The organism is Paracoccus sp. (in: a-proteobacteria), assembly GCF_047605025.1.
Classification (GTDB): Bacteria; Pseudomonadota; Alphaproteobacteria; order Rhodobacterales; family Rhodobacteraceae; genus Paracoccus.
This window is the reverse complement of sequence record NZ_JASGGO010000002.1, coordinates 1-55,580: the sequence shown is the minus strand read 5'-3', so window position 1 is coordinate 55,580 and position 55,580 is coordinate 1. Positions and strand designations below refer to the sequence as shown.

Below are 55,580 nucleotides of genomic sequence, written 5' to 3'. Positions count from 1 at the left end.
CGCGTCTTCTGAATTTACCCGAGTCGCTTCGATGACCGATCCTGTCACGCTCGCCCGCGAAACCTTTCCGTCCGAATCCGCCCCGCGCGCACCCCTTGCCTCGTGGCTGGGGCAGACCAATGAGGTGACGCGGCTTTTCCTTTCGGCGGGCCAGATTCCGGGGCTGATCAACCTGGCGGGCGGATTGCCCGACCCCTCGGTCTGGCCGGTCGAGGAACTGGCGGATCTTGCGGCCAGCGTCATCCGCGAGACGCCGGCCCAGGCGCTGGCCTATAGCCCGATCGAGGGGCTGGCCGATCTGCGCGACGAGATCGCGCGGCGCTTCAGCACCGGCGGCCTGCGGCTGGATCGCGGCAACGTCCTGATCACCACCGGCGGCATGCAGGCGCTGGAACTGCTGGGCAAGGTGCTGCTGGATCCCGTGCAGCCCGCGCGTCGTGCGACCATCGCCGCGCAATCGCCCGCCTATCTGGGCGCGCTGGATGCCTGGCGTCCGCGCCATCCTGACTATCGCCCGATGCGGCTGGACCGTGCCGATTGCGACATGCGGGCCGCGATGGAGGGGGCGCAATTCGCCTATGTGGTGCCGAATTTCTCGAACCCGACCGGGCGGCTGGTCCCCGAGGCGCAGCGCCACGCGCTGGTCGCGGCGGCCACGGCCTCGGGCTGCTGGCTGGTCGAGGACGACCCCTACGGCGCGCTTTATTACGATGGCGCGCGGCTGCCGCGCCTGCTGGAACTGGCGGCGGGGCCGGGGCCTTACGACGGGCCGGGGATCTATCTGGGCACCGTGTCCAAGGAACTGGCGCCGGGCCTGCGCATCGGCTGGGTCATCGCCGCGCCTGAGATGATCCAGGCGCTGACCCTGGCCAAGCAGGGCTCGGACATGTCCACCAGCGGGCTTTGCCAGATGATCTATCTGCGCGCCTTGCAGCAGGGACTGACAGAGCGCGTGCTGCCGGGGATCCTGTCGCTTTACGCCGACCGCCGGGATGCCCTGCTTGACGCGATGGGGCGCCACCTCTCGGATCTTTTCACCTGGGAACGGCCCAAGGGCGGCATGTTCGTCTGGGCGAGCGCGCGCGATCCCAGACTGGACACCGACCGGCTGCTGGCTTTGGCGCTTGAGCATGGCACCTGCGTCACACCTTCCAGCGTCTTCGACCCCGAGGGCTTGGACCGGCGCGCGATCCGGGTCAACTTCACCCTGAACGCACCGCCCGAGCTTGACGAGGGCGTCCGCCGCCTGGCCCGCGCGGCCCGCGCGGCACTGGCACAGGAGGAAGCCGCTTGACCCTGTCCCCGGACCTGCTGGCGCGCTGGCGCCGCATTCCGGTCGCCGTGATCGCGGATCATGCGCCCGAATGCCAGATCGACATCGCCATCCGTCCGCTGATGCCGCCGGGGCGCCAGCCGCCGCTGTTCGGGACGGCGATGACCGCGCGCTGCGCGCCGCCGGATTTCGGCGCGGTGCTGCGCGCGCTGGATCTGATCCGGCCCGGCCAGGTTCTGGCCATCGACGCGGGCGGGGAAAGCGGCTGGGCGATGATCGGCGACGTTCTAGGCGGGCATCTGCACCGCATCGGCGCGGCGGGCATCGTCTGCGACGGAGCGGTGCGCGACGTAGCAAGCCTTGCCGCGATGCAGGGGCTGTCCGTCTATCGCCGCCATGTCAATCCGCGCGGCCCGGTCGGCGGCGCGCGGGGCCAGGCGGGCGTGCCCGTGGCCATCGGCGGCCGCGCGGTCCGGCCGGGCGATCTGCTGATCGGCGACGATGACGGGCTGGCCGTGCTGACGCCCGATCAGGCCAGCGCCCTGATCGCGCGCTGCGAGGCGAAGCTGGAGCTTGAGCGGGAATGGATCCGGCGCCTCGGCCAGGACGAAAAGCTTGCCGACATCTTCGGACTGGACGCGACGCCCTGAGTTGACAGGGCTTCGCGGCCGGGCGCAGAAAGATCCGGCAATGCGGGAGGATGCGCCATGACGAGCGATGAGACCATCAGGGACCAGGATTTCGCGGGCAAAGTGGCGCTGGTCACCGGAACGACCGGGATCGGCCGGGCCACCGCGATCCGGCTGGCAGAGGCGGGCGCGCAGGTGCTGGCCTGCGGCATCGACGCCGCCGCAAATCAGGATCTGACCGCGCTGGCCGTGGCGCGGGGCCTGGGCCTTGCCGCCCGCCGCATGGATGTCTCGGACGAGGCGGAGGTCGCGCGGGTCATGGCCGATCTGGCCAAGGAATGGGGCGGGCTGGACATCATCGTGAACGCGGCGGCGGTCCATCCCTATGGCACCGTGCTTGAGACCGATTGGCGGGTCTTTCAGCAATGCATGGAGGTCAATGTCGGCGGCATCTGCCTGACCGCCCGCCACGGCATCCCGCTGATGGCCGGGCGCGGCGGGGCGATCGTGAACCTTTCCTCGGCCCAGGGCCATGCCTGCCAGCAGGGGGTCGCGGCCTATGTCGCCAGCAAGGGGGCGATCCATGCGCTGACCCGCGCCATGGCGCTGGACCACGCCGGGGCGGGGGTGCGGGTCAATTCGGTCTCGCCCGGCTCGGTCCGCACCCCGATCCTTGAGCTTTCGGCCCGTATGCTGGGCGCCGACCTGCCCCAGGACGAGGTCTTCGCCCGCTTTGGCGCCGCCCATCCCCTGGGCCGGATCGGCGAGCCCGAGGAGGTGGCCGAACTGATCGCCTTCCTGTGCTCGGACCGGGCCGGGTTCATCACCGGGGCCGATTACGCCATCGACGGCGGGCTGACCGCCGGGCTGGCCGTGAAATAGGCCGCCCCTCAAGGCCGGCCGCGGCGCGGTTCAGCCTGACGTGCCCGATTAACAAAAGATCATTTACCCGCAATCGGGCGGTTTGGCCGTTGCCGGAGGGCGTCGCCAACTCTACCACTGACCTGAAATCGTGGAAACTTGTCAGGATGCGACATCTTGAGATGCGACAGAACTCATTGCGCCATAGCCTGATGAACCGGACGCGCGACCTGCATCGCAGGCTGGATCAGGGCCTGGGCGAATTCGCCGCGCCCCAGGATTACCACGCCTATCTTCGCGGCAGCTTCGCCTTTCGCACCGCTCTGGAGGCCGTGCTGCCTTTGGCCCAGGGCTGGCCGATGCTGGCGCTGAGCCAAAGCCTGCGCGCGGATCTGGGGGATCTGGACCTGGACCCGCCCGAACCGCCCCGCGCGCCGGAACTCGCCGCGACGCATTCGGCGCTGGCGGGGGCGCTTTATGTGATCGAAGGCTCGGCCCTGGGCGCGCGGGTCTTGCAGCGCCGGGCACAGGCGCTTGGCTTCGGCCCGGATCACGGCGCGCGGCATCTGGATCTGCAAACCCGCGACCGCGCGCGCTGGCCGCAATTCCTGGCCTGGCTGGAAAGCCAGCCCGCCGACGAGGATCAGGCCGTGGCCTCGGCCAACGCGGTCTTTGCACTGGCCCTGGCGGCGCATGGCCTGGACCTGCCGACATGACCCGCGATGCCGGCTGGGATGCCGCGCTGGCCGGTCGGCGGATCGACCTGACCAATTGCGACCGCGAGCCGATCCATATTCCCGGCAGCATCCAGCCGCATGGCTGCCTGCTGGCCTGCGACGGCATCGCCGGCGTGATCGGGCGCCATTCGGCCAATGCGGCCCAAATGCTGGGCCTGCCGGGCGCGCCGCTGGGGCGCAGGCTTTCCGATGTCATCGGCGTCGCGCGGGCCCATGCCATCGCCAATGCGCTGGCGATCCTGGGGCCGGTGCCGCGCCCGGCGCTGCTTTTCGATCAGCAGGTGAACGGGCGCGCCTTCGACGTGACGGCGCATCACCAGGCCGGCCGGATCATCATCGAGTTCGAGCCGGCGTCGCGCGATCTGGGCCGCACGCTGGGGCTGGCGCGCACGGTGATGGGGCGCATCCGGGCGCAGGATAATCCCCAGCGTCTGCTTCAGCAGGCTACCGCGCTTATCCAGGCGCAACTGGGCTATGACCGGGTGATGATCTATGAGCTTGGTCCCGACGGCGCCGGCAAGGTCGTGAGCGAGGCCAAGACCGAGGCGCTGGAAAGCTTTCTCGGCCAGTATTTCCCGGCCAGCGACATTCCCCGGCAGGCGCGGGCATTGTATCTGCGAAATCCGATCCGCATGATCGGCGACGTGCATTACCGGCCCGTGCCGATCCTGCCCGCGCAGGACGAAGCCGGGCCGCTGGATCTGTCGCATGCGCATCTGCGCAGCGCCTCGCCCATCCATTGCGAATATCTGCGCAACATGGGGGTCGGGGCCTCGATGTCGGTCTCGATCATCATCGACGGCGCGCTTTGGGGGCTGATCGCCTGCCACCACTATACGCCCCGCATCCTGCGCCTGGCAGACCGCGCGGCGGCCGAGATGGTCGGAGAGTTCTTTTCCCTGCATCTGAACACGCTGCGCCGCCGTCATGCCCGCGAGGCCGAAACCGCGGCGCGGCGCGCGCTGGACGATCTGATGGTCGATGCCAGCCGCGGCGAGGGTATCGGCATCGCGCTGCGCCACCGCCTGCCGCTGCTATCGGGGCTGATCCCCTCGGCCGGGATCGCCCTGTGGTTCGATGGAGAGTGGAGCGCCCTGGGCCATGCCCCGGACGAGGCGCTGGCCGCGCCCCTGATCGCCCTGGCCCGGGCCGCGCCGGAAGGCCAGGTCTTTCAGACCGACCGCCTGGCCGAATTGCTGCCTGGTGCTACGGCGCTGACCGAACTTGCGGCGGGGGTGCTGATCGTGCCTCTGTCGCGGCGACCGCGCGATTTCCTGTTCTATTTCCGGCGCGAGGCGGTGCAGACGCTGGACTGGGCGGGCGATCCCGGCAAGACCTACCCGGCCGGCGCCTTCGGCGACCGGCTGACCCCGCGCAAAAGCTTCGCGCTTTGGAAAGAGACCGTGCGTCAGCGTTCGCATGCCTGGGCCGACAGCGACCGCAGCTTTGCCGAGGCGTTCCGCATCGCCGTGGTCGAGGTGCTGCTGTTCAACAGCGAGTTGCTGGCCGATGAACGCGCCCGCGCGGCTGTTCGCCAGCGCGTGCTGAACCAGGAACTGAACCACCGGGTCAAGAACATCCTCGCCGTGATCCGCGCGCTCGCCAGCGTCCCCACGCGCGAGGGCGAGACCTTGGCGAACTATTCCGAGGCCCTGCGCGCGCGCATTCAGGCCATGGCCTATGCCCATGACCAGGTGGTGCGCGATGAGAACGGCGGGGATCTTCTGGAATTGCTGCGTGCCGAACTAAGCCCCTATCTGGCGCGGCAGAACCCGGTCGAATTGCGCGGTCCCGGCCTGACGCTGGACGGGCGCGCCTTTTCGGTCCTGGCGCTGGTGGTGCATGAACTGGCGACCAATGCGGCGAAATACGGCGCGCTTTCGCGGTCGGACAGCCGCCTGGACGTGACCTGGGATCTGGACGCGGCGGGGGATTGCCATCTTCATTGGCGCGAAAGCGGGGTCGAGGGGGTCGAGGCGCCGGCCGCGCGGGGCTTCGGCTCGACGTTGATCGAACGCTCGGTCCCCTATGATCTGGGCGGGCAGAGCCGGATCGAGTTCGGCGCCGACGGGCTTGCCGCCGAATTCGTGTTGCCCGCGCATTTCGTCAGGCCGCATCAGGGCACGCCTGCCGCCGCCGTCGCCGCCGCCCAGACGACGGCGCCCACCCCTCCGCCCGGCCCCCCGCCAAGCCTGCCCCCCGAGGGTCGTCGCCGCGTGCTTCTGGTCGAGGATCAGGTGTTGATCGCCATGTCGCTTGAGGCCGAACTGAAGGATCACGGCTTCGATGTCACCGGCATCGCGCCCAATGTCGATGCCGCGCTTGAATTGATCCGCAAGGATCCGCCGGATCTGGCCGTGCTGGACGTGAACCTGCGGCGCGAGACCTCGCTGCGGGTGGCCGAGGCCCTGCTGGCGCGGGGCGTGCATTTCGTCTTCGCCACCGGCTATGGCGCGGATTTCGACCTGCCCCCGGAATTCGCGCGGGTGCCGGTGGTCGAAAAGCCCTATAATGTCGGCGACGTGCTGGAAAAGCTGCGCCGGGACTAGGCCAGCAGCGGGTTTCCGCGCGCCGTATGGGGCTGGATCAGGTCATAGGCATGGCCCAGTTCCAGCACCGCCAGATCGCCGCGCGGCGGGCCGATCAGTTGCAGCCCCATCGGCAGGCCCTGCGGCCCGAAGCCCGCGGGCATGGCCAGCACCGGCAGGCCGGCCAGCGTCGGGCCGATCACCACCTCCATCCAGCGGTGATAGCTGTCCATCGACCGCCCGGCCAGTTCGCGGGGCCAGGGCTGCGCCGCGTCGAAGGGGAAGCATTGCGCGGTCGGCAGCGCCAGCATGTCGACATCGCCGAACAGCTTCAGCATGTGCAGATACCATTGCGTGCGCGTGACCGAGGCCGCATGCACCTGCGCCGCCGTCAGGGCGCGCCCGCCCTCGACCTCCCAGATGGCCTCGGGCTTCAGCAGCGCGCGGGTCCTGGGGTTGTCGTAAAGCGCGCCAAGATTGCCCGCGACCAGGAAATGGCGCAGGGTCAGCCAGCATTCCCAAAGCCGCGCCATCGGAAAGCCGGGTTCCAGCGCGACGACCTGACAGCCCAGATCGCGCAGATGCGCCAGCGCGCTTTCGCAGCAGTCCAGCACGCCCGGCTGGGTCGGCAGATAGCCGTCCAGATCGCCCAGCCAGCCGATGCGCAGCCCACGCGGCGGCGCGGCCAGCGGCTGGGCGAAGGCCGCGCCATCGCCGGCAAGCGACAGCGGATCGCGCGCGTCATGGCCCGCCTGGATCGACAGCATCATCGCCACATCCTGGACCGAGCGGCCCATCGGCCCATCCGTCGCCAGGCTGTGCAGAAACCGCTCGGGCGCCGGACCCGAGGGCACCAGCCCCTGCGTCGGGCGGAAGCCATAGACATTGTTCCAACCCGCCGGATTGCGCAGAGAACCCATCATGTCGCTGCCATCGGCGACCGCCAGCATCCCGGTCGCCAGCGCCACCGCCGCGCCCCCGGAGCTGCCCCCGGCCGACAGCGCGGGATCCCAGGCATTGCCCGTCGCGCCGAAGACCGGGTTATAGGTATGCGAACCCAGGCCGAATTCGGGCGTGTTGGTCTTGCCGATGAAGATCGCCCCCGCGCCGCGCATGCGCGCGGCCAGGATCGAATCCGCCTGCGGCACGTTTTCCCTTAGCGCGGCCGAGCCCTTGACCGTGGCGATCCCCGCCGTCTCGGTCAGATCCTTGGGCGCCTGCGGCATCCCGTGCAGCCACCCGCGCGAGCGGCCCTGCGCCAGTTCCTGGTCCGCCCGCGTCGCCTGCTGGATCAACCCCTCGCGCGGCTGCATGGAAATGATGGCGTTGAAGCGCGGGTTCAGGGCCTCGATCCGGTCCAGGAAGGCGGTCATCACCTCGACGCAGGAGACATGCCGGCCGTGGATGGCGCGGCTCAGTTCGGTGGCGCTGAGCGCGGTGATCGGCTGGGTCATGCGGTCCTCATGCGATGGCTGGCCAAAGATCAGCAGGATTCGGACGTGGGAACAAGCCCCCCCGGCGGGCGGCTCAACCCCGGCGCCAGCGGCCGATCCGGCGGAAGAAGGCGGTGAAGCCGAAAGCCGCCAGGACCAGCGCCACGCCGCCCTGGAAATGGGCAGCCATGCCATGACCCGCCGTGCCGGCCTCGGCTGTCAGCAGGAAGCACATATTGGCATCCAGCCCCAGCGGCGCGCTGCGCGGATGGCTGCGCAGCATGGCTCCCAACGCGATGAAGGGCAGGGCCAGGACCAGCGCCGTCGCCGCCGGATCGGGCAGGTGCAGGTCCAGCGCGCGATAGGCCAGCGCCGCCGCGACGCCGATGGTCGCGCCGGGGGGCATATAGGTCAGCATCGGCATGGGATCGCGGGCCGAGCAGATGATCAGGCTGAAAATGCAAAGCGACAGCGCCGCCGCGATGCCCGCCGGCCCGCCGATGGTCAGGACCAGCGTGCCCCCCAGCCCCGCCGCCAGCGCCGCGATGCCGCCCCGGTTCGCGGCCATGCGCCGCGATGGCGCCCGGCGCGGCGGCAGCGGCAGCGCGCGCCGGGGGGTGAAGGCGAAGGTGATCAGGGTGACGGCGACGACGCCGATCAGCGTGCAGGCGATGCGATCCACGGCCAGCGCCGCCGCATCGACCGGATGATCCATCGCCGGGACCAGCACCACCGCAAGCGTGATCCCCGCCAGCAGCACGCCATAGCTGTAGGCCGTGCCGATCCAATAGGCCAGGGCCGCGACGGCGCCCAGCGACAAAGCCAGCACGGCAAGGCGCGGCCCGGCCTCGGGCAGAAACAGCAGCGCCGCATATCCCAGCGCGGCGCCAAGCGCCGTCCCCAGCACCCGCAACAGCCCGCGCAGGACCAGATCCTGGCGGTTGGGCTGCGCCACGACCCAGACCGGCATCGCCGCCCAGAACGGATTATGCAGTCCCAGATGGACCGCCAGCGCCAGCGAGATCCCGGCCGCGGCGAAAAGTTGCAGGGCGCGCAGGCCCCAGGGAAAGGTCGGGTCCATAGCCTTGGCTCTGCCTTGGAAGTCCGGCCCTGATTGCGCCGGGCCGGCGGGAATTGCAATCCCGCGCCTAGCCGAAGGCCGCGCGGATCTGCGCGGGCGCCGCGCCATTGGCCAGCAGCGCCGCCAGCAGGATGCGCGCCTGGCCCGGACGCAGCCAGGCCGAATGCACCGCGCCCGCGCGCATCAGGTCATGCCCGCCGCCGCCGCCGCCATAGGCCGGGGCAAGCCGCCCCTGCGGCACGCGGCTGCTGATCACGACCGTAATGCCCCGCGCCGTCGCCCGCGCAACCGAAGCCGCGATTTCGGCCGTCGCATTCCCCGAGCCGAGCGCCTCCAGCACGATCCCCGCCGCTCCGGCCGCGATGCTGGCGTCCAGGTGCAGCGCGTCCGCCCCCGGATGGATCGCGACCAGGTCCACCCGCTGTCCGCCGACGGGCAGGGGCAGGGGCGGCAGGTCGGGGCGCGGAACCTTTCCCGCCAGGGCAAAGGCATCGGCCCGGTCGGTCGCCGCCTTGTAAAGACCCCAGGCGGGCAGCAGCCTGCCGCCAAAGGCCAGCCGCACGCCCGCCTGGTCCAGCACCCCGGCCTGGTCCCGCATCGCCGCCTCGATCGCATGCGCCAGGTTCCCCGGCCCGTCCGGGGCCTGGGCATCCGAGGCGAATTGCGCGCCGGTAAAGACCACCCGGCCCGGCGGGCGCTGCAAATCGGCCAGAAGCGCGGTTTCCTCCATCGCATCGGTGCCGTGCAGCACGACCACGCCCGCGACGCCGGGATCGGCAAGCTGGGCCGCGATGGCGGTGCCGATCCGCTGCATCTCGGCCAGGGTCAGGGTCGAACTGTCCTGGGCCAGAAGCTCGACCGGGCGCAGGCGGACGGGCAGGGGCGGCAACAGATCCAGCAGATCCTGGCCCCGAAGCGCGGGGCTGGCCGCCCCATCCGCGTCCTTGCGGCTGGCGATGGTGCCGCCCGTGGCGATCACCGCGACCAATGGCGGGGCGGGCGCGGTCACGGGCGCGCCTGCGGATATGGGCGAGGGGACAAGGGCGTTCTCCTGACGGCGGCGCAGGCTGTATGACAGATTTGCCCGCATAGGCGCGCCGTCGCCCCAGGTCAAGACGGAAATCCCTGCAAGTCCTTCGCCAGGCTTTACGAATGCCGGCCCCATGCCTATCGTCTGAGCGGGATGATTTGGGTGCCGCGATGCTGATCCGCGTGGGCAATGAGCGAACCGCGACGATCGACTTGTTTCTGGCGGGAATGCTGTCCTCGGTCGCGGGGGCGCTGAACGCGGTCGGATTCATGATCGCCAGTTCGTTCACGGCCAATATGACCGGGAATATCTCGGCTTTCGCGGATCATCTGGCTGGCGGCGGGATCGCGTCGGGCCTGTCCTTTGCCGGGCTGGTCCTGGCCTTCATCCTGGGCGCGGGCATCGCCGCCCTGGCGATCCAGCAAGGCGAGCGGCGGCGCCTGCGCTTTATCTATGCGCTGGCCGTGGTGGTCGAGGCGCTGATCCTGATCGCCCTGGGCGTGGTGCTGCTGGCCTGGTCCGGGCCTTTGGAGCGGTTTCTGGTGATCGTCCTGAGCTTCGTCATGGGCCTGCAAAACGCGGTGACGACGATGATCTCGCGCGCGCGGGTGCGGACCACGCATGTCTCGGGGATGGCGACCGATATCGGCATCGAGCTTGCCGCCATGCTTGGCGGCGACGCTTCACGGCGCGAGGCGCTGCCGAACCTCAAGCTGCACAGCCTGACCCTGATCTGCTTCGCTGCGGGCGGTGTCCTGGGCGCGCTGCTGTTCGGGCTGGTGGGGAACTGGCTTTTCCTGATCACCGCCGCGATCCTGCTGCTGGTCGCCGTGCCCGAAGCCCTGCGCGGAGCGTCTGGGGCCGAATTCGCTTCACGGGTCTAGCCGGCCAATCGGCACAGGGACGGCGGGGTCAGCCCGACTCCTCGGCGGAACGCTTCCCTTGCGTGAATGTCCGCTTCCTTCGGCAGAACCGTCGCCCTGGGCTTGCGCCAACGGGCCTGCTGGGCGCGGGATCAGGCAGCGCGCCAATGTTTCAATACGCCAGAAGAGGAATTCCGGGCCGCCTGGAGCAGATCTCGCATATTAGCGCAGCGTCATGCCGCGTCCAACGGCTGGAAGCTTGACCAGCTATCATCGCTATTCCCTTGGGCGTGGGTTGTGGAAGGACATGATATTGCTCTTCATTTTTGCAATGGATCTCTAAGGAGCATCACCCGGGATACTTCTGGTAGTCTGGACGAGTTTGCGCAGCTTGTTTTCGAACTTGAGATTTCAAAAAGAAAACCAGAACTACACGTCGGCACGTTCATGTCTGGAAGGGTAAAATTTTCGAATATAAGTGCATGCTTTCCTAACGTAGACGACATCGGGGTAGGCGTGCAATTGAACAGCATCGGCGGCAGGCACACTATCGAAAGAAATTATTTCACCGAGTCATTGACTTGCAGCTGAATGACCGATTTTGGCACTTCGCAGTGAGATGCCTTCCAGCGGATCTCCAGCCGCCGGTCAGCATAGGCAAGCACATGTGCCGCAGTTGCCGTGCGCAGGCTGCCGTCCAGAACCTGCGCCAGCACCTCAATCCGCTTTGCTTCCACGCATATTTTTGTAATAATGCGGATTATGTAAACAAACTCCCCGCCTGCGGAGTAAACCTGAGCCGCTGCGGTGCCATATCGCGCGCGGCGCCATGGTGAACCCCTGGCCGCGCAACGGGCCGCTGCCAGGGGAAACCCAAGGACACGCCCTAGCGGGCGCGACGGTCGTGACGGACGGGAACCTTCTCTTCGACCGTTTCGAACCACATCGCGTTCAGGACCGCGAAGCAGACCGCCAAAGGCAGGCCCAGGATCCATGCGAAATACCACATTTCCGTTTCCTTTCAGTAGCTGTGGCCAGGGCCGGTGATGTCGTGTTCGGTGACCTTGCCCCACATGATGCGATAGGCCCAGGCGGTATAGGCCAGGATGACCGGCAGGAAGATCACGGTCACCACCAGCATGATGAACAGGGTCACATGGCTGGACGAGGCATCCCAGACCGTCAGGCTGGCCTGGGGCTGCACGGTCGAGGGCAGGATGATCGGGAACATCGACAGCCCCACCGACGAGATGATGCCCAGGATCGAAAGCTTCGAGAACAGAAGCGTGCCGACCTCGGAGCCGCGCCGCAGGCCCCAGAGCACCAGAAGCGCGCCCAGAAAGCCCAGCACCGGGGCGGCCATCATCCAGGGATGGGCATCGTAGTTCCGAAACCAGACGCCCGGCTCGATCGCGACAGTCTTGGCCAACGGATTGGACGGCCCGCCCGCCGGGATCTGGCTGGTGATGCGGTAGCCGTCCACGAAAAGCCACAGCGTCAGCCCTCCCAGCGCGTAAAGCGCGATGGTCGCCAGCGCGGCCATCCGGCCATAGGCCCGCGCCCGCGCCTGGACCAGGCCGGTGGTCTTCAGGACCAGCCAGTTCGCGCCATGCATCGCCAGCATCGCCACCGAAAGCAGGCCGCAAAGCAGCGCATAGGGGTTCAGCAGGCCGAAGAACGTGCCCTCATAGCCGATCCGCAGGTCCGGCCCCAGCGTGAAGGGCACGCCTTGCAGCACGTTGCCCACCGCCACGCCGAAGATCAGCGCGGGCACGAAGCCGCCCAGAAACAGCGCCCAGTCCCAACGCTCGCGCCAGATCGCGCTTTCCCGCTTCGAGCGATACTTGAACCCCACCGGCCGCAGGATCAGCGCCGCGAGGATCGCGAACATCGCAAGATAAAAGCCCGAGAAGCTGACCGCGTAAAGCGGCGGCCAGGCGGCGAAGATCGCGCCGCCGCCCAGGATCAGCCAGACCTGGTTGCCCTCCCAGACGGGGCCGACGCTGTTGATGGCGATGCGCCGCTCGATATCGTTCCGGCCGACGAAGGGCAGAAGCATGCCGACGCCCAGGTCGAAGCCGTCGGTGGCGGCAAAGCCGATCAGCAGCACGCCCAGAAGCGCCCACCAGATCACGCGCAGGGTGTCGTAATCGATCAGTTCATGCAGGATCATGGGTCTACTCCGCCGCCACAAGGGCCTGGGGCGCCAGCGGCGCTTCGGGTTCGAAATCGGGCTGCGGTCCCTTCTGGATCGCGGCCAGCATCAGGCGCATCTCGATCACGATCAGCACGCTGTAGATGACGGTGAAGCCCAGGATGGTCAGCAGCACGGTCGGGACGCTTAGTTGCGAGGCCGCGACATGGGTGGGCAGCACCCCCTCGACCACCCAGGGCTGGCGACCGTATTCGGCCACGATCCAGCCCAGCTCGGCCGCGATCCAGGGCAGCGCCAGCGAACCGACCGCCAGCTTCAGAAGCCAGGGCCGCGCATCCAGCCGCCGCCGCGCGGCCAGCACGAAGAAGGTGGCCATCAGTGCCAGGTTGAGCAGCCCGATCGCCACCATCCCCCGGAACGAGAAGAACAGCAGCGGCACGTTCGGCACCGTGTCCCAGGCGGCGGCCTTGATCTGCGCCTCGCTGGCCTGGCGCGGGTCATCGACGTATTTCTTCAACAGCAGGCCATAGCCCATATCGTCGCCATGCTCGGCGAAGGTCTGGACCGCCTCGGGCGGCACCTGATCGGCCGAGGGCGCGGCGCGGTAATCCTGCAAGGCGCCATAGGCCAGGATGCCGCTGCGGATGCGGGTTTCGGCATGTTCGACCAGATCGTCGATGCCGGGGATCTGCGTGGTCAGCGAGCGGGTGCCGATCAGGCCCATGACCATGGGCAGATGCACCGCGTAATGCGTCTTGCGGTCCTGCATGTCGGGCAGGCCGATCAGGGTGAACGAGGCCGGCGCCGGCTCGGTCTCCCACATGGCCTCGATGGCGGCCAGCTTCATCTTCTGATGCTCGGAGGCCAGATAGCCGCCCTCGTCCCCCAGCACCACGACCGAGACCGCGGCGAGCAGCCCGAAGCTGGATGCGATGGTCATCGAACGGCGCGCCAGGTCCAGGTGCCGGCCCCGCAGCATATACCAGGCCGAAACGCCCAGCACGAAGACCGCCGCCGTCACATAGCCCGCCGAGACGGTATGCACGAAGCGCGCCTGCGCGACGGGGTTGAACAGCACCTCGAAGAAGTCGCTGATCTCCATCCGCATCGTGTCGGGATTGAAGCGCGATCCGGTCGGGTGCTGCATCCAGCCATTCGCGATCAGGATCCACAGCGCCGAGAAGTTCGAGCCGATGGCCACCGCATAGGTGGCGCAAAGGTGCCCCACCCTGGACATGCGGTCCCAGCCAAAGAAGAACAGCCCGACGAAGGTGGCCTCCAGGAAAAAGGCCATCAGCCCCTCGATCGCCAGGGGGGCGCCGAAGATGTCGCCGACGTAATGGCTGTAATAGCTCCAGTTCATGCCGAACTGGAACTCCATGACCAGACCCGTGGCGACGCCCAGCACGAAGTTGATGCCGAAAAGCGTGCCCCAGAACTTGGTCATCTGGCGCCAGATCGGACGGCCGGTCAGCACATAGACCGTCTCCATCGCGGCCAGCAGGACCGAAAGCCCAAGCGTCAGGGGAACGAACAGAAAGTGGTAGAGGGCCGTCAGCGCGAATTGAAAGCGCGAGAGGGCGACAACGTCGAATTCCATAGATCAGCCTATCGGTATGAACCGTTGGGGAGGGGCCGCACCCCCCAAGGGCCTGCGGCGAAGTCAGTCGGGACGAAGCCCGTTCAGAGCCTCGCGGAACCCCGCGCTGCCGCGTTCATAGATGGCGGCCACGGCGCCCTCTTTGATCAGGATCAAACGATCCGCCGATTCCGCCTCGCGGCGCAGATGGGTCGCGGTGATCCGGGCGCGGGCTGCGGTCAGGCGTTCCAGTCGGGCCAGAATGTCGCGCGCGGTCGGTCCGTCCAGCCCGTCGCTCGGCTCGTCCAGCAGCCATAGGGGCGCATCGCGCAGGATCAGCCGCGCCAGGGCCAGCCGCCGCCCCTGCCCGCCCGACAGCCCCAGCCCCGCCTCGGCCAGCGGCGTGTCAAGGCCCTGGGGCAAGGCCGCCAGCAGCGGGTCCAGCCCGGCCTCGGCCAGGGCCGCGCGCATCCGCGCATCCGAGGCATCGGGCCGTGCCAGGGCCAGGTTGCCGCGCAGGCTGTCGGCGAAAAGCTGGCTCGATTGGGTCAGAAGCGCGGCGGGAAGGGCCTCGATCCCGCTCCGGCCGGGCGCGATTTCGCCCGCGATCAAGGCGATCAGGCTGGATTTTCCGGCGCCGCTTTCGCCGATCAGCGCGATATGCTCGGTCGCGCCGAGGCTAAGCGAAACCCCGCGCAGGCTGTCCGCCCGCGCGCCGGGATGGCGCAGGGACACATCCGTCAGCCGCACCGCCAGCCCCGCCGGCGGGGCCGCCGCCGCCGCACGCGAGGCCGGCGCGGCCAGACCGTCCCGCAGGCGCCGGGCGGCAAGGCGGCTGCGCGCCAGTTCCATCCCGCCGCGCCCCAGCGCCTGGAACGGCTCGGTCAGCGCCAGCACCAGAAGCAGCGCCAAGGCCGCCCCCGGCGCGGTGATCCGCCCCGTCTGGACCAGCGATGCGGCGGCAAGCAGCACCCCCGCCAGCAAGGCCGCGCCCAGCAGTTTCAGCCCCAGCGCCAGCGTGGTCTCGATCCGGTTCAGCCGCGCGTCGCAGCGCGCCAGCGCCGCTTCGGTCGCGGCGATGCGCGCCTGCTGCGCGCCGATCTGCCCGGTCATCAGGAATTCCGTCTGCCCGCGCGACAGGTCGATCACCCGTGCGCGCAGCCGCTCGATCAGCAGGGCGCGGCGCAGCACCAAAGGCCCTGCCCGCCGCGCCGCCCAAAGCGGCAGGCCATAGCCCACCGCCAGCACAAGGGCGAAAACCGCCAGCGCCAGCGGCACCGACAGAAAGGCCAGGATCACCCCGCCCAGGCAGGCGGTGGCGAAGCTGGCCGCCAGCGGCACCAGCAGGCGCAGATAGATCCCGTCCAGCGCGTCGATATCCGCCGTCAGCCGGAACAGCAGCCGCGAGGGCCGCAGCGCCAACCGCCCCGCCGCGCCCGGCTCGGCCCAGGCGCGAAACAGCCTTTCGCGTAGACGTGCCAGCGCGGCCAGGGTGGCGTCATGGGTGATCACCCGTTCGCCATAGCGCGAGGCGGTGCGCAGGACCGCCATCAGCCGGATGGTGGCGGCGGGCATGAAGACCTCGAAGGCCAGCGCGGTCGCGGTGCTCAGCCCGGCGATGGCGGTCGCGGTGATGAACCAGCCCGAGACGCCAAGAAGCACCATCGAGGCCAGCGCGGTCATGCCCGCCAGCACCGCGCCCAGCCACAGCATCCGCCGCCGCCCCTGGGCCAGAAACCCCAGGACCGGGGCCAGGTCGCGGTATAGCCGCCTCATGCCGCGACCTCGCGCCGGTTCAGGTCGATGCGCAGGTCCATGGCCTGGGCCAGGGCCGGGTCATGGGTCGCGACGATCAGGCTGCGACCCCGCGCGATCTCCAGCAGCGCCGCCGTCACCGCGCGGGCGGTCAGCGGGTCCAGATGCGCGGTCGGCTCATCGGCCAGGATCAGCCCCGCATCGGCCGAGACCGCGATCCGCGCCAGCACCAGCCGCAGCGCCTCGCCACCCGAGATGCCCATGCCCCCCTCGCCCAGGGGCGCGTCGCCGCGCACCCGCGAAAGGTGGTCCAGATGCACCCGTGCCAGCGCGTCCCGCAGGGCGCCGGGCGCCAGGTCGCGGCCAAGCGCGACGTTCTGCGCCAGCGTGCCGGGAAAGACATGCGGCGCCTGGCCCAGCCAGCCGATCCGCGCGCGCAGGCCGGCGGCCGTTTCCGGCCCCATCGCCAGGCCGTCGATCAGGATGCGCCCTTCCTGCACCGGCGCCAGCCCGGCGATCAGCGCCAGCACCGTGGACTTTCCGCAACCGCTTGGCCCGGTCAGCGCCAGATGCTGGCCGGGGCGCAAATCCAGGTCAAGGCCGCGAACCGCCCAGGTTTCCGCGCCGGCATGGCGATGCCCCAGCCCCTCGATCCGCAGCGCCGGGGGATGCGCGGGCACCGCGCCGCCAACCTCCTCCGCGCCCGGCAATTCCATGCCTCGATCCTGAAGCCGCTCCAGCGCGTCCCGCGCCGCCTCGCCCGCCGCGCGGTCGTGCCAGATCGCGGAAAGTTCGCGCATCGGCTCGAAGAAAGCGGGCGCCAGCATCAGGATGAACAGCCCCTGCCCCAGGTCCAGCCTGCCGCCCCAGGCGCCGAAGGGCAATTGCCCCAGCAGGTGAAAGCCCACATAGACCGCCACCATGGCGACCCCCAGCGCCGCGAAAAGCTCAAGCACCGCCGAGGACAGGAACGCGATCCGCAGCACCGTCATGCTGCGGCGGCGCAGATCCTCGGCCTCGGCGCGGATCTGGCGGGCGACCGGCTCGACCGCGCCAAGGCCGCGGATGGTCTGCATCCCGCGCAGCCGGTCCAGAAGCACGGCGTTCATCTGGCCCAGCCGGACAAGCTGCGCCTCGCTGGCATCCTTGGCCTTCCAGCCGATCAGCGCCATGAACATCGGGATCAGCGGCATCGCCACCAGCAGGACCACCGCCGCCACCCAGGAAAAGGCCAGCACCGTCAGGAAGATCGCCACCGGCACCAGGCTCGCCTTGCGCCGCGCGGGCAGATAGCGCGCAAGCCAGGGCACCAGCGCCTCGGCCTGTTCGGCCAGAATGCTCGCCGCCTCGCCCGATGGCACCCGCGCCCGGTCCAGAGGCGAGCGTCCGGCCAGAAGCGCGACCGCGCGACCGCGCAGTTCCGTCAGCCGTGCGCGGGCCTGACCGAAGCTTGCCCGCGCGGCCCAGGCCTCAAGCCCCGCGCGCGAAAGCCCCAGCGCCAGCACGCCGAAACCGGCCCAGGCGATGCGCCCGTAATCCGCCCCGCCCGCCGCCAGAGCGCCCACGGAAAAGGCCAGCAGCGCCGCCTGCGGCAGCCAAAGCAGCGCCGCCAATGCCGGGATCCAGTCGAAAGATGCGCGCATGTGCCGTTCCAGCCTGCCACGGGAATATGTCCTTGGCCCAAAGCTATACAGCGCCGCGACGGGGCGACAGGCCGAAGATCAGCCCTATAGGCGGGATTTTCCCCGCGCGCAGCGAGGCAGCTTGCCGCAGGCACGACCGGATGTGGGGCCGGATGTGGGGCCGGATGCGCGAAAGCCCCGGACGATGCCGGGGCCTTGCCGATCCGCCCGCGCCATCCACCACGGGATCGCGCGAAGCAGAGATCAAATAAGGAAATCATTTATCTCCAATTGGTTAACATTGAATCCCTCGATCGTGATCGAAGTGTTCGCATCCAGGTTCAGCACCACATTGCCGCCGACCTGCTGGGCGTTGCTGATCACACTGTTCAACTGCGCGCGGCTGAAGTCGTCCAGTTCGATCCGATCCACGCCGTTCTGGAAATCGGCGATGGTGTCGCGGCCGTCGCCGCGCTCGAATTCGAAGACATCGGCGCCGCCGCCGCCGAACAGGCGGTCATTGCCGGTGCCGCCTTCCAGCGTGTCGTTGCCATAGCCGCCGCTCAGCGTGTCATTGCCGCGCCCGCCATCCAGGTCGTCATTGCCCAGATTGCCCCAAAGACGGTCATTGCCGGCGTCGCCGTCCAACTCGTCATGACCGTGATGGCCGATCAGGCTGTCATGGCCCGCGCCGCCCTCAAGCTCGTCATTGCCATGGCCGCCATGCAGATAGTCGTTGCCGGCGCCGCCGCTCAACTCGTCATTGCCAAGCTGACCGAACAGGCGATCATTGCCGCCTCCGCCCAGGATCTCGTCATTGCCGCTTCCGCCATGGATGGTGTCGTTGCCGTTCAGGCCCGACAGGAAATCGGCCAGGCTGGTGCCGTCGATACGTTCCGCCGCATTCGTGCCAATCTTGCGTGCCATGTCAGTTCCTTTTCTTGGGTTCTGGCCCAGAGGGCCGGGATGATTCGTCGCGGCCCGCCCTGGGCGCCGCCGATAAGACCCGTCTAAGCCAACCCGCCTGACAGCGATCTGATCCCTTCTGTCAGCCAAATGTCAGCGCGGCATTGCTACACCACGCCCCATGACACGCATCGCTCCCCTTCTTCTGCTGCTTTGCCTTACGCCCCAGGTCGCGGGCGGCGGGGGCGGCCCCGACATGAGGATGGCCCGGGAACTGGTCCAGCAGGGCAAGATACTGCCGCTGACCACCATCCTGGACAGGCTTCAGCAAAGCCATCCCGGCCAGGTGGTCGAGGTGGAACTGGAATATGAGGACGGCGTCCTGGTCTATGAGATCGACCTGATCACCCCTCAGGGTCACCTGATCGAGGTGGACATGGACGCCGCGACGGGCGACATCCTTGAGGTGGACGAGGAAGAGATGGACGACGGCTGATGCGCGCCCTTGTTGTCGAAGACGATCCCCGCATCGGGGCCGATCTGCAACGCGCGCTCGGCGCCTCGGGCTTCCGGGTCGAGATGGTGGCCGACGGGGAAACCGCCTGGTTCCAGGGCGGAACCGAGAATTACGACCTGATCGTGCTGGACCTGAACCTGCCGCGCCTGGACGGGCTGACGGTGCTGAAGCGCTGGCGCGCCGAGGGCTGCGAAAGCCCGGTCCTGATCCTGACCGCACGCGGCGCCTGGACCGAGCGGGTCGAGGGCATCGACGCCGGCGCAGACGATTACCTGCCCAAGCCCTTCCGCATGGAAGAGCTGATCGCCCGCGCCCGCGCGCTGGTGCGCCGCGCGGGCGGGCGCGGCGCCGGGCAGCAGCAATTCGGTCGGCTGACGGTGGACCTGAACCGCATGACGACCAGCATCGACGGCATTCCGGTCCAGGTCACGCCGCTGGAATTCCGGCTGATAAGCTATCTTGCGCTGAACCGGGACCGGGTGATCCCGCCGACCGAGCTTCTGGAGCATCTTTACGGCGACGACGACGCGCGCGAGGCGAATGCGCTGGAAGCCATCGTCGCCCGGCTTCGCCGCAAGCTTGGCCCCGGCATCATCGCGACCCGGCGCGGCTTCGGCTATTACCTGGAAGAAGGGGCGTGACGGCCTCGATCCGCTGGCGGCTGGTCATGGCCGGGGCGGCGGCGATCCTGGCGGCGTTGATCATGGCCGCGATGGGACTTGCATTCCTGTTCGACCGCCACGTCGAGCGGATCGCGGAATCCGACCTGCGTTCCCGCGCGCTGGCCGTCGCCGCCATGATCGAGCCGGCGCCCGGTCCCGCGCCGCTTCTGCGCGAGGTGGCGCTGGATCCGCTTTATGATCAGGTGTTTTCCGGCCATTACTGGCAGTTGCGCCTGGGCGATCAGCTTTTTCAGTCCCGCTCGCTTTGGGATTTCACCCTGCCCATGTTCAAGGGGCCGCCCGCGCCGGGTCAGGTGCGGGTGCTGAGCCTTGCCGGGCCGCGGGCCGAACCGCTGATCGCGGTCGAGCAGAACCTGGTCGTCGGCACCGGCGCGCGCGCGGTTCCGGCGCAGATCCTGGTGGCGCTGGATCGCAGCGGCCTGGTGCTGGCGCGGCGCGAATTCCTGCGCGACCTGCTGCCCTATCTGTCGCTGCTGGGGGCGCTGTTGCTGCTGGCCTCGTTCGTGCAGATCACGGTCGGGCTGCGGCCTTTGGCGCAGGTGGGCGCGCGGGTTCAGGATCTGGTCTCGGGCGCGCGGCCGCGCATCGGCACCGACATGCCCTCCGAGGTGATCCCGCTGGCGGGCCAGATCGACAAGCTGCTGGACGCGCGCGATCTGGAACTGTCGCGCGCGCGCCATCGCGCCGCCGATCTGGCGCATGGCTTCAAGACCCCGCTTCAGGCGCTGATGGGCGATGCCCGGCTTTTGCGCGACCAGGACCGGGCCGAAATCGCCGACAGCATCGAGCGGATCGTCCAGGCCATGCGCCGCCATGTGGACCGCGAACTGGCCCGCGCCCGGATCCAGACCGACCGCACCGCCGGCGGCGCCGAGCCGGGCGCCGTCGCGGCCAAGCTGGTCCAGGTGCTGCGCCGCACGCCCCTGGGCGGGCTGATCGACTGGCGGATCCAGGCGCCCCCCGGCCTGCGTGCCCGCATCGACCCCGACGATCTGACCGAGGCGCTGGGGGCGCTTCTGGAAAACGCGATGCGCCATACGCATGAGACGGTCGCGATCACCGTCTCGCATGAGGGGGGACAGGTCTGCATCTCGATCCGCGACGACGGGCCGGGCGTCCCCGAGGGCGACCTGGCCCGGCTGACCCAGCGCGGCCTCAGCCTGGATCCGAACGGCCAGGGCCAGGGGATCGGGCTGGCCCTGGTGGCGGATGTGGTCGACGCGGCGCAGGGCCAGTTGCACATGCGCAACGCCAAGCCGGGGCTTGAGGTGCGATTGCTGCTGAACCCTGCCTGAAGCCGCGCCGCGCATTCGTCCCGCCCCGGCCCGGCATTGCGCCCTGCCCGCGCCCCGCCTACATGCCCAAAAGATGCCCCGCAGCCAGGACGAACCCGCATGCCCAAAGCGATGCCCGCCGATCCGGGGCCGATGACCCGGCGCGAAAGCGCCGTGCGCCGCTTCGTGCGGGCGCGCTATGGCTGGCGCGGCACCCTGGCGCTGCACCGCGAGGCCCTGGGCTGGGATCTTCTACGCGCGCCGCTGAACGTCACCCTGTCGCCGATCTTCCTGCTGATCAAGCTGGCCGCGACGATCCTGGGATGGCTGGGGATGGCCCGCGCATCGGCCTGGTTTTCCAGCCGGCGGGTGTTTCTGACCTCGGACGTGGCGCGGCGGCTTGAAACGGATCTGGGCCGGTTCATGGCCGAACTCGACGCGCGGGGCATCGGCCCGCGCGCCGCGCCCGAAACCGTCCGCGCGACCATCGCCGCCCATGCCGAGACGCGCAACGCGGTCTCGGAGATCACCACCTCGCTGCTGGTGCTGGTCTGGGGATACATGATGTTCCACCAGGCCACGCCCGGCATCCTGTCGCTGGCCGGTCCGGTGGCCGAGATGCGCGCCCAGTCCCAGGCGATCGAGGGTTTCGCGCTGGGGTCCTGGGCGGGCGGGATCTGGTATGGGATCTTTCCGACGCGCCTCTCGCCCGGTCAGGTGGTGCTGACGGGGGCGGCGCTTTCGGTGCTGTCCTCGCTGGTCACGACCTTCGCGGGGCTGATCGCCGATCCCTTGCAGGTGGTCTGCGGCACGCATCGGCGCCGGCTGATGCGGATGCTCGCGCGCCTTGACCGCCAGCGGGGACCGGCGGGCGTGGAGCGCGAGCATATCCTGGCCCGGCTGGGCGATCTGGGCGATATCGCCGCGTCGATCTGGCGCGCGCTGCGCTAGGGGTTCGCGGCCTTGGCGAAGGCGCGGGCCTCGGCCGGGGCGGTGCCGAGCCCACCCGCCGCCGAAAGGTCCAGATCGGGGAAATCCCTGGCGACCAGATCCTGCAAGGACAGGCCCTCGGCGATGACGCGCTTGCAGAGCGCCTTGATCCTGACCTGCGCCTCGGGGCGGGGCATGTGGCGGGCCAGCGCGAAAGTATAAGCCTCGGCATGGATCAGCCCTCCGCCGTCGTCCAGCCCCCGCGCCATGGCGCCGGAATCGGGGCTGATCGCGCCCGCGAGCTCCAGCGCCAGCCCGATGCCGCGCCCGGTCGAGACGCAGATCTGCGGCACCGTCAGCCATTCGGTGAACCAGGCCGCGCCGTCGCGCTGCTGGCGATGCAGCCCTGCGGCCTGGATCGCCAGCGCCAGCGGGCCGACCTGCCGCGCCAGCGCCACCAGCACAGAAGGCCCGACCGGGTTCTGCTTTTGCGGCATGGTCGAAGAGCCACCCGCGCCTTGCAGCCGGATCTCGCCGATGCCCGATTGCGTCATCAGGATCAGATCCTCGCCCATCTTGCCCAGAGAGGCGGTCAGCCCGGCCATCCAGGCGGCGAAGGCGCCGATGCGGTCGCGCTCGGCATGCCAGCCATGGCCGGGATCGGCCAGGTCCAGCTCGGCCGCCAGCGCGGCGCGCACGGCCGGGCCATCCGCACCCATGGCCGAGAGCGTGCCGGCCGCGCCCCCCAGCGAGACCGTCGCCAGATCGCGGCGCACCGCGTCCAGCCGCGCACGGTGGCGGACCAGCGGATGGCCCCAGCCCGCGACCACCGCGCCGAAACTGGTCGGCGTCGCGACCTGGCCATAGGTCCGCGCGGCCATGGGCAGATCGGCATGTTCGGCGGCCAGCCGCCCCAGGGCCGCGATCAGCCGCCCCAGCCTGTCGTCCCAGATCTGGGTGACGCGGCGCAGGCGCAGCGCCTGCCCGGTTTCCACGATATCCTGGCTGGTCGCGCCCCAATGCAGGAATTGCGCGTGATCGGGCGCGTTCATCGCCTTGCGGAAGGCGGCGACGAGGCCGGGGATCGGCACGCCGTTGGTCGCGGTCTCGGTCCCCAGCGCGGCGGGATCGATCTGCACCTCTCGGCTGGCGCGGTCGATGAAGGCGCCCGCCGTCTGGGGGATGAGGCCGAGCCGGCCCTGGACCTTGGCCAGCGCGCCCTCGACCAGGAGCATGGCGCGGATTTCGGCGCTGTCGGTGAACAGGGCGGCGGTCTCGTCATCCCCGAACAGGCGGCGGTAGATGGCGCTGTCGGCGGCGGAAGCGGGCATGGGTGATCCTTGTGAGGCGCGAAGGACCGGGGGCTTTCCGCCCCCGGACCCCCGAGGATATTTGGACAAGAAAGACGCGGGGGCGAAGACGGGGGGCGAAGAGGGGGGCGAGGACGGGGCGCGCGAGGTTCTCAGGCGATCTCGCGCAGCCCCAGGATCTGCCGCGCCTGCCGCCAGGTCGCGACGGGGCGGCCGTATTGCGCGCAAAGATCCACCACGCGTTCGACCAGCGCCGCGTTCGAGGGCGCGAGCCGGTCGCGGTCGAGGCGGACATTGTCTTCGAGGCCCGTGCGGGCATGACCGCCAGACCCGACCGCCCATTCGTTCAGCACGATCTGGTTCGGGCCGATCCCGGCGGCACACCAGGCCACATCCTTGCCGAAGAGGCGCTTCACCGTATAGATGTAATAGTCGAAGACCTCGCGATCGACCGGCATCGCGTTCTTCACGCCCATGACGAACTGGACATAGGGCGTGTCCTTGATCCGGCCGTCCTTGTGCATCCTGGCCGCTTGCAGGATATGCGACAGATCGAACGCCTCGATTTCCGGCTTCACCCCGTATTTCAGCATTTCCGCAGCCAGCCAGTCGACCAGATCCGGCGGGTTCTCATAGACCCGCGTGGGGAAGTTGTTCGAGCCGACCGAGAGCGAGGCCATGTCCGGCGCGAGCGGCAGCATGCCGCCCCGCGTTGTGCCCGCACCCGAGCGCCCGCCCGTCGAAAGCTGCACGATCATGCCGGGGCAATGCTTTTCGAGCCCTTCTTTCAGGCGGGCGAAGCGTTCGGGATCGCTGGTCGGCTTGCCCTCGTCGTCGCGCACATGGCAATGCGCGATGGTCGCGCCGGCCTCGAAGGCCGCCTGCGTCGATTCGATCTGCTCGGCGATCGTGATCGGGACGGCGGGATTGTTCTGCTTGGTCGGAAGCGAGCCGGTGATGGCCACGCAGATGATGCAGGGTTTGTCGGAAAGTTCGGTCATGGGGGTCTCACACGTCGAAAAACACGGTTTCGTCTTCGCCTTGCAGCCGGATCTCGAAGCGATAGACCGGCACGCCGTCGCGCAGGCCGCGCTTGGCGATCAGGGTGGCGCGGCGGCGCTCCCATTCGATCATGTTGATCACCGGATCCTTGGCATTGGCCTGGGCCTCGTCCTCGAAATACATGCGGGTGTTCAGGCCGATATTGATGCCGCGCGCCACCAGCCACAGGTTCAGGTGCGGTGCCATGACGCGGCCGTTGCGGCCCCGGACGGGTCCGGGCTTCACGGTGTCGAAGCCCCATTCGCCGGTCTCGAAATCGGTGATCACGCGGCCCCAGCCGCGGAACCCCTCTTCGACCGGGCCGCCGCCCTCGGGATGGGCGTAATGGCCTTCGGAATTGGCCTGCCAGACTTCTAGCAGCACGTCCTTGATCGGGCTGTCCATGCCGTCGATGACGATCCCCTCGACGCGGATCCTTTCGCCCTTGGCATTGGGGCCGGTGATGTCATGGCCCAGTTCCCGGCGATAGATGTCGAAGCCTGCGGCGCCGGGGGCCAGGCCGATATGGACATAGGGGCCGGCGGTCTGCGAGGCGGTTTCCTGTAGGTATTGCGGGTCTTGAAAGGCCATGTCAGTTTCCCTCCAGGCGGTTCTCGAACAGGGTCGAGCGGCGGCCGCGCAGCACAATGTCGAATTTATAGGCGATGGTGTCCAGCGGAATGGTGGCGTTCAGGTCCAGCCGCGCCACCAGGCGGTCGATGGCGTCCGCGTCCGGGATGGATTGGACGATGGGGCAATGTTTCAGAAGCGGATCGCCCTCGAAGTAAAGCTGCGTGATCAGGCGCTGCACGAAGCCCGTGCCGAAGATCGAGAAATGGATATGCGCCGGACGCCAGTTGTTGACCCAGTTGCGCCAGGGATAGGCGCCGGGCTTGACGGTGCGGAAATAGTAATAGCCGTTCTCATCGGTCAGGGTGCGCCCGCAGCCGCCGAAATTCGGGTCGATCGGGGCCAGGTAATTGTCTTTCTTGTGGCGATAGCGGCCACCCGCATTGGCCTGCCAGATCTCGACCAGGGTGTTCGGCACGGGGCGCGCGTTCTCGTCCAGCACGCGGCCATGGACGATGATGCGCTCGCCGATGGGGTCGCCCTGCTTGGCGTAGTTCTTGATCAGGTCGTTGTCGATCGGGTCGATATCGCCATGGCCGAAGGTCGGGCCGGTGATCTCGCTCATCGAGCCTTGCAGGCTGATCATCGAGAAGCGCGGCGAACGCGCCACCGAGGTCTTGTAGTTCGGCGTCAGCGCGGGCGGATGGATCTGGCGATTGCGCTGGTAGAATTCCGCTGGCTTCATTGGCTCTCCTCCTGAGTAGCTACGGCTTCCATTTCGGCATAGGTCTGCTTGGCGAGCTTCAGCGCGTGGTTGGCGCGCGGCACGCCGGCATAGATGGCGACATGCTGGAAGGCTTCCTGCACGTCCCGCCTGGTCGCGCCCGTCCGGGCGGTGGCGCGGATATGCATCGGGATCTCCTCGAAATTCCCGGTCGCGGCCAGAAGCGCCAGCGTGATCATCGAGCGTTCGCGCAGGCTGATGCCGTCGCTGGTCCAGACCGTGCCCCAGGCCGACAGGGTGATCAGGTCCTGGAAGGGCTGGTCGAATTCGGTCTTGGCGGCCTCGGCGCGGTCCACATGGGCGTCGCCCAGCACCTTGCGGCGGGTCTTCATGCCCTGGTCGTGAAGCTCGGTCATGGTTGCTGTTCCTTGATGAAGGCGTCCAGGATCGCGGCGTAATCGGCCGGCTGCTCGACGCAGGGGATATGCCCGGCACGGGCGATGACGTGAAAGCTTGCGCCGGGGATCATGCGCGCGGTGGCCTGAACCAGCTCGGCCGGGGACGAGCCGTCCTGATCGCCCGCGACCACCGCGACCGGCAGGCACAGGGCCTGCGCGGCGGCGGTCAGATCGGCGGCCGCCAGCGCCTCGCAGGAGGCGATATAGCCTGGGGCCGAGGTTCGCGCGACCATGTTGCGCCACATCGCGAGTTCAGGGCGGGCGCGGAAGGGGGGCGCGAACCAGCGTTCCATGATCACCTCGGCGATCGAGCCGATGCCCCCGGCCTTGATCGCGGCGATCCGCCCGGCCCAGCTTTCGGCGCTGCCCATCCTGACGGCGGTGTTCGACAAGAACAGGGCGCGCAGCAGTTCGGGATGGGCCGAGGCCAGCGCCTGCCCGATCATGCCGCCGATGGACAGGCCGACGAAGATCACCGGGCCAAGCTTCAGATGCCGGATCAGGGCGGCGGCATCCTCGGCCAGATCCTCGATCAGATAGGCGCCGCCCAGGTCCGAAAGCCCGTGGCCGCGCTTGTCGAAGCGTATCGCGCGAATGCCCGGAAGCCGCGCAAGAACCTGATCCCAAAGCCGCAGGTCGGTGCCCAGGGAGTTCGCGAAGACGACGACAGGCCCGTCCGCCGGACCGTCGACACGGTAATGCATGGCCCCCCAGGGCCGCGTCAGAGCTTGCATGATGTTCCCCCTCGATCCATAATCTGCCACAATAAATTCTGGCAGGACAAATGCTAAATGAGGCATGATGGATAACCGGGCAGTTATACATCCTGGCATCAAGCTGCGCCATATTCGCGCCTTTCTGGACATCGCGGCCGAGGGCGGGCTGTCGGCGGTGGCGCGCGCGCAGGGCATCACCCAGCCCGCGCTTAGCCGCACCCTGGCCGAGCTTGAGGTGATGCTGGGCCAGCCCATGTTCAGCCGCCAGGGCCGCAAGCTGGTCCTGACCGATGCGGGGGCGCTGTTCCGCCGCCATGCCAGCCTTGCGGTGCAGGCGCTGGATGCGGGGGCGGCGGCGCTGGGGCCGGGCCAGGGCGGCAGCCTGCGGCTGGGCGTGCTGCCGACCGTTGCCACCCGTTTCCTGCCCCAGGTCGCGCTGCGCTTTTGCGCGCGGTGCCCCGAGATCACCCTGGCGGTCGAGACCGGGCCGCATTTCCACCTGATGCGGATGCTGCGCGAAGGCGCGGTGGACCTGATCATCGGCCGCCTGCCCGGCCCCTCCGAAATGACCGGCCTGCGCTTCGACCACCTTTACGAGGATGAGGTCATCCTGACCGCGCGCGCCGGCCATCCGATGGCTGGGCTGCCCGCGCCCCAGGCGCTGGCCGCCGCGCCGGTGATCCTGCCCCCGGCGACGGCGCTGATCCGGCCCATGGTCGATGCCTATCTGTCCGCGAACGGCCTTTCGGCGCTGCGCCCTCTGGTCGAGACCGTCTCGCTTGCCGTGGGCCGGGGGATCTGCCTTGGCTCGGATGCGCTGTGGTTCATCTCGCAGGGCGTCGTCGCGCATGAGATCCAGCAGGGCGCCCTGCTGCGCATCCCGACCGGCGCGCGGTTTCTCTCGGGCGCGGTGGGGCTGACCCGGCGCCAGGAAGCCGGCGCCGCCGGGCTTGCCGATTTCGCCCGCCTCGCGCAGGAGGTCGCCCGCGACGGCGGCTAAAGCCAGCCGCGCCACAGCGCGCCACGAAACCCTGTTTACGAAGCCGCGCCGCGCTGCTAGGGCCGATTCAAGGGCCCGGCCCGAGGAGCACCGGGCCCTCGATCCCATTACAGGAGAAGGCTGGACGCATGGCAGCGACAACGCAACATATCGGAGACGCCGGCAGGCCGGGCAGGAACTGGGTTTCGCTGCTATGCTGGATCGCGGTGGTGCTGGACGGGTTCGATCTGGTCGTCCTGGGCGCGCTGATCCCGACCCTGACCGGGGGCGAGGCGCCCTTCATGACCAAGCCCGCGGCCACTTTCGTCTCGACCATCAGTCTTGTCGGGATGACGCTGGGCGCGCTTTCCATCGGTATCGCGACCGATATTCTGGGCCGGCGCAAGACGATGATCTGGGCGGTCGCGGCCTTCTCGGTCACGACGCTGCTTTGCGCGGTGGCGCAGAACTGGTGGCAACTGGGCCTTTTCCGCTTCATGGCGGGCTTCGGCCTGGGCGGCTGCCTGCCCACCGCCATCGCCATGGTGACCGAGTTTTCCAGCGGCAAGGCGGGCAAGGCTTCGACGCGGGTGATGACCGGCTATCATGTCGGCGCGGTGGCGACGGCGCTGCTGGGCCTGGTGCTGCTGCCGACGCTGGGCTGGCACTCGATGTTCGTCGCGGGCGCCCTGCCGGGACTGGTGCTTCTGCCCTTCATGCTGCGCCACCTGCCCGAATCGCCTTCGTTCCTGGTCGCCAAGGGCCGCCGCGACGAGGCCGAGGCCATCGCCCGCGAGCATGGCTTGACGCTGGCCCCCGAGGGCGCCGTTCCCGACACCCCCAGGGCCGAGGTTTCGGGCCGCGCGCTGTTCCACGCGCCCTTCCTGCGCAATTCGATCGGCATCTGGGTCACCTCCTTCATGGGGCTGCTGCTGGTCTATGCGCTGAACACCTGGCTGCCGACGCTGATGGTCGAGGCGGGCTATGGCCTTAGCAAGGGGCTGTGGTTCCTGCTGCTGCTGAACGCGGGCGCGGTCACGGGGCTGATGCTCGCGGGGGCGGTGGGCGACCGGATAGGGCTGCGCACGGCGGGGGTCCTGTGGTTCCTCGCCAGCGCCATCCTGCTTGCGGGCCTTTCGGTGCGGGTGCCGACGGCGGCGCTTTATCCGCTGGTCTTCGTCACCGGCTGCTTCGTCTTCTCGGCACAGGTGCTGGTCTATGCCTATACGGCGGCGAACCATCCCCCGGCGGTGCGGGCGACCGCGCTTGGCATGGCGGCGGGGATCGGGCGGCTTGGAGCGATCTCGGGGCCGCTTCTGGGCGGCACGCTGGTCTCGATGGGGGTGGGCCATCCCTGGGGCTTCTACGTCTTCGCCATCGTGGGCTTTCTGGGCGCGCTGGCGCTGGCGACGACGCAGGTGATGCGCCAAAAGATCTAAGCCATCCGCCGGGCCCCGTGATCAGGGCGCCCGGCTTTGTTTCCGGGGGGCGGGATCATGGCCAGGTTCCGTTCCGCGCCGTCACCTTCGGGGGCGAGCGCACGGCGGATGTGGCGCCGCTTCGGGGCCCATCCAGCCCATGCCCATCCCGACGACATGCGGATATGCCCGCACCGGCGCCGCGCCACTGCGCTTTCGCCAAAGCGGCGGCGGGGCGTCCCGACGATCCGTCCAAGTCTTTCGACGCGCCGCCCATTTATCGCGACCCCACCCATGCGGTATCCTGACGCGGTAAAACAGGGAGGGAAGGGCCATGCGTCATCAGGTATGCATCATCGGCGGCGGCCCGTCGGGGCTGCTATTGTCGCTGCTTTTGCGCCAGGCAGGCGTGGATACGGTGGTGCTGGAGCGCCGCACGCGCGACTATGTGCTGTCGCGCATCCGCGCCGGGGTGCTGGAACAGGGGCTTTGCGACATCCTGCGCCAGGCCGGGTGCGGCGCGCGCATGGACGCGCAAGGTTTCGTCCATGAGGGCACCATCATCACCGCCCAGGGCACTACCGTGCATATCGACTTCAAGGCGCTGACCGGCAAGGCGGTGATGATCTATGGCCAGACCGAGGTGACACATGACCTTTACGACGCGCTCGACCGGGTTCAGGCGCCAATCTGGCATGAGGCCCAGGATGTGCGGATCCACGGGGCCGACAGCGATGCCCCCTATGTGACCTTCACCCATCAGGGCCGCGACCATCGCATCGACTGCGACCATATCGCGGGCTGCGACGGATTTCACGGCGTCAGCCGCCGCACCATCCCCGAGGCGCTGCGACGCGAATATGAAAGCGTCTATCCCTTCGGCTGGCTGGGCATCCTGTCCGAAACCCCGCCTCTGGCCGACGAACTGGTCTATGCCAGCCATGCGCGGGGCTTCGCGCTCTGCTCGATGCGCAACGCGAACCTGTCGCGCCATTACCTGCAAGTGCCGCTGACAGACAGCCCCGAGGGCTGGTCCGACGACGCTTTCTGGGACGAGCTGCGCCGCCGCCTGCCCCCGCATCTGGCCGAAACCCTGGCGACCGGCCCCACGATCGAGAAAAGCATCGCGCCCCTGCGCAGCTTCATCTCGGAGCCGATGAGCTGGGGCCGGCTGCATCTGGCGGGCGACGCGGCCCATATCGTGCCCCCGACGGGCGCCAAGGGGCTGAACCTCGCGGCCTCGGATGTCTGGTGCCTCAGCCGTGCGCTGATCGCGCATCACGCGGGCGACGGCCAGCTTCTGGCCGACTATTCGGCGACGGCGCTGGCGCGGGTGTGGAAAGCCTCGCGCTTTTCCTGGTCGATGACGCGGATGCTGCACCACTTTCCCGTCGAGGGCGATTTCCTGACCCGCATGCAGGCCGCCGAGGTCGAATATCTGGCCACCTCACGCGCCGCCCAGACCGCTTTGGCCGAGAATTACGTCGGCCTGCCCTACTGATCCGGTTCCGCGGCCATCGCCGGAAAGGCTGCGCATCCGTGCGGGCCTTTCGCATGGTCCAGCCCATCAGCGCATGTGAAAAAGGCCCGGAGCTTTCTCCGGGCCTTTCATTCCGATCACGGGGCCTCAGCCCTTGCGGTATTTCGCGCCCTTCGGCCCAAGCCCGCCCTTGACCTTGCCCGAGGGCTTGGCCCAGCTGGCTTTCTCCGGCTTGCCGGCAGCGGGCTTACCCTTGTCGCGCGGCGCGGTGTCGGTGCGGCGGGCGGCCTTTTCGCCGGTCGTCCAGCGCACCTTCTTCGGCGCCTCTTCGCGGACGATACCCTCGTCGCGCGGGGTGTATTCGCGGGGCGCCGAACGCGGCGCTTCCTCGGCCTCGCTGCGCTTCGGATAGCCGCGCTTCTCGGCCGGCTCGCGGCGGGGACGCGCCGGACGCGGCTCCGAGGAACGCTCGAAATTCGGCATCCCATCAAGGCGGCGCATCATCAGCCCTTCCTCAAGCTCGACCGTATCGCCGAAACGGGTCGCCATGTCCGGGGCGATCTGCACGAACGTCTCGTGGTCGCGCACCTTGATCGCGCCCACCGCATCCTTGCCGATGCCGCCGGTCTCGCAGATCTTGGGCAAAAGCCAGCGCGCCTCGGCCCGGCCCGAATAACCCACCGAAAGCGAAAACCAGACCGCCGCGCTGAAATCGCGCAGGCTGCGCGGCGCCTCGACGCCCGGCTGGCGGTTCACCGGGGTCAGATCCTCGGGCGCGGGGCGTTCCTCGCGCCACAGCCGGATGAAGGCGGCGGCCATCTGCGCGGGACCGAAGCGTTCAAGCATCTGCGCGGCCAGCGCGGCCTCGTCCTCGACGGGGGCATGCAACGCAGGATGGTCCAGCATCCGCTCGTCGTCGCGCAGGCTCACGTCCTCGGCGGTGGGCGCGCCGGACCATTCGGCCTCGACCTTGGCCATCTTCAAAAGCCGCTGCGCCTTCTTGTAGTCCGAGGGCGCGACGATCAGCGCCGAAACCCCCTTGGCACCCGCGCGCCCCGTCCGCCCCGAACGGTGCAGCAGCGTTTCCGAATTCGTCGGCAGATCGGCATGGATCACCAGTTCCAGGCCCGGCAGGTCGATCCCGCGCGCGGCCACGTCGGTCGCGATGCAGACCTGCGCCCGACCGTCGCGCAACGCCTGCAAGGCATGGGTCCGTTCCTGCTGGCTCAACTCGCCCGACAGCGCCACGACCTTGAAGCCGCGATTGCTCATCCGCGCCAGAAGATGGTTCACGTTGGCGCGCGTCTTGCAGAAGATGATCGCGCTTGGCGCCTCGTAAAGACGCAGCAGGTTGAAGATCGCGGGTTCGCGGTCGCGGCCCTGCACGCTGATGCCGCGATACTGGATATCGCCATGCTGACGCGCCTCGCCCTGGGTCACAAGCCGCAGCGCGTCCTTCTGGAAATCCTGCGCCAGCTTCTCGATCCCCGGAGGCACCGTGGCCGAGAACATCAGCGTGCGCCGGTCCTCGGGCGCCTCGCCCAGGATGAACTCCAGATCCTCGCGGAAGCCCAGGTCCAGCATCTCGTCGGCCTCGTCCAGCACGGCGGCGCGCAGGCTGGAAAGGTCCAGGCTGCCCCGGTCGATATGGTCGCGCAGACGGCCGGGCGTGCCGACGACGATATGCGCCCCGCGCTCCAGCGCGCGGCGCTCGGTGCGGTAATCCATGCCGCCGACGCAGGTGGCGATCTGCACGCCCGCCTCGGCGTAAAGCCAGCTCAGTTCCCGCGCGACCTGAAGCGCAAGCTCGCGCGTCGGCGCGATCGCCAGGCCCAGCGGCGCCTCGGCCGGCAGCAGCACGTCATGGCCCGCCAGAACGTTCTCGGCGATGGCCAGGCCGAAGGCCACGGTCTTGCCCGAGCCCGTCTGGGCCGAGACCAGCATGTCACGCCCCGCCCCGTCAGCGGCCAGCACGGCCTCTTGCACGGGGGTCAGGTTTTCATAGCCCTTGGCAGCAAGAGCAGCGGCCAAGGGGGCCGCGATATTGGGATTTGTCATTTATCAGCCGAAGCAACAGGGGTGCCGAACACCCGATGGGCGGCACCTGAACCCTTGCGACGGCCCTTCGCCGCCGCCCCGAGCGTGCGGAGCCAAAGAGGGCTTACTAGCCCCCCGCCGGCTCCCCGTAAAGCCAAAATCGTGCTCATGACCCTACGTCAGGGCAGCGCCACCGGAACATTGTCGATCAGCCGCACCCCGTCCAGCCAAATCGCGACCAGCAGCCGCGCGCCCTGCCCCGGTCGCGGCTGGGCCAGCGACTCGGCGTCGCGCAGCGCCAGATACTCCAGCGGCCCCAGGCCCGCCCCGGCCATCGCGGCCTCGGCCTCGGCCAGCACCGGCGCGGGGGCCTTGCCCGCCTCGATCCGCGCCGCCGCCCGGAACAGCGCCGCCGGGATCGCCGCCGCCCTGGCCCGCGCCTCGGGCGACAGCCGCTGATTGCGCGAGGACAGCGCCAGCCCGTCCCCGGCCCGGATGCAGGGGCAGGGCACGATCTCGATGGGCAGGCGCAGATCCGACACCAGCCGCCGCACGACCTGCAATTGCTGCCAGTCCTTTTCCCCGAAATAGGCCCGATCCGCGCCGGTCATGTTGAACAGGATCGTTACCACCGTCGCCACGCCGTCGAAATGGCCGGGCCGATGCGTGCCCTCCAAGGGGGCGCTGACGCCGCCGACATGGATGCCGGTGACATGGCCGGGGGGATAGACCTCATCCCCATCGGGCACGAAAAGCACATCCGCCCGATCCCCCAGGATCGTGGCATCCGCCTGTTCGGTGCGGGGATACTTGGCGAAATCCTCGGGGTTGTTGAACTGGCGCGGGTTGACGAACAGCGTCACGATCACGCGCCCGCATTCGGCGCGGGCAGCGTCGACCAGGCTTAGATGTCCCTCATGCAGCGCGCCCATGGTGGGGACGACGCCGACCCGCGCGCCCTCGGCCCGCCAGTCCCGCACCAAGGCCCGCATCTCGGCCAGGCCGCGCACGATCCTTGTGGCCATCACTTGCCCTCATCCGCGAATTCATGCTCGGGTCCCGGAAAGCGCCGGGCGCGGACCTCGCAGGCATAGGCGGCGATGGCCGCGTCCGCATCGCGGGCCAGTTCGCCAAAGCGGCGCACGAATTTCGGCCGGAAATCGGCGAACAGCCCCAGCATGTCATCGACGACCAGGATCTGGCCGTCGCATTCCGCCCCGGCGCCGATGCCCACGGTCGGAACCGCGATCTCCTGGCTGATCCGCGCCCCAAGCGAGGCCGGAAGCTTTTCCAGCACCACCGAAAAGGCCCCCGCCTCGGCCAGGGCCCGCGCATCCTCAAGCACCTGCCCGCCCGCCGCGCCGCGACCCTGGACCTTGTAGCCGCCAAGCGCATGGACCGATTGCGGCGTCAGCCCGACATGGCCCATGACCGGAATGCCGCGCCGGGTCAGAAAGGCCACCGTCTCGGCCATGTGCCGGCCGCCTTCCAGCTTGACCGCCTGGCAGCCCGTCTCGGCCATCAGGCGCGCGGCGTTGCGCATGGCCTGCGCGGGGCTTTCCTCATAGCTGCCGAAGGGCATGTCCACGACCAGGCAGGCATGCGCGACGCCGCGCGCCACGGCGCGGCCATGCAGCACCATCATCTCCATGGTGACGCCCAGGGTCGATTCCAGCCCGTGCAGCACCATGCCCAGGCTGTCGCCGACCAGGATCAGATCGCAATGGGTATCGACCAGCTTCGCCATCGGCGTGGTATAGGCGGTCAGGCAGGCGATGGGGGCCAAGCCCTTCATGGCGCGGATCGCGCCGGGGGTCAGCCGGGTCTGACGTTCGGGTGTGGCGCTCATCGGTTCCTCCCTGCGGGCGCGTCGTCTTCGGGCGTCTGAATGGCCTATCCGGCGCCGCTTGTCGCGGGGAAAATCCGGGCGGGGCGGGCCAACCCTTATGCGGGCCGCGCGGGCGCGGCGCAGGCTTTTGTTGCACCCGCCCGCGACAGGCGCTAACCCCGCCCCGCCGGTCGCAGCCCACCCGGCCGCCAAAACAGGGAAACCCGCCATGTCCGAAAGCATCTACCAGAACCTGACCCAGCTTGGCGGGGCGACCAGCCTGCCCGAAAGCCCCGAGAAGGCCGTGCTTGAAAGGGTCCGCAATCCGCAGGCCGATGTCGATTACAACGTGCGCTTCACCGCGCCCGAGTTCACATCGCTTTGCCCGATGACGGGCCAGCCGGATTTCGCGCATCTGGTCATCGACTATGTGCCGGGCGATTGGCTGGTCGAGTCGAAATCGCTGAAGCTTTTTCTTGGAAGCTACCGCAATCACGGAGCTTTCCACGAAGATTGCACCATCGGCATCGCCCGCCGCCTGGTCGCGTTCCTGGCCCCGCGCTGGCTTCGCATCGGCGGCTACTGGTATCCGCGCGGAGGCATGCCGATAGATGTGTTCTGGCAGACCGGCGCCCTGCCGCAAAGCGTCTGGATCCCCGACCAGGGCGTTCCCCCCTATCGCGGGCGCGGCTGATCCGGGGCACCGGCCAGGAACCGCGCCGCCAGCCGCAGATCCTGTTGAAAGCGCCTGGCTTCGCCCCGCGCCTGGGCCGGATCGGGCAGGCGCAGCAGATAGGCGGGATGCCAGGTCGGCAGGATCGCGGGCGCGCCTTCGATGATCCGCCCCCGGATCTCGGCCATCCGCACCGCCCGCCCGGTGAGGCCCAGCATCGTCGTCGCCCCCAGCGCCAGGACCAGCCGGGGGGCGCACCGCCTCGATCTCTTGGCGCAGCCACCAGCGGCAATGCGAGACCTCGCCCGCGTCCGGGCGCCGGTGCAGCCGCCGCCTGCCTTTGGGTTCGAACTTGAAATGCTTGACCGCATTGGTGAAATAGGCGTCCTCTCGGGCGATGCCTGCGGCCTGCAAGGCGCGTTCCAGCACCTGTCCCGCCGGCCCGATAAAGGGGCCGCCGGTCAGATCCTCATGGTCTCCGGGCTGCTCGCCCAGAATCATCAGCGCCGCCTCGCGCGGGCCTTCGCCCGGCACGGCCTGCGTCGCCTGGGCATGCAGCGGACAGCGCGTGCGGGCCCAGGATCCCCAAGCGCAGCGCCTGCCAGCCATCGGCGGCGGGCGGCGGTTCGGGCACCTGGGGCCGCCGCGCACGGATCGCGGCGTGAAAGGCCGGGGATCCGCCCCGCCTCGGGCAGGTTCTTCCAGTATTTCCTAGGCATTTCAGAGGTCATCGCCTTGATTTTCAAGCGTGCGGGATTGAAGGTCGCACTGAAATAGGTCCGCCATGGCGCCTCGGTCGGGTCGTCCAGATCGGGCTTGTCGCAGGGCGCCTCATCCGTCCGCAAGATCCCGTCCCGAAACAACGCCTGCCCCCTGGGCGTCAGGATCGCCCAGTCCATATCGGCGAAACGGCGGGCAAAGAAGGGCGTGGCGCGGGCAAGGATATGGTGATCCGGCTCGAACCAGGCGGCGAAGCGGCGGCGGGTGCCGGCCCCCAGGTCCAGTTCGCGAAACCGCACGAAAGCATGCATCTTGTGACAGTCGCGGCCCACCGCCTTGACCATGCGGCGCAGCGCCGCGACATCGGGATCTGGCGCGATGTCAAGCAGGCGGGGCTGATCCTGCAAGCGCCAGAGCAGCCGGTAGAGCAGCGCGAAACGCCCCGGATCGGAATGGCAAAGCGCGGCGGCGGCGGCTTCGGGAAAGCCCTTGGGCACGCGCGGCATGGCGGCCCCAGGGCACGGCGGCGGGCGCGCCTGGGCCAACAGATCGCCGCCACCGCCCACCTGCCAGGCCACGGCAGGATCGCATTGACGGTCTTGATCCCCAAGCCCGGCACGCGCAGCAGCATCTCGCGCGGGGCGCGGTTCACATCGACCGGGAAATCGGCGCGATGGGCCAGCGCCCAGGCCAGCTTGGGATCCAGATCCAGGTTGCCATCCGGCCGGGCCGAGGTGATCTCGGCCACGGAAAAGCCATAGCTGCCGTAAAGCCGCGCGCTGGAGCCCAGGATCGTCGCATCGCTCGCACCGTCCGCGTCCACGATCATCTGCGTCGATTGCCCCGCCGGAACGAAGCGCCGCCACCGCCCGGTCGGGCTGGGATCGGCATGTTCCTCGATCTTCAGGCGCAGATCGGCCATGGCGCGGCGGATCTGGCCGGGCCGCTTCTCCGGCGCCAGATCGGCGATGCCGCGATCCGTCGGCAATTCGATGTTGATCGAAAGCCTGTCCGCCCAAAGCCCCGCTTCCTCGATCAGGGCGGGCGAGGCTTCGGGGATGGTCTTGAGGTGGATGTAGCCTTTGAAACCATGGGCTTGGCGCAGGTCACGGGCGATTTGCACCATTTGCTCCATGGTGTGATCCGAACTGCGCGCGATCCCCGAGGACAGAAACAGCCCCTCGATATAGTTGCGGCGATAGAATTCCAGCGCCAGCCAGACCACCTCGGCAGGGGTGAAGCGGGCGCGCCGGACGTTGCTGGAACTGCGGTTGATGCAATAGGCGCAATCATAGATGCAGAAATTCGTCAGCAGGATCTTCAGCAGGCTGATGCAGCGCCCATCGGGCGCATAGGCATGGCAGATCCCCATCCCCTCGGTCGAGCCGATCCCGTCCGCGCGGGCATCGCGCCGCTGGGTTCCGCTAGAGGCGCAGGAGGCGTCGTATTTGGCGGCGTCGGCCAGAATCGCCAGCCGCTCTTGCAAGCTCGTCCTCATGGATGTTTCCCAAATGTTCCAATTTGGAAACGCAATCAGCCATGAACCCGTTCCAGCACCGTCCGCGCCCAGCGATGCGCGGCGCGGCCGAAGCAGTCATGGACCGAATCGACCGCGATCATGCTGCCAAGCGCCAGCCGGCCCAGCAGCGACAGGCCCGGCTGCGGCTGGCCCTCACGATCCAGCAAGCGGCCATCGGGGCGGATCCGTGCCGCCAGCCCCTCCCCATGCAAGATCAGCCGTCCCGCGTCGCGCAGGCCCGCCAGCAGCGGATCGTCCAGCCGCTCCAGGTCCGGCGCGGGCAGGACCGCATCGACCATGACCTGGGCGTGGGCGGTCGCGTCCTCCTCGACCAGTTGCCAGCCTTCGGGCGTCAGCAGGATGTCGGGATCCTCGGCGGCCAGCAGATCGACCAGCCCTGCCTCGATCAGCATCAGAAGCTCGCGCGCGGTTCGGACGGGCGGGCCGTAGGAATAGCGTTTCAGCCCCTCGTCAAAGCTCAGGATCGCGCGGGCGGTCTGGGGCGCGGGCGGTTCGGGGTTGAAGCCCCGGCGCAGCGCGCCCTGCCATTTGCGCCAGATCTGACCCAGGACGAAACCGATATCGGGCGGCACTTCGGCCAGCGCCATCAGCACGCCATGGCGCAGCGCCGCCGCCGGGGCGCGATGCTCTTGCGCGCCGGGCCTGTCGCGTTCGGTGGCCAGCCAAGCCTCGACCCCGGCGGCGGGACAGTCGAGCAGGCGCGCGACCGGCGCGACAAGCGGGCGCGAAAGGCAGGCCAACGCGGCATCCGGGCCTTGATGCAACGCCTGGGCCAGCGCTGCCTAGAAATCGGCGCTTTCCTGGGGCGTCGGCGAAAGCGCCGCGTCCAGCATCGCGGTGGCGGGCTTCGGGCAGGGCGGCATCCCGTCCAGGGAAAAGGGCAGGATCCGCCCAGGCTCGCGCCCCGAGGGATGATAGGCCCCGCCCTGGAAGTGCCCGCCAAGACCCAGGGTCAACTGCCGCAGCACGTCCAGCGTGGCAAGGCCCATGCCCCGGATCGCCACCGCCTTGCCCTGCCAGCCTTGCGCGGCGCGGGCCAGGTCGCGGGCGGGATAGGCGGGCAGCAGGTCGGCGCCGATGGCCCCGGCATGCTCGCGCCAGCGCCTCAGTTGCGGATCAGGGCGCGTGGCGGGCTGGCCCTGGGTCAGCAGCACCTCGGCATAGGGACCGTGGCGGGCGTCATGGCCGCGCAGCCACCAGCCATCCGCCGCGTCATGGTCCAGATGCAGCGCGGCCTGGGGATGGACGCGGATCGGAAACGGTGCCTGCCGCGCCAGCGCCTGGAAGCGCGCGGCGAAATAGGCGCCAAGCTGGGCGCGGGGCGGGTAATGCTCGGGATCGGCCTCGGCCAGCCAATCGGCGAAATCGGGAAAGCCCTGCGGCGGCGCGGGCAGGCGGAGCGCGCGCAGGGGCAGGTTCAGCAGGGCAAGCGGGCTTTGCCTGGGATCGAAATTCGGCCCCGCGCCCGGATGCGGTTGCGTATCGAACATATCGACATGCAGCCCGCCCGCCCCCTGCCCGTCCCGTGCCCCGGCCGCCAGCGCCTCAAGCGCGCCAAGCGCACGCGGCCCCGTCCCGATCACCGCAATCCCGAAGCCCTTGCCCATGCGCCACCCTTTGCCCTGGCCGCCTGACCAACGCGGCAGCGCGGGCTCTGGTTCGCCGAACGCTTGCAAGGCGCGTGGAATTCATAAAAATTTTATCGAAATGCATTGTAAAATCAGGAATTAGTGGCGTAGCCTAAAAAAGGCGCAAGCTTGTCGTGCTTGATTCTCTGGTTAGCCATTTCCCGTAACCCTGCTGGTGTAGCATCGCATGAACCCTCCCGATTTGCGCGGCGGCTCGCTTTACGGGGCTGCCGTGGAAGCCTTTACCGACCTTTACACGCAGACCGGCCAGGTGCCGACGCTTTGCGATGTGGCCACGCGGATAGAGGCCGAGACAGAGGAATTGCGCGCCATGTTCCCAGGGCGCGAGGATCTGCTGGCCGCCATGGCCGAAAATGCGATGATGCTGCTTCAGGACCAGTGCATCCAAACCGTGGTCGCGGCGGATGGCAACGACCCTCTGGCCCAGTTCGAGGCCCTTGGCGACGCCTATCTGGAATGGGCCTATCGCCACCCGCGCGAATTCCGCATCATCGGCATGATGCCCGGCGACAAGTTCGAGCGAAGTGAGGTGCTGACCCGCTATGAGCATGGCGTCCATGAGATGATGCTGAAGCTGCTGAGGCGCGCGCAGGCGATGGGCATGCTGGACGAGAGCGAGGATTTGCAGGTGACGCTGGCGGTCTTTCACACCTATGCCTATGGCGTGGCCAGCAAGATGCTGGTGGGCGACCTGCAACGCTGGATGCCCGGCGCGGATCCGCTTGGAACCGCGCGCATGGCGATGCGCGCCTTCAGCCGCATGGTCGTGCCGGCGCATCATACGTGAAAAGGGCGGCCCCTGGGCCGCCCTTTCAGCTTTCAAACCTCGTCGCGCCCCGAGGCCAGGACGCAAAGCAGCGTCACCACCGAGGCGCCCAGCATGTAATAGCCGACATGACCCAGCCCATAGGTCTGCTGCAACCAGGTCGCGGCATAGGGCGCGAGCGACGCCCCGAAGATGCCCGCGAAGTTGAAGGTGATGGACGAGCCGGTATAGCGCACCCGCGTCGGGAAGGGGGCGGCCAGTGCCGCGCCGATCACGCCATAGGTCAGCCCCATCAGGAACATGCCCAGCGTCACGAAGGTATAGATCCCGGCCTCGCCAGCGCTCATCAGCGGGGCCAGCAGGAACGAGAAGGCGCCGATCAAGACGGTGACCACCACCAGGAACGGGCGCCGCCCGATGCGATCGGCGACCTTGCCCGCCAGCGGGATCCCGAGCCCGAAGATCACCGAGCCGAAGATCTGGATCTTCAGCGCGTCCAGGAACGGGATCTTGGCGACCTTGACGTTATAGGACAGAAGCCAGGCCGAGCAGATATAGAACAGCACGAAGGTCACCAGCGCGACGAAGGTGCCCAGGAACAGGCTGCGCTTGTGGTTGCGGAACAGTTCGATCACCGGAACCGCGACGCGCTTGTCCCTTTTGATCGCTTCGGCGAATTCCGGCGTCTCGGTGATCGAAAGCCGCACCCACAGCCCCAGCACGATCAGGATGATCGAGGCCAGGAACGGCAGGCGCCAGCCCCAGGACAACAGATCGTCCTGGCTCATGAAATGCAGCAGCACCCAGAAAAAGCCCGAGGACAGGAACAGCCCGACCGGAGCGCCAAGCTGCGGGAACATGCCATACCAGCTTCGCTTGCCCTCGGGGGCGTTCTCGGTCGCAAGCAGCACCGCGCCGCCCCATTCGCCGCCAAGGCCGAAGCCCTGGCCAAAACGGCACAGGGCCAGCAGGGCGGGCGCCGCGACGCCGATCTGGGCATAGGTCGGCAACATCCCGATCACCACGGTCGAGACGCCCATCGTCAGAAGCGCCGCGACCAGCGTGGCCTTGCGCCCGATCCGGTCACCGAAATGGCCAAAGACCACCGCGCCCAGCGGACGCGCGAAAAAGGCGATAGAGAAGGTGGCGAAAGAGGCGAGAAGCGCGGTGGTTGGATCCTCGGCCGAAAAGAACAGCGTCGGAAAGACCAGCACGGCAGCAGTCGCGTAGACATAGAAGTCGAAGAACTCGATCGTCGTGCCGATCAGGCTGGCCAGCAGCACGCGCGCGGGCGAATTCACCGGCCGGTTTCGAGGCGCCGTGAAGGGCGCCAAAATATTCTGATCAGTCATTGTGTCATGGTCCGCAAACAGGGAAAATGGGGCATTCGAATCGCGGAAGATGCCCGGACGCCGGCCGCGCTACCCCATCGCGGGGCGAATGGGAAGGGCACGCGTAAAGAAATCGCGCCCGCATGCCGGCTTTGTCCCCGGCGACTGCCTTGGCGGCGGGGCCTGGGGCGTGAAGCGGAAAGTGCTTGCCGTTGGTGCCCCGCGCGGCTTTTCCTGGCCAGCATCCGGTCCCGATCCATTGCCCCATGCCGTCGGTCCCGACGCGGGCCATGCTGCTGATGGTGCCGGGGGCGAAGCCGAAGAAACAAAGAGCTACGCCCATGCTATGGCACTCCCCCCCAAATCAAGGCACGGGCGAGCGGCGCATATGGATGGAAAGCAGGCCCGCCGCTGGGTCATCCGTCTTTCCGTCGGAACCAACCTCATTTGCCGTTGTCGCCGCGTGGACTGGCGCAAGGAAGAACCGGCAGATGCGGATCATGATCGGGCCTTCCGCGTGCAACCCAGTCCCGTTTGGCACGAAGATAGCCGATCAACCCGGCCAGGTCGGCGGCCTTTTGTTCAAGGCGGGCAAGCTGGGTGTCCAGGACGCCAAGCTCGCGCTGGGGCGAACTGTCATCTCGGTGCAGTTCGGCGTCGATCTCGGCGATTTCCCTGAGCGACAACCCCAGGGATTGCGCGAAACGTATGATCCGCGCTGTCGAGACATCTTGCTCGGTGAAGATCTGCCAGGGCTGACGGCCCCCCTTCGCTCCGGTTCGCGGCCTGAGCAGCTTTTTACGGACATAGAAGCGTATCGTGTCCTGGCTCAGCCCGGTTCGCCGGGCGAACTCTCCAATGAGCATCTGCTTCCCCCCTTGACCATGGACCATGATCCAGCCTTATAGAACAGGCTCCCAGCAGATGGAGCCCCCATGCCCGACAAGTCGACTCATCCTTCTTCCACGGCCGGCGACGGAAAGGTGGCGGTGGTTACCGGCGGCACCGGCGGCATCGGCAAGAAGATCGTGCGCGGGCTGCTGCGCCGGAACATGACCGTCATCATCGGCGTCCGAAGCCTTGAGAAAGGCGAAGCTTTGCGCGCGGAACTCGCCGACGACCCGGCCGGTGGCCGGATCGAGGTCTTGCCGCTGAATGTTGCCAGCATGCAGTCCGTGCGCGCATTCGCCGCTGCCATCGCCCAGACGCATCCGACGCTGCATCTTCTCATCAACAATGCCGGCGCCTGGTTCAACGAACGGGGCGAGACCGGCGAGGGCCATGAACTGACGCTGGCCACGAACGTGGCTGGCCCATACCTTCTGGCGCGACTGCTGCTGCCGCGATTGCGCGCGGCCGGGGCAGCCCGGATCGTCAACATCGTTTCCAGCGCCGTCGGAGACTACGATGTCAGTGACCTTGAGTGGACGAAGCGCCGCTATGACGGCTTCAGGGCCTACAGGCAATCCAAGCAGGCCTTGCTGATGGTGACATCAAGGCTGGCCCAGCAGCTCGCAGGAAGCGGCGTGGTCGTCAACGCCGCTTCACCGGGCTTCGTCAAGACCGCTTTCCTTAAGGATGCCAAAGGCTTCGTCGCCACCGCGCTGCGTCTGATCTCGTTTCTGGCGGTTTCGCCGGAAAAAGGCGCGGAAACGCCATTGTGGGTGGCCCTGGCGCCCGAGTTGAACAATGTCAGCGGCAAGCTTTTCGAGGGCCGCAAGCAGAAGGTTGCCCGCCTTCCGGCGCAAGCGGCACTTGATGATCTGGAAAAGGCGCTCGACAGGATGACCGGCTCAGGGTGGAATACCGCGCCATGAAGCGCAGTCGGCAGTGCCTGGCACGATCCGGGCCTATGGGCAGGTGGTCTGGCCGCTGGTGATCCTGACAGTCCGGGTTGACCCGGTGCGGCTGGGCCTTCCGGCCCATGCTGGTCCTCATGATCATGGCGGTGGCGGCTTCCCGGCAGGGCGGCTGGCGGCGGACCCGCCCGATAGCCCGCGCCCTGATCGCGATGCGGCGAACGGCTTGCCAATCCGTGCGATGGCCGCTATCAGCCCCGCCTTCCCCCTGACCCGCCACGGAGCCAGAGATGAACGATATCCTTGCCGTGGATTTCGGCACCTCGAACAGCGCCGCCGCGATGGTCGAGCGGGGCCGCATCCGCCGCATCCCCATCGAGGAACAGGGCGACACGCTGCCGACGGCGGTGTTTTTTCCCCCGCGCGGCTCCATGCGCATCGGCCATGCCGCCGCCGAGGCGCTGATCCAGGGCGACGAGGGGCGCTATATGCGGGCGCTGAAAAGCGTGCTGGGCACGTCCCTGCTGCATGAGACCCGGCTGATCGGCGGCAAGCGGCGCAGCCTGTCCCAGATCATCGCCGAATTCCTGACCGTGGTGAAGGCGCGGGCCGAGGCGGCCACGGGCCGCCGCTTCTCGCGCGTCCTCTCGGGCCGTCCGGTGCATTTCCACACGAACGACCCCGCCCGCGACGCCCAGGCCGAGGCGGATCTGCGCGCCTGCTATCTGTCCGCCGGTTTCGCCGAGGTGGCCTTTCTGGCCGAACCCGAGGCCGCCGCCCTGGCCACCCACGGGCTGGGCCAGCCCCAGGGCCTGGGCCTGATCGTCGATATCGGCGGCGGCACCTCGGATTTCTCGGTCTTTCGCAGCGCGGGCGATCAGGTGCGGATCCTGGCCAATCACGGTATCCGCCTGGGCGGCACGGATTTCGACCATGCCGTTTCCCTGACCCATGCCATGCCCGCCCTGGGCCATGGCGGCAGCCTGCGCCGCGAGATGGGCGAAGGCGTTTTGCCGGTGCCGAACGGGATCTATTCGGACCTCGCGACCTGGGCGCGCATCCCCTTTCTTTACACCCCTGAAACACGGCGCATGGCGCGGGACATGGCGCGCCTTGCGGTGGACCCCGCCGCCATGTCCCGCCTTGTCGCCGTCCTGGACGAGGAACTGGGCCATGAGCTGGCCTTCGCGGTCGAGAGCGGCAAGATCGCGGCCAATGCCGGCGACGATGCCGCGATCCAGATGGGCTTCATCCAGCCAGGGCTAAGCCGCCCGGTCAGCCCCGCCTCGCTTGGGCAGGCGCTGGCGGGTTATCGCGACGCGCTGCGCGAGGCGGCCGCACAGACGCTGGCGATGGCCGGGGTCGTGCCGGACCAGGTAGCCAGCGTGATCCTGGTCGGCGGTTCAAGCCTGATGGGGCTGGTCTCCTCGGTCGCGGCCGAGCTTTGCCCGCAGGCAGGCATCGCGCGCTCGGAGGCATTCACCGCCGTGGTGGACGGGCTGGCGCTGGCCGCCGCGCGCATGGCCCCGGAAGGGTCCCGCGCTGATCCTTACCGCGCCGGATAGCCCCCTCTTCGCGCCATTCGCGAAGCACCGTCAGCCCAGCCGCGCGGTCGCAGGTATCGTGCGGGGCGGCGGCAAGGGCTGTAACGATAGGCGGGTGGCGTTGACATGCCCGTCCAGGCGGTCTAAATCTACACTGAACGTCAGGTTCATACAGGTGTCGATTTGTCGTCTCTCATGCAGATCGGGGAATTGTCGGAGCGCGCGAAGGTCAGCCATCGCACGATCCATTACTACGAGCGGCTCGGGCTGGTGAAACCGGCCGAGCGCGAGGGTGTGGGCTATCGCTATTACGACGAAGTGTCCGTCAAGCGGCTGGAGAAGATCGCCGCCCTGAAGCGCCTGGGCCTTAGCCTCGACGAGATCGCCGCCGTCATCGACCTTTACTTCGAGGATGCGAGCGGCATCAAGGGCAAGGAAAAGGTGCTGGAGATTCTTCAGGCCCAGCTCATCAAGGCCGATGCCCAGTTGTCGGAGCTGACCGCGTTCAAGCGCGACGTGGAAACCAACATTGCCCGTATGCAAGACCTGATCGCGGAAGCGAAGCAGGGTTAAGGGGGCAAGGAAAGGAACAGATGTCATCCAAATCTACAGCTAACGTTACATTACATTCTGAACCGGATCGCCTGAGCGGCCGCCATATCGTGCTGCTGGCGCTGCTGATGGCCTGCGGCTTCATCGTGGTCGGCCAGCTTTATGTGACGATCCCGATGGTCTCCGGCATAGCGGCTGGTTTCGGCATCGATCCGGCCCGCGCGGCGCTGATCGGCACGACATTCGGCATCGCCTATGCCGCTGGCTTCCTGGTCCTCGGCCCCCTGTCGGACCGCTACGGTCGCAAACGAATGGTCCTGATCGGCCTCCTGGCGACGGCCGCGGCCACGGCACTGGTCGGCCTTGCCACCAGCTTCGGGCTTCTTCTGGCCGGCAGGGCAGCGCAGGGGCTCGCCGCCTCGATCTTCCCGCCGGTCGCGCTTTCGCTCGTCACCGAGGAACTGCCGCCCGGCCAACGTCCGCTCGGCGTGTCGCTGATGAGCTTCGCCTTCCTGGGCGCGGCGCCCCTGTCGCAACTTTTCGCGGCGGAAACGGGAAGCAGCCTGTCCACCATCATGTTCGAACTGGCCCCGCTTTACCTGCTCGGCGCGGCCGGCCTCTTTCTCGTCGTCGCCGGAAAGGCTGTCGTGCCGGGTGCGACCACAGCACAGAGCAATCGCCTCGCTTCTCTCTTCCAGGACCGGGGCGTCGTCGCCGCATGGGTGGCGGCCGTGACGGTGCTGTTCGGCCTCGTCTCCTTTTACAGCGGGATGCAGGTTTTCGGGCCTGGCATCGGGGTGGATCTTCAGACGGTCCGGCTGATCGGCCTGCCGCCGCTGCTTCTGACCTTCGCGGCCGCCCCGGTGACGAAACGCTTCGGGGCGCCGGTCACGGCCCGCCTCGGCCTTGCGCTGGCGGCGCTTGCAATCGGTATCGGAGCCTTTGCAACGCCCGCCGCGATCATGGCGGCAAGCGCCTTCCTCTCGGCGGGCGTCGCCTTCGCCGTGCCGGGGCTGATCGCGACCGTCGCCGGGCGCGCGACCAACGCCAATCGCGGCCTCGCGCTGGCCGTCTACAGCTTCGCGCTGTTTCTTGGCGCCAGCTTCGCACCGCCAGTTGCGCAGGCCCTTGCCGGGATCGGGATCGCGCCGCTTCTGCTGCTTCCGGCCGCGCTGCTACTGGCGGCTGTCATCGCCCTCACCCTCGGCATCCGCCGGCCGCACCCCTCTCGCTCAAGCTGAAGGAGACCTCGCCATGCCACGCATCCCAATGCTGTCGCTCTAGCCTATGAAGCCGCGGCATCAGGGTTGGTGGTCTGCTTCGGCCCTCATGGCGGAGCTTCGCATCTTATCCCGCCCCCGCCAACCCTGCCCCCATGGCCCCTGGTGCAGGGAGCGGGGCGGGACAGCCCGCGCCAGAGGCGACATTTTACCTGGTGACGGCGCCCCATCGGATGGGTGTGCCTGATCCAGACCGACCAGGCGCGACAAGCCGGCACCGACTGCACGCGCATGCCGGCCCACAAGATCGCCTGCCATGGTGAGGGAGTGGGAAGCGATCTGGGCGAAGGCCGACTTCGCACGATGACCGCTGCGATGCGCCGGGTTGCCGGGCGGAGACGCGCCGGGCAGGCCGGCGCGTCGTCAGTTCATTCCCGATGGGGCGGCCATGGCAAGCTGGCCTTCCCCTCAGGTCCTGGCTTTTCCTGCCTGGATCACGTCCGAGTCGATGTTCGGCTCGATGCCGCGCTTGCGAAGCTGATCGGCCTCGATCCGGGTGACCATCGGCGATGCCAGGACCGCGATGATGGCCAAGACCGCGATGGCGATGATGTAGGTCGCGATGGGCCACCATTGGCCATTGAAGTGGCGCAGCATCCACACCGCCAGCAGCGGCATGGTGCCTCCGGCCAGGCAGGCGCCGATCTGATAGCCAAGCGTAACCCCCGTGTAGCGGACGCGGGCGTCGAAGATTTCGGAGGTCATCGTGCCGATCGTCGAGGTCGTCCACGGCCAGCAGATGCCGAAAGCCAGGGTCACGGCAAGGAACGCGGCCCAGACCTGCCCGACATTCAGCAGAACGAAGAACGGAACGGTGACGGCACCCACCAGGACCGCGCCCAGGATGAAGGTCCGGCGCCTGCCCCAATCGTCCGAAAGCCGTCCGGTCAGCGGGATCATGATCGTGCAGATCACGGCGGCGACGGTGACGATGTTCAGGATCGTGGTGCGGTCATAGGACAGCGTGGTCGTGGCATAGGCGACCACGAAGGTCGAGAACAGGTAGAACGGCGCGGTTTCGACCGTCTTGGCGCCCGCCGCGACCAGGACGGAGCGCCAGTGATCCCGGATCGTGTCGGCGATGGGCAGCTTCGGCGGATGACCCTGCTCATGGACCTTCTTGAAGGCAGGCGTCTCGCCCAGGCCGTTGCGGATCCACAGCCCCAGCAGCACTAGCAGGATGCTGGAGATGAACGGCACGCGCCATGCCCAATCCTCGAAGGCCGTTCCGGGCAGCGAGGTCACGATCGCGAAGGCCAGGGTCGACAGCAGCATGCCGATCGAGATGCCCATCTGCGGGATCGCGCCGTAAAGCCCGCGCCGGTTGCGCGGCGCGAATTCATAGGCAAGCAGCAAGGCCCCGCCCCATTCGCCGCCGATCGCCAGCCCCTGCACGACGCGGCACAGCGTCAGCAGGATCGGCGCAAGCATGCCGGCCTGTTCATAGGTCGGCAGCAGCCCGATGGCGATGGTCGCGGCCCCCATCAGGGTGATCGTCATCACCAGTGTTTTCTTCCGGCCCACCTTGTCGCCGATATGGGCGAAGATGACGCCGCCGATGGGTCGCACGAAGAAGGTGATCGAAAGCGTGACGTATGAGATCATCAGCGACACATACGGGTCGTCGGTCGGGAAGAACTGCTTGTTGAAGATCAGCCCCGCCGCCGTGGCGTAAAGAAAGAAGTCGAACCACTCTACCGAGCTTCCACTGAGGCTGCCGAACCAGACGCGGTTTCTGGTGTTACGATCAAGGGCAGTGGCTTCATTCATTAGATCATGTCCCGATGTTGTAAGAATTTTTTAAGGGGCGGTCGTGGTTTGCGCCTTGAAGCGCGGTTATGGCATGGCCTCGGAGGGCGCGAAGGTCTTATGAATCCTGAGCGTGGGGAATAATGTCCTGCGCCTTGTCATCGCATGGGGGGCAAAGGGCCGAAAACCCCGCTCATGTGCAAAATCCTTTGGCATCATTGGCGCTGCATGCGATCATGTCAAACAAATGCTCATATGAAACGGCGACTTGGCAAGCCTTGCCCATCGCATGTGCGGCCGTGGCCCTTTTCTGGGTATCGGGCCTGTTATCCCAGCGAAAGCCGTAACCTGCCCGCCTCGAAACCGCCATCAGGGCGCGGCATCATAAATGACCGCCCCGCGCCTTTACCATGTGGTGGTGCCGGTCCCACGCCTGGGCACGACTGGTCCGGGACGGCTATCGCGGCCCTGCACCTTGCCGCAGGATCGCCACCAGATCGGTTCCGACGGCATCGACCTTGGCATAGTCCAGATCCATGCGAATGCGATCCAGATGCTGGAACATCAGCCGGGCGCTTTCCTCTTCGTCGCGGCAGCGGATGGCATCCACGATGGCCGAGTGATCGTGGTCGCGGCAGTCGGTCATGTCGTTCGCGCCGAAGATCCCGATGATCAGCGAGGTGCGGATGACCAGCTCCTTCATCACCCGCTCCAGCACCGAGTTTCCCGCGACCTCGGCCAGAAGGCTATGGAACTGGCCCGATAGCCGGATCGCCTCGCGCCGCTGCTTGTGGTGATGGGCCTGGTGCTCGCGTTCGATATGACCGGCCAGGGTCGCGATCTCGGCATCCGAGGCGCGGCGCACGGCCAGACGGGCGATGGTCGGCTCAAGAGCCAGCCGCGCTTCGAACACCTCTTGCGCCTGCTTCGCCGAAGGTCGCGCGACATAAGCACCGCGATTGGCATGAAGATCGACCACCTGACGGCTGGACAGCAGCAACAGGGCGCGACGGATGCGCATGCGCCCGACGCCGAACGCCTCGCAAAGAGCCGATTCGGAAAGCTTCGTCCCCGGAGGTAGCCGCTGTTCTATGACTGCCTCGAAGATGTGCTCGACGATGGCTTCTTCACCAATTCCGCCGCCTTCATCTTGTGCATTTGTCAGACTCATTCGCTCCGCACCTTCGGGAAATCGCAGAAGACCCCTTGAAACTAGGGATTTCAGGCATTGGCAACAAGTTTTCGCCTGTAAACGACCAGCAAAGAATTTGTTGACATGATTGTTAACAATTCATCCATTATTGTGTCGGAACGTCTTAGATGGCGCTCTTTCAAGGCCAAGTCCAAGGCACGAATCACAAAGACAAATAGGGAGTATTTCGATGCTGCGTCGCGTTTTCCTGAAGACCACCGCGCTTGCCGCCGTTGCCAGCCTGTCCTTTCTTTCCGCCGCCCATGCCGAAAACCCCAAGCTGCGGATCGGCTTCGTCGGCGTGACATCGGGTCCGGCCGCGGCCTGGGGTATCTCGAACCAGCGTTCGATGGAGACGCGGGCGGCCTGGCTGAACGAACTGGGCGGCGTCAAGATCGGAGAGACGACCTACGACATCCAGATCGTGCCCTTCGACGACCAGAAAGACCCCAAGCGCGCCATCGCGGGCATGGAGAAAATGGCCCAGGACAGCGTGCATTATGTCGTCGGCCCGAACGTCGATGACGGCGCCGCCGCCGTGCGCCCGGTGGCCGAGCAGAAGGGCATCATCTACTTCCCCTACGCCTTCCCGAAGACGCTTTACACGCCGCCCGCCTCGAACGCGATCCTGGGCATGGTGGCGAATTACCAATCCGGCCCGGCGATCTATAAATACCTGTCCGAAAACAAGGGCGTGAAGAAGGTGGCCTTCGTCGCCGCCAACGAATCCGATCCGCTGAGCCAGCGCGATTCCGGTGTCGAGGCGGCCAAGGCGCTGGGGCTTGAGGTGGTTTCCGACAAGGTCAGCTACCAGGTCGACACCACCGATTTCACGCCGGTCCTGCTGCCGGTGCTTCAGACCCAGCCGGACCTGCTGGTCCTGTCCGGCGTCTCGCCCGCGAACGCCCCGCAATTGATCCGCTCGGCCCGCGAACTGGGCTATGAGGGGCTGATCTCGACCGAGACGGCCCAGGATGCGAGCGTGCTGGCCGAGGGCGCGGGCGATCTGGCCAACGGCTTCATCTCGGTCGGCGGCGCTTCGACCCCGGAACTGGCCTCGGACGCGATGCGCGAATTCGTGGAACGCTATACCAAGATGTTCGGCGAATATAACGACGAGTCGAACACCAAGGTCTATGCGCTGGAATATATCATCGAAACCCTGAAGGCGAACCCCGCCGCCATCGACAACGTGGAGGAATTCAAGAAGACCATCGACGGTTTCGAGGCGCCGAACCCCTTCATGGTAGGCGACGCCAAGCTGCATTACGTCGGCACCACCTCGTTCGGGCAAAAGCGCCAGCTTTCCGTGCCGCTGGTCGTGAACGAGTTCAAGGACGGCAAGTTCGAGACGCTTTTCGTCGCACAGGTCGATTGATCCCTTAGCCGCGCGGCCCCGATGCGGGCCGCGCCCCGATCCATGGGGGCGGAATGGAACAGATCCTTGCAAACGGGCTTTACCTTGGCGCGCAATATGCGCTGATCGCGCTGGGGCTGACGCTGATCTTCTCGTTGATGAACGTGCTGAACTTTGCCCATGGGCAGATGTATGTCTTTGGCGGCTTCATCACCTATACGGTCGTCGCGCAATACAAGCTGCCCTTCATCGTCGGGCTGATCGCCTCGGCGCTGGTGCTGGCGGTGATGGGGGCGCTGATCGAGAAATTCCTGTTCCGCCCGGTGATCCGCCGATCCAAGCGGGACGAATCCACGATGCTGCTGGCGGCGGGCATCGCCTTTTTCCTGGACGCGGTGATCCTGCTGCTGTTCGGGGAAAAGCAACGCGGCGTGCCCAAGATCGTGGGCGGGGTCTTCAACTGGGATTTCCGCGTCATCATGCCCTATGACCGCATCCTGATCGGCGTGCTGGCCGTGGCGATCATCGTGGCCTTCATCGGCTTCATGCAATATTCGCGCGCCGGCCGCGCGATGCGGGCGCTGGCGCAGGACCGGACGGCGGCGCAGCTGATGGGCGTGGACGTGGACCGCTATTCCATGCTGGGCTTTGCCCTTGGCGCGATGCTGGCGGGCCTGGTCGGCGCGCTGCTGGTGACGATCACCGGGATCAACCTGGGGATGGGGGGGCCCACCTCGGTCAAGGCATTCATGATGATCATGATCGGCGGCGCGGGCGTCATCTCGGGCGCCATCGCCGGGGGCTTCATCCTGGGCATGATGGAGAGCATCGGGCTGTCGGTGCTGTCCTCTTATGGCGATGTGACCTATCTGGTCATCTTCGCCTCGCTGATGGTTTTCCTTGCCATCCGGCCGCAGGGCCTGATGGGCAAACCCTGGGGGTGACGGCCATGACGACACGCAACGAACCGCAGGCCGCAAGCCCCAAGCGCATGGGCCTGTCCGGCGGCAGCATCCTGGGGGGCGGCGCCCTTCTGGCGCTGGTCTTCGTGCTGGTGCCGGCGCTGATCGCCGCGACCGGACGCTGGGACTTTTACTATACGCTGACCTCGGTGGCGCTTCTGTCCATCGCGGCGGCGGGGGTCTGGCTGACCTTTTATATCGGCCGGATCAATATCGGCCAGGGCGCCTATGCCCTGGCGGGGGGCTATGTCTCGGCCATCCTGATCACGCAGGCCGGGTTCAGCTTCTGGCTGACGCTGCCGCTGGCGGGGCTTTTCTCGGCCGGGATCTCGGTCCTGATCGGGCTGCCGATCCTGCGGCTGCGCGGGGTCTATTTCGCCATGGTCACGCTGGTCCTGACCGAGGTGGCCCGCCTGACCGCCCTGGCCCTGCCGATCACCAACGGCGCCAAGGGGATCACCTCGATCCCGCTGCCCGGCGGCATCTCGATCTTCGGGATCACGCTGGTGCCGGATTTCGCGACGCTGCAAAACCCGCGCCAGGCGTTCTACTTTGTCGCCGTGGCGCTGATGATCCTGGTCTATCTGGTGCTTTGGCGGATCGTGAACTCGCGGTTGGGGCACCTTTGCCGCAGCTTGCAGCAGAACGAGGAGCTGTCCGCGTCCATCGGCGTCAACACCGCCTGGCTGCGCGTGCTGGCCTATGCCATCTCCAGCTTCTTCGGCGGGCTGGCCGGGGCGATGTTCATCGCGATCTCGCAATCCATCTACCCCTCGTCCTTCGTGGTGCAGGACAGCGTGAACTTCATGCTTTACTGCTTCCTGGGCGGGCTGGGCTATGTCTTCGGGCCGATGCTGGGCACCTTGCTGCTTTACTTCGGCTGGGATCTGCTTTCGGCGGCCAAGGAATATCAACTGCTGATCTATTCCGGCACGCTGATCGCCCTGATGCTGGTGCTGCCGAACGGTGTCCTGTCCCTTCTGGACCGCAAGGAGGGCAGCAAATGAGCCCGATCATCGAAATCCGCAACGTGACCAAGAAATTCGGCGGGCTGACGGCGAACAACGACATCAGCTTCGACGTGGCGCAGGGGGAAATCCTGTCGGTGATCGGCCCCAACGGCGCGGGCAAGTCCACGCTGTTCAAGCAGATCGCCGGGTTCGAGCGCCCCACCTCGGGCGAAGTGCGCTTTCAGGGCAACCGCGTCTCGGGCCTGCCGCCGCATCAGGTGGCGCGGCTGGGCGTCGTGCGCACCTTCCAGGAAACCACGATCTTCAAGTCCATGACCGTGCGCGAGAATATCATCGTGGCCCATCATCTGCGATCGAAGGCCAGCCTTTGGGGCTATTTCCTGGGCAGCCAGACCGCGCGGGCGGACGAGGCGGAATTCGCCCGCTCGGCCGATGAGATCGTGGATTTCCTCGGCCTCCAGGCGATCCGCAACGAACTGGCCTCGAACCTGCCGCAGGGGCATCTGCGCGCGCTCGGCATGGCCATCGGGCTTGCCACCGATCCCAAGGTCATCCTGCTGGATGAGCCCTTCGCCGGCATGAACCATGACGAGACGATGCGCATGGTCGGCCTGGTCCGGCGCCTGCGCGACGAACGCGGCGTGACCGTGCTGCTGGTCGAGCATGACATTCCGGCGGTGATGAAGATCTCGGACCGGATCGTCTGCATCAATTTCGGCGAGAAGATCGCCGAGGGCACGCCCGCCGAAATCCAGTCCAACCCCCGCGTCATCGAAGCCTATCTGGGCTCGGAAGACGCGGCCATCGGGATCTGAGCCATGACCAGGATGCTGAGCTTCGACGATGTCGAACTGTATTACGACCATGTCTATGCGCTGAAGGGCGTTTCGATCCACCTGGACGAGGGCGAGACCGTCGCCCTGATCGGCGCGAACGGGGCGGGGAAATCCTCGATCCTGCGGGCGATCACGGGGCTGCGCAGGATCAAGTCCGGCTCGATCACCTATATGGGCCAGAAGCTGGACGGCACGCCCGCCGCCCAGATCGTGCGCCAGGGCATCGCCATGGTCCCCGAGGGGCGGCGCGTCTTTCCGCTGATGAGCGTCAGGGACAACCTGCTGATGGGCGCCTTCACCCGCACCGACAAGGAAGGCATCGCCCAGACCCTGGAAAGCGTGTTGACCCGCTTTCCGCGCCTTAAGGAACGCTTCAACCAGCAGGCCAGCACGCTGTCCGGCGGCGAACAGCAGATGATGGTCATCGGCCGCGCGCTGATGGCCAAACCCCGCCTGCTGCTTCTGGACGAGCCGTCCTTGGGGATCGCGCCGAAACTGGTCCAGGACATCGCCCGCGCCATCGTGGCGATCAGCCGCGACGAGGGCGTCTCGGTGCTGCTGGTCGAGCAGAACAGCCGTATGGCCCTGTCGATATCGAACCGCGCCTATGCGCTGTCCACCGGCCAGATCGTGCTGTCCGGGAGTTCACGCGAATTGCTGGACGACCCACGCGTCAAGGCCGCCTATCTGGGTGGAGAGGTCTGATGAAGATCCTTGTGCTGAATCCCAACACCACCGCCTCGATGACCGAAAAGATCGGGGTGGCGGCGCGCGGTGTCGCATCCGCCGGGACCCAGATCATCGCGGCCAATCCCCCGCATGGCCCCGCCTCCATCGAGGGGTTCTATGACGAGGCGATCAGCCTCGCGGGGCTTTTGCGGGTGATCCAGACCACGCCCGATGCCGATGCGGTGGTGATCGCTTGCTTCGACGATACCGGGCTGGACGCGGCACGCTGCCTGACCGACAAGCCTGTCGTGGGCATCGGCGAGGCGGCCTATCACATGGCCTCGATGATCTCGAACCGATTTTCCGTGGTGACGACGCTGGCCCGCTCGGTCCCCGCGCTGGAACATAACCTGCACCGCTATGGCCTGTGGGCGCGCTGCGGTCGCGTGCGCTCGTCCGAGGTGGCGGTGCTGGAACTGGAAGAGCCGGACAGCAACGCCTATGCCCGCATCAGCGCGGAGATCGGCCACGCCATTCGCGACGACCGGGCCGAGGCCATCGTCCTGGGCTGCGCGGGCATGACCGATCTGGCCGGGCGGCTTTCGGCCGAGCATGGCATCCCGGTGCTTGACGGCGTCAGTTGCGCGGTCGGCCTGTGTGAAACCATGGTCCGGCTGAAGCTGCGCACCTCGCGGCTGGGCGGCTATGCGCCGGTGCCCCTTCAGAAGCTGGCGGTGGCCTGAAGGCCGAACGCCATGCCCCCCAAGCAAAGGAAATACGACATGCTAGGGTTTTCCCGCCTTATCAGCCGTGGCCTGCCGGCCATCGCGGGCGCCACGCTTATCGCGACCACCGCCGTTCCCCTATGGGCCGAGACCGCGAAGATCGTGCTGATCAACCCGAACTCGAATGCCGAGGCGACGAAAGGCATGGCCGACCTGGCGCGCGGCGTCGCGGATGGCCGGGCCGAGATCGTCGAGCGCACGAACGAGGGTGTCCCCGCTTTGCTGACCACCCCCGAGGACATGGCGAATGCCAGCAAGGGCGTCGCCGCCATCGGTGCATCCGCGGCGGCCGAGCCGGGCGTCGCCGCGATCATCGTCGCGGCATTCAGCGATCCGGGCCTGCCCGAATTGCGCGCGGCGGTAAGCGGGACACCCATCTTCGGTATCGGCGAAGCGGCCTTTCACGAGGCGGCGAAGGGCGGACGAACTTTCTCGATCGTGACCATCACCCCCGACAAGGGGCTGATCGAATCCTTCCGCCTGCGCGCCGAGGCGCTGGGTTACTCTGGCCAATACCGGGGCGTGAAGGTGACGCCGGGCGATCCGAAGGAGCTGGTCAAGGACCCCGCCGCGCTTGACGCGGCCCTGGCCGACGCCGTCCGGCGCGCGATTGCCGAGGACCAGGCTCAGGCCGTGATCATGGGCGGCGGCCCGCTGTCAGCGCCCGCCATGCGCATCCGGGATCAGTTCAAGATACCGCTGGTGATCGCCGTCGCCGCCGCGACGAATGCCGCTCTTGCGAAAATCGGGGCCGCGTCCGAATAGAGCCGGGAAAAGCCGCCCGGCCA

General features: G+C 67.7%; 53 protein-coding genes and 2 pseudogenes. 26 read left to right on the top strand and 29 right to left on the bottom strand.

Annotation, left to right across the window (positions count from 1 at the left end):
* The first annotated feature begins 31 nt into the window (after window positions 1–31).
* The 5 genes from QM682_RS02170 (at window position 32) to QM682_RS02150 (ending at window position 6,049) form a co-directional block, all read left to right on the top strand.
* Complete coding sequence (locus QM682_RS02170; RefSeq protein WP_415126636.1) at window positions 32–1,294, top strand: PLP-dependent aminotransferase family protein; 1,263 nt, start codon at window positions 32–34, stop codon at window positions 1,292–1,294.
* Window positions 1,291–1,923 (top strand): RraA family protein, encoded by a 633-nt coding sequence (locus QM682_RS02165; protein WP_415126634.1) that lies wholly within the window; start codon window positions 1,291–1,293, stop codon window positions 1,921–1,923. The genes QM682_RS02170 and QM682_RS02165 overlap by 4 nt, the downstream gene beginning before the upstream one ends.
* 57 nt (window positions 1,924–1,980) lie before the next feature.
* Window positions 1,981–2,784 (top strand): SDR family NAD(P)-dependent oxidoreductase, encoded by an 804-nt coding sequence (locus QM682_RS02160; protein ID WP_415126632.1) that lies wholly within the window; start codon window positions 1,981–1,983, stop codon window positions 2,782–2,784.
* A gap of 161 nt (window positions 2,785–2,945) precedes the next feature.
* A complete protein-coding gene (locus QM682_RS02155; protein ID WP_415126630.1) occupies window positions 2,946–3,479 on the top strand; it encodes a biliverdin-producing heme oxygenase in 534 nt (177 codons plus the stop codon).
* Window positions 3,476–6,049 (top strand): HWE histidine kinase domain-containing protein, encoded by a 2,574-nt coding sequence (locus QM682_RS02150; protein ID WP_415126628.1) that lies wholly within the window; start codon window positions 3,476–3,478, stop codon window positions 6,047–6,049. The genes QM682_RS02155 and QM682_RS02150 overlap by 4 nt, the downstream gene beginning before the upstream one ends.
* Here the strand turns inward: QM682_RS02150 and QM682_RS02145 are convergent.
* The 3 genes from QM682_RS02145 to QM682_RS02135 all read right to left on the bottom strand — a co-directional run bounded on the left by QM682_RS02145 (window position 6,046) and on the right by QM682_RS02135 (window position 9,551).
* Window positions 6,046–7,482, bottom strand: a complete 1,437-nt coding sequence (locus QM682_RS02145) for an amidase (protein ID WP_415126626.1) — start codon at window positions 7,480–7,482, stop codon at window positions 6,046–6,048. The genes QM682_RS02150 and QM682_RS02145 overlap by 4 nt on opposite strands.
* Window positions 7,483–7,555: 73 nt before the next feature.
* Window positions 7,556–8,542 carry an FUSC family protein gene (locus QM682_RS02140; RefSeq protein ID WP_415126624.1) on the bottom strand — a complete coding sequence of 329 codons (987 nt, stop codon included), beginning with the start codon at window positions 8,540–8,542 and terminating at the stop codon, window positions 7,556–7,558.
* 67 nt (window positions 8,543–8,609) lie between these two features.
* Window positions 8,610–9,551 carry an asparaginase domain-containing protein gene (locus QM682_RS02135; RefSeq protein WP_415126622.1) on the bottom strand — a complete coding sequence of 314 codons (942 nt, stop codon included), beginning with the start codon at window positions 9,549–9,551 and terminating at the stop codon, window positions 8,610–8,612.
* Window positions 9,552–9,742: 191 nt separating this feature from the next.
* Between QM682_RS02135 and QM682_RS02130 the strand changes: the two genes are divergently transcribed.
* Window positions 9,743–10,456, top strand: a complete 714-nt coding sequence (locus tag QM682_RS02130) for a YoaK family protein (protein WP_415126620.1) — start codon at window positions 9,743–9,745, stop codon at window positions 10,454–10,456.
* A 539-nt stretch (window positions 10,457–10,995) separates the two neighbouring features.
* Here the strand turns inward: QM682_RS02130 and QM682_RS02125 are convergent.
* From QM682_RS02125 to QM682_RS02095, 7 genes are all read right to left on the bottom strand, one after another.
* The gene (locus QM682_RS02125; RefSeq protein WP_415126618.1) at window positions 10,996–11,151 is read right to left on the bottom strand and encodes a hypothetical protein; all 156 of its coding nucleotides are present in this window, start codon (window positions 11,149–11,151) and stop codon (window positions 10,996–10,998) included.
* A 170-nt stretch (window positions 11,152–11,321) separates the two neighbouring features.
* Window positions 11,322–11,444, bottom strand: a complete 123-nt coding sequence (cydX, locus tag QM682_RS02120) for a cytochrome bd-I oxidase subunit CydX (RefSeq protein WP_415126616.1) — start codon at window positions 11,442–11,444, stop codon at window positions 11,322–11,324.
* A 12-nt stretch (window positions 11,445–11,456) separates the two neighbouring features.
* A complete protein-coding gene (gene cydB, locus QM682_RS02115; RefSeq protein ID WP_415126614.1) occupies window positions 11,457–12,608 on the bottom strand; it encodes a cytochrome d ubiquinol oxidase subunit II in 1,152 nt (383 codons plus the stop codon).
* A gap of 4 nt (window positions 12,609–12,612) precedes the next feature.
* On the bottom strand, window positions 12,613–14,190 hold the full coding sequence (locus QM682_RS02110) for a cytochrome ubiquinol oxidase subunit I (protein WP_415126612.1): 1,578 nt from the start codon (window positions 14,188–14,190) through the stop codon (window positions 12,613–12,615).
* 63 nt (window positions 14,191–14,253) lie between these two features.
* Window positions 14,254–15,945, bottom strand: coding sequence for an amino acid ABC transporter ATP-binding/permease protein (locus QM682_RS02105; protein WP_415126610.1), 1,692 nt, complete (start codon window positions 15,943–15,945; stop codon window positions 14,254–14,256).
* Entirely contained in the window at window positions 15,942–17,567 is a 1,626-nt protein-coding gene (gene cydD / locus QM682_RS02100; protein ID WP_415126608.1) for a thiol reductant ABC exporter subunit CydD, read from the bottom strand. Before cydD ends, QM682_RS02105 begins: the two co-directional genes overlap by 4 nt.
* Window positions 17,568–17,810: 243 nt before the next feature.
* Window positions 17,811–18,473, bottom strand: coding sequence for a calcium-binding protein (locus tag QM682_RS02095; protein ID WP_415126606.1), 663 nt, complete (start codon window positions 18,471–18,473; stop codon window positions 17,811–17,813).
* A 160-nt stretch (window positions 18,474–18,633) separates the two neighbouring features.
* Between QM682_RS02095 and QM682_RS02090 the strand changes: the two genes are divergently transcribed.
* The 4 genes from QM682_RS02090 to QM682_RS02075 all read left to right on the top strand — a co-directional run bounded on the left by QM682_RS02090 (window position 18,634) and on the right by QM682_RS02075 (window position 21,877).
* On the top strand, window positions 18,634–18,948 hold the full coding sequence (locus tag QM682_RS02090) for a PepSY domain-containing protein (RefSeq protein ID WP_415126604.1): 315 nt from the start codon (window positions 18,634–18,636) through the stop codon (window positions 18,946–18,948).
* A complete protein-coding gene (locus QM682_RS02085) occupies window positions 18,948–19,610 on the top strand; it encodes a response regulator transcription factor (protein ID WP_415126602.1) in 663 nt (220 codons plus the stop codon). The genes QM682_RS02090 and QM682_RS02085 overlap by 1 nt, the downstream gene beginning before the upstream one ends.
* Window positions 19,607–20,947 (top strand): sensor histidine kinase, encoded by a 1,341-nt coding sequence (locus tag QM682_RS02080; RefSeq protein WP_415126600.1) that lies wholly within the window; start codon window positions 19,607–19,609, stop codon window positions 20,945–20,947. The genes QM682_RS02085 and QM682_RS02080 overlap by 4 nt, the downstream gene beginning before the upstream one ends.
* A 99-nt stretch (window positions 20,948–21,046) precedes the next feature.
* Entirely contained in the window at window positions 21,047–21,877 is an 831-nt protein-coding gene (locus tag QM682_RS02075) for a DUF6635 family protein (protein WP_415126598.1), read from the top strand.
* On the opposite strand, the gene QM682_RS02070 is transcribed toward QM682_RS02075, so the two are convergent.
* The 6 genes from QM682_RS02070 to pcaD all read right to left on the bottom strand — a co-directional run bounded on the left by QM682_RS02070 (window position 21,874) and on the right by pcaD (window position 26,693).
* Complete coding sequence (locus tag QM682_RS02070) at window positions 21,874–23,187, bottom strand: adenylosuccinate lyase family protein (protein ID WP_415126596.1); 1,314 nt, start codon at window positions 23,185–23,187, stop codon at window positions 21,874–21,876. The two genes, QM682_RS02075 and QM682_RS02070, sit on opposite strands and share 4 nt — an antisense overlap.
* A 131-nt stretch (window positions 23,188–23,318) precedes the next feature.
* Entirely contained in the window at window positions 23,319–24,167 is an 849-nt protein-coding gene (locus tag QM682_RS02065) for a 3-keto-5-aminohexanoate cleavage protein (RefSeq protein ID WP_415126594.1), read from the bottom strand.
* Between the two features lie 7 nt (window positions 24,168–24,174).
* Entirely contained in the window at window positions 24,175–24,798 is a 624-nt protein-coding gene (gene pcaG, locus QM682_RS02060) for a protocatechuate 3,4-dioxygenase subunit alpha (protein WP_415126592.1), read from the bottom strand.
* Window position 24,799: 1 nt separating this feature from the next.
* Window positions 24,800–25,522: a protocatechuate 3,4-dioxygenase subunit beta gene (pcaH, locus tag QM682_RS02055; protein WP_415126590.1), complete on the bottom strand. Its 723-nt coding sequence runs from the start codon at window positions 25,520–25,522 to the stop codon at window positions 24,800–24,802.
* Complete coding sequence (gene pcaC, locus QM682_RS02050) at window positions 25,519–25,917, bottom strand: 4-carboxymuconolactone decarboxylase (RefSeq protein WP_415126588.1); 399 nt, start codon at window positions 25,915–25,917, stop codon at window positions 25,519–25,521. Before pcaC ends, pcaH begins: the two co-directional genes overlap by 4 nt.
* Window positions 25,914–26,693 (bottom strand): 3-oxoadipate enol-lactonase, encoded by a 780-nt coding sequence (gene pcaD, locus QM682_RS02045; protein ID WP_415126586.1) that lies wholly within the window; start codon window positions 26,691–26,693, stop codon window positions 25,914–25,916. Before pcaD ends, pcaC begins: the two co-directional genes overlap by 4 nt.
* 67 nt (window positions 26,694–26,760) lie before the next feature.
* On the opposite strand from pcaD, the gene QM682_RS02040 reads away from it, so the two are divergent.
* The 3 genes from QM682_RS02040 (at window position 26,761) to pobA (ending at window position 30,573) form a co-directional block, all read left to right on the top strand.
* The gene (locus QM682_RS02040) at window positions 26,761–27,675 is read left to right on the top strand and encodes a LysR substrate-binding domain-containing protein (protein WP_415126584.1); all 915 of its coding nucleotides are present in this window, start codon (window positions 26,761–26,763) and stop codon (window positions 27,673–27,675) included.
* Between the two features lie 128 nt (window positions 27,676–27,803).
* Window positions 27,804–29,093, top strand: coding sequence for an MFS transporter (locus tag QM682_RS02035; protein WP_415126582.1), 1,290 nt, complete (start codon window positions 27,804–27,806; stop codon window positions 29,091–29,093).
* Window positions 29,094–29,406: 313 nt separating this feature from the next.
* On the top strand, window positions 29,407–30,573 hold the full coding sequence (gene pobA, locus QM682_RS02030; RefSeq protein ID WP_415126580.1) for a 4-hydroxybenzoate 3-monooxygenase: 1,167 nt from the start codon (window positions 29,407–29,409) through the stop codon (window positions 30,571–30,573).
* Between the two features lie 126 nt (window positions 30,574–30,699).
* On the opposite strand, the gene QM682_RS02025 is transcribed toward pobA, so the two are convergent.
* The 3 genes from QM682_RS02025 to panB all read right to left on the bottom strand — a co-directional run bounded on the left by QM682_RS02025 (window position 30,700) and on the right by panB (window position 34,438).
* Window positions 30,700–32,610 (bottom strand): DEAD/DEAH box helicase, encoded by a 1,911-nt coding sequence (locus tag QM682_RS02025; RefSeq protein ID WP_415126578.1) that lies wholly within the window; start codon window positions 32,608–32,610, stop codon window positions 30,700–30,702.
* 158 nt (window positions 32,611–32,768) lie between these two features.
* Window positions 32,769–33,614, bottom strand: a complete 846-nt coding sequence (gene panC / locus QM682_RS02020) for a pantoate--beta-alanine ligase (RefSeq protein WP_415126576.1) — start codon at window positions 33,612–33,614, stop codon at window positions 32,769–32,771.
* Window positions 33,614–34,438, bottom strand: coding sequence for a 3-methyl-2-oxobutanoate hydroxymethyltransferase (gene panB / locus QM682_RS02015; protein ID WP_415126574.1), 825 nt, complete (start codon window positions 34,436–34,438; stop codon window positions 33,614–33,616). The genes panC and panB overlap by 1 nt, the downstream gene beginning before the upstream one ends.
* 208 nt (window positions 34,439–34,646) lie before the next feature.
* Between panB and queF the strand changes: the two genes are divergently transcribed.
* On the top strand, window positions 34,647–35,111 hold the full coding sequence (gene queF / locus QM682_RS02010; protein ID WP_415126572.1) for a preQ(1) synthase: 465 nt from the start codon (window positions 34,647–34,649) through the stop codon (window positions 35,109–35,111).
* Here queF and QM682_RS02005 read toward each other — a convergent pair.
* From QM682_RS02005 to QM682_RS01980, 6 genes and pseudogenes are all read right to left on the bottom strand, one after another.
* Window positions 35,093–35,308, bottom strand: coding sequence for a hypothetical protein (locus tag QM682_RS02005; RefSeq protein WP_415126570.1), 216 nt, complete (start codon window positions 35,306–35,308; stop codon window positions 35,093–35,095). The two genes, queF and QM682_RS02005, sit on opposite strands and share 19 nt — an antisense overlap.
* Before the next feature lie 91 nt (window positions 35,309–35,399).
* A pseudogene (locus QM682_RS02000) lies at window positions 35,400–35,591 on the bottom strand (uracil-DNA glycosylase family protein); the annotation flags it as partial.
* The gene (locus QM682_RS01995) at window positions 35,591–36,316 is read right to left on the bottom strand and encodes a TIGR03915 family putative DNA repair protein (protein ID WP_415126568.1); all 726 of its coding nucleotides are present in this window, start codon (window positions 36,314–36,316) and stop codon (window positions 35,591–35,593) included. The gene QM682_RS01995 and the pseudogene QM682_RS02000, both read right to left, overlap by 1 nt.
* 74 nt (window positions 36,317–36,390) lie before the next feature.
* Window positions 36,391–37,308 (bottom strand): annotated as a pseudogene (locus tag QM682_RS01990) (putative DNA modification/repair radical SAM protein); the annotation flags it as partial.
* Window positions 37,309–37,343: 35 nt separating this feature from the next.
* On the bottom strand, window positions 37,344–38,090 hold the full coding sequence (locus QM682_RS01985) for a hypothetical protein (RefSeq protein WP_415126566.1): 747 nt from the start codon (window positions 38,088–38,090) through the stop codon (window positions 37,344–37,346).
* Window positions 38,091–38,132: 42 nt separating this feature from the next.
* Entirely contained in the window at window positions 38,133–38,957 is an 825-nt protein-coding gene (locus tag QM682_RS01980) for an FAD/NAD(P)-binding protein (RefSeq protein WP_415126564.1), read from the bottom strand.
* A gap of 208 nt (window positions 38,958–39,165) precedes the next feature.
* On the opposite strand from QM682_RS01980, the gene QM682_RS01975 reads away from it, so the two are divergent.
* Window positions 39,166–39,786: a TetR/AcrR family transcriptional regulator gene (locus QM682_RS01975; RefSeq protein ID WP_415126562.1), complete on the top strand. Its 621-nt coding sequence runs from the start codon at window positions 39,166–39,168 to the stop codon at window positions 39,784–39,786.
* Between the two features lie 32 nt (window positions 39,787–39,818).
* Here the strand turns inward: QM682_RS01975 and QM682_RS01970 are convergent, their stop codons facing one another.
* Both QM682_RS01970 and QM682_RS01965 read right to left on the bottom strand, forming a co-directional pair.
* Window positions 39,819–41,117: an MFS transporter gene (locus QM682_RS01970; protein WP_415126560.1), complete on the bottom strand. Its 1,299-nt coding sequence runs from the start codon at window positions 41,115–41,117 to the stop codon at window positions 39,819–39,821.
* Between the two features lie 422 nt (window positions 41,118–41,539).
* Entirely contained in the window at window positions 41,540–41,962 is a 423-nt protein-coding gene (locus QM682_RS01965; RefSeq protein WP_415126558.1) for a MerR family transcriptional regulator, read from the bottom strand.
* A 69-nt stretch (window positions 41,963–42,031) separates the two neighbouring features.
* Here QM682_RS01965 and QM682_RS01960 point away from each other — a divergent pair, with 69 nt between their 5' ends.
* The 4 genes from QM682_RS01960 (at window position 42,032) to QM682_RS01945 (ending at window position 46,232) form a co-directional block, all read left to right on the top strand.
* Complete coding sequence (locus tag QM682_RS01960) at window positions 42,032–42,913, top strand: SDR family NAD(P)-dependent oxidoreductase (protein WP_415126556.1); 882 nt, start codon at window positions 42,032–42,034, stop codon at window positions 42,911–42,913.
* A 272-nt stretch (window positions 42,914–43,185) separates the two neighbouring features.
* Window positions 43,186–44,460: an Hsp70 family protein gene (locus QM682_RS01955; protein ID WP_415126554.1), complete on the top strand. Its 1,275-nt coding sequence runs from the start codon at window positions 43,186–43,188 to the stop codon at window positions 44,458–44,460.
* Between the two features lie 174 nt (window positions 44,461–44,634).
* Complete coding sequence (locus tag QM682_RS01950; RefSeq protein WP_415126552.1) at window positions 44,635–45,012, top strand: MerR family transcriptional regulator; 378 nt, start codon at window positions 44,635–44,637, stop codon at window positions 45,010–45,012.
* 89 nt (window positions 45,013–45,101) lie between these two features.
* The gene (locus QM682_RS01945) at window positions 45,102–46,232 is read left to right on the top strand and encodes an MFS transporter (RefSeq protein WP_415126550.1); all 1,131 of its coding nucleotides are present in this window, start codon (window positions 45,102–45,104) and stop codon (window positions 46,230–46,232) included.
* 447 nt (window positions 46,233–46,679) lie between these two features.
* Here the strand turns inward: QM682_RS01945 and QM682_RS01940 are convergent, their stop codons facing one another.
* Both QM682_RS01940 and QM682_RS01935 read right to left on the bottom strand, forming a co-directional pair.
* Entirely contained in the window at window positions 46,680–48,041 is a 1,362-nt protein-coding gene (locus tag QM682_RS01940; RefSeq protein WP_415126548.1) for an MFS transporter, read from the bottom strand.
* A gap of 436 nt (window positions 48,042–48,477) precedes the next feature.
* Window positions 48,478–49,191: a GntR family transcriptional regulator gene (locus tag QM682_RS01935; RefSeq protein ID WP_415126546.1), complete on the bottom strand. Its 714-nt coding sequence runs from the start codon at window positions 49,189–49,191 to the stop codon at window positions 48,478–48,480.
* Between the two features lie 211 nt (window positions 49,192–49,402).
* Here QM682_RS01935 and QM682_RS01930 point away from each other — a divergent pair, with 211 nt between their 5' ends.
* From QM682_RS01930 to QM682_RS01900, 7 genes are read left to right on the top strand one after another with little or no spacing between them, the layout of a single operon-like run.
* Window positions 49,403–50,590, top strand: coding sequence for an ABC transporter substrate-binding protein (locus QM682_RS01930; protein WP_415126544.1), 1,188 nt, complete (start codon window positions 49,403–49,405; stop codon window positions 50,588–50,590).
* Between the two features lie 53 nt (window positions 50,591–50,643).
* Window positions 50,644–51,513 (top strand): branched-chain amino acid ABC transporter permease, encoded by an 870-nt coding sequence (locus QM682_RS01925; protein ID WP_415126542.1) that lies wholly within the window; start codon window positions 50,644–50,646, stop codon window positions 51,511–51,513.
* 47 nt (window positions 51,514–51,560) lie between these two features.
* Window positions 51,561–52,538 (top strand): branched-chain amino acid ABC transporter permease, encoded by a 978-nt coding sequence (locus QM682_RS01920; protein ID WP_415126879.1) that lies wholly within the window; start codon window positions 51,561–51,563, stop codon window positions 52,536–52,538.
* A complete protein-coding gene (locus QM682_RS01915; protein WP_415126540.1) occupies window positions 52,535–53,317 on the top strand; it encodes an ABC transporter ATP-binding protein in 783 nt (260 codons plus the stop codon). The genes QM682_RS01920 and QM682_RS01915 overlap by 4 nt, the downstream gene beginning before the upstream one ends.
* 12 nt (window positions 53,318–53,329) lie before the next feature.
* Window positions 53,330–54,043: an ABC transporter ATP-binding protein gene (locus QM682_RS01910; protein ID WP_415126877.1), complete on the top strand. Its 714-nt coding sequence runs from the start codon at window positions 53,330–53,332 to the stop codon at window positions 54,041–54,043.
* On the top strand, window positions 54,043–54,750 hold the full coding sequence (locus tag QM682_RS01905) for an aspartate/glutamate racemase family protein (protein WP_415126538.1): 708 nt from the start codon (window positions 54,043–54,045) through the stop codon (window positions 54,748–54,750). The genes QM682_RS01910 and QM682_RS01905 overlap by 1 nt, the downstream gene beginning before the upstream one ends.
* Before the next feature lie 39 nt (window positions 54,751–54,789).
* On the top strand, window positions 54,790–55,557 hold the full coding sequence (locus tag QM682_RS01900; RefSeq protein ID WP_415126536.1) for an aspartate/glutamate racemase family protein: 768 nt from the start codon (window positions 54,790–54,792) through the stop codon (window positions 55,555–55,557).
* The last annotated feature ends 23 nt before the right edge of the window (window positions 55,558–55,580 follow it).

Bases quoted from the DNA above. Each gene is read 5' to 3' on its own strand.
- QM682_RS02170 (WP_415126636.1), top strand. From the start codon at position 32: ATGACCGATCCTGTCACGCTCGCCCGCGAAACCTTTCCGTCCGAATCC.
- QM682_RS02160 (WP_415126632.1), top strand. From the start codon at position 1,981: ATGACGAGCGATGAGACCATCAGGGACCAGGATTTCGCGGGCAAAGTG.
- QM682_RS02155 (WP_415126630.1), top strand. From the start codon at position 2,946: ATGCGACAGAACTCATTGCGCCATAGCCTGATGAACCGGACGCGCGAC.
- QM682_RS02150 (WP_415126628.1), top strand. From the start codon at position 3,476: ATGACCCGCGATGCCGGCTGGGATGCCGCGCTGGCCGGTCGGCGGATC.
- QM682_RS02145 (WP_415126626.1), bottom strand. From the start codon at position 7,482: ATGACCCAGCCGATCACCGCGCTCAGCGCCACCGAACTGAGCCGCGCC.
- QM682_RS02140 (WP_415126624.1), bottom strand. From the start codon at position 8,542: ATGGACCCGACCTTTCCCTGGGGCCTGCGCGCCCTGCAACTTTTCGCC.
- QM682_RS02130 (WP_415126620.1), top strand. From the start codon at position 9,743: ATGCTGATCCGCGTGGGCAATGAGCGAACCGCGACGATCGACTTGTTT.
- cydX (WP_415126616.1), bottom strand. From the start codon at position 11,444: ATGTGGTATTTCGCATGGATCCTGGGCCTGCCTTTGGCGGTCTGCTTC.
- cydB (WP_415126614.1), bottom strand. From the start codon at position 12,608: ATGATCCTGCATGAACTGATCGATTACGACACCCTGCGCGTGATCTGG.
- QM682_RS02110 (WP_415126612.1), bottom strand. From the start codon at position 14,190: ATGGAATTCGACGTTGTCGCCCTCTCGCGCTTTCAATTCGCGCTGACG.
- QM682_RS02105 (WP_415126610.1), bottom strand. From the start codon at position 15,945: ATGAGGCGGCTATACCGCGACCTGGCCCCGGTCCTGGGGTTTCTGGCC.
- cydD (WP_415126608.1), bottom strand. From the start codon at position 17,567: ATGCGCGCATCTTTCGACTGGATCCCGGCATTGGCGGCGCTGCTTTGG.
- QM682_RS02095 (WP_415126606.1), bottom strand. From the start codon at position 18,473: ATGGCACGCAAGATTGGCACGAATGCGGCGGAACGTATCGACGGCACC.
- QM682_RS02090 (WP_415126604.1), top strand. From the start codon at position 18,634: ATGACACGCATCGCTCCCCTTCTTCTGCTGCTTTGCCTTACGCCCCAG.
- QM682_RS02085 (WP_415126602.1), top strand. From the start codon at position 18,948: ATGCGCGCCCTTGTTGTCGAAGACGATCCCCGCATCGGGGCCGATCTG.
- QM682_RS02075 (WP_415126598.1), top strand. From the start codon at position 21,047: ATGCCCAAAGCGATGCCCGCCGATCCGGGGCCGATGACCCGGCGCGAA.
- QM682_RS02070 (WP_415126596.1), bottom strand. From the start codon at position 23,187: ATGCCCGCTTCCGCCGCCGACAGCGCCATCTACCGCCGCCTGTTCGGG.
- QM682_RS02065 (WP_415126594.1), bottom strand. From the start codon at position 24,167: ATGACCGAACTTTCCGACAAACCCTGCATCATCTGCGTGGCCATCACC.
- pcaG (WP_415126592.1), bottom strand. From the start codon at position 24,798: ATGGCCTTTCAAGACCCGCAATACCTACAGGAAACCGCCTCGCAGACC.
- pcaH (WP_415126590.1), bottom strand. From the start codon at position 25,522: ATGAAGCCAGCGGAATTCTACCAGCGCAATCGCCAGATCCATCCGCCC.
- pcaC (WP_415126588.1), bottom strand. From the start codon at position 25,917: ATGACCGAGCTTCACGACCAGGGCATGAAGACCCGCCGCAAGGTGCTG.
- pcaD (WP_415126586.1), bottom strand. From the start codon at position 26,693: ATGCAAGCTCTGACGCGGCCCTGGGGGGCCATGCATTACCGTGTCGAC.
- QM682_RS02040 (WP_415126584.1), top strand. From the start codon at position 26,761: ATGGATAACCGGGCAGTTATACATCCTGGCATCAAGCTGCGCCATATT.
- QM682_RS02035 (WP_415126582.1), top strand. From the start codon at position 27,804: ATGGCAGCGACAACGCAACATATCGGAGACGCCGGCAGGCCGGGCAGG.
- pobA (WP_415126580.1), top strand. From the start codon at position 29,407: ATGCGTCATCAGGTATGCATCATCGGCGGCGGCCCGTCGGGGCTGCTA.
- QM682_RS02025 (WP_415126578.1), bottom strand. From the start codon at position 32,610: ATGACAAATCCCAATATCGCGGCCCCCTTGGCCGCTGCTCTTGCTGCC.
- panC (WP_415126576.1), bottom strand. From the start codon at position 33,614: ATGGCCACAAGGATCGTGCGCGGCCTGGCCGAGATGCGGGCCTTGGTG.
- panB (WP_415126574.1), bottom strand. From the start codon at position 34,438: ATGAGCGCCACACCCGAACGTCAGACCCGGCTGACCCCCGGCGCGATC.
- queF (WP_415126572.1), top strand. From the start codon at position 34,647: ATGTCCGAAAGCATCTACCAGAACCTGACCCAGCTTGGCGGGGCGACC.
- QM682_RS02005 (WP_415126570.1), bottom strand. From the start codon at position 35,308: ATGCTGGGCCTCACCGGGCGGGCGGTGCGGATGGCCGAGATCCGGGGG.
- QM682_RS01995 (WP_415126568.1), bottom strand. From the start codon at position 36,316: ATGCCGCGCGTGCCCAAGGGCTTTCCCGAAGCCGCCGCCGCCGCGCTT.
- QM682_RS01980 (WP_415126564.1), bottom strand. From the start codon at position 38,957: ATGGGCAAGGGCTTCGGGATTGCGGTGATCGGGACGGGGCCGCGTGCG.
- QM682_RS01975 (WP_415126562.1), top strand. From the start codon at position 39,166: ATGAACCCTCCCGATTTGCGCGGCGGCTCGCTTTACGGGGCTGCCGTG.
- QM682_RS01970 (WP_415126560.1), bottom strand. From the start codon at position 41,117: ATGACTGATCAGAATATTTTGGCGCCCTTCACGGCGCCTCGAAACCGG.
- QM682_RS01965 (WP_415126558.1), bottom strand. From the start codon at position 41,962: ATGCTCATTGGAGAGTTCGCCCGGCGAACCGGGCTGAGCCAGGACACG.
- QM682_RS01960 (WP_415126556.1), top strand. From the start codon at position 42,032: ATGCCCGACAAGTCGACTCATCCTTCTTCCACGGCCGGCGACGGAAAG.
- QM682_RS01955 (WP_415126554.1), top strand. From the start codon at position 43,186: ATGAACGATATCCTTGCCGTGGATTTCGGCACCTCGAACAGCGCCGCC.
- QM682_RS01950 (WP_415126552.1), top strand. From the start codon at position 44,635: ATGCAGATCGGGGAATTGTCGGAGCGCGCGAAGGTCAGCCATCGCACG.
- QM682_RS01940 (WP_415126548.1), bottom strand. From the start codon at position 48,041: ATGAATGAAGCCACTGCCCTTGATCGTAACACCAGAAACCGCGTCTGG.
- QM682_RS01935 (WP_415126546.1), bottom strand. From the start codon at position 49,191: ATGAGTCTGACAAATGCACAAGATGAAGGCGGCGGAATTGGTGAAGAA.
- QM682_RS01930 (WP_415126544.1), top strand. From the start codon at position 49,403: ATGCTGCGTCGCGTTTTCCTGAAGACCACCGCGCTTGCCGCCGTTGCC.
- QM682_RS01925 (WP_415126542.1), top strand. From the start codon at position 50,644: ATGGAACAGATCCTTGCAAACGGGCTTTACCTTGGCGCGCAATATGCG.
- QM682_RS01920 (WP_415126879.1), top strand. From the start codon at position 51,561: ATGGGCCTGTCCGGCGGCAGCATCCTGGGGGGCGGCGCCCTTCTGGCG.
- QM682_RS01915 (WP_415126540.1), top strand. From the start codon at position 52,535: ATGAGCCCGATCATCGAAATCCGCAACGTGACCAAGAAATTCGGCGGG.
- QM682_RS01910 (WP_415126877.1), top strand. From the start codon at position 53,330: ATGCTGAGCTTCGACGATGTCGAACTGTATTACGACCATGTCTATGCG.
- QM682_RS01905 (WP_415126538.1), top strand. From the start codon at position 54,043: ATGAAGATCCTTGTGCTGAATCCCAACACCACCGCCTCGATGACCGAA.
- QM682_RS01900 (WP_415126536.1), top strand. From the start codon at position 54,790: ATGCTAGGGTTTTCCCGCCTTATCAGCCGTGGCCTGCCGGCCATCGCG.